The sequence below is a fragment of the Arthrobacter sp. zg-Y1143 genome (assembly GCF_030125565.1).
In the GTDB taxonomy this organism is placed as follows: domain Bacteria; phylum Actinomycetota; class Actinomycetes; order Actinomycetales; family Micrococcaceae; genus Arthrobacter_B.
The window spans coordinates 108936-164674 of the sequence record NZ_JASKLW010000001.1 but is presented as its reverse complement, the minus strand read 5'-3'; the positions used below and the strand labels follow the sequence as shown (position 1 = coordinate 164674).

Genomic DNA, 55739 nt, shown 5'->3' with positions numbered 1-55739 from the left:
GACGCCCTTCAAGTGCGGGCACACCGCCGATACCCGGCTGGTTTCTCCGCGAACCGTGCAGATGCCCACGGGCTTGCCGTTCTCCCGGGCAACCACACCCTGCCCCTCCGGCGGAGCGGTGTCCGTGCTCCGGGCCAGCCCGGATGCCCAGCCGGTGAGCATTTCCAGTCCCACTTCGGCGTTGTCCCGCAGGGTGGAGGCGGCATCCAGCGGTGCGACCCGGGGCTTGTACAGTTCCCTTGCCCACGGGTTCTCGCCGCCCAGGATTTCCGCGCTCAGGGCCAGTGAGGCGGCAACCGCGTTGGTCATGCCCCACTTGTTGTAGCCGGTGGCGGCATAGATGTTGGCGCCCATCAGCGGCAGTTGGCCCACGTAGGGAAGGCTCCGCGCCGGCGCGTAGTCCTGCGCCGACCAGGCGTAGCTCGCTGCGGTGCCCACTTCGAAGTTCTCCACGGTCCACCCCACCAGGTCATCGACCAGCTCCTGGGTGTTTTTCTTCCGCCCCACGGTGTGTCCGTTGCCGCCGGCGAGCAGGTAGGACATGCCGTCCACCTCGGCGGTCCGGAGCGAGCGGGTGGGGGAATCCACCGACAGGTACATACCCTGGGGCACCGCGCCGGTGACGGGCAGCGCCGCGGCATAGGACCGTTCGGGCTTCAGGACACTGAAGTAGCCGCCGCGGTCCAGGATTGGAATGCCGGTGGCCAGCACGAGGTTCCGGGCACTAACCTCGCCCTGTCCGGTCAGTACCGTGATTCCGGCCCCCTCCTGGTGTTTGGCCCCGGTCACCCGGACGCCCTCTACCAGTGTTCCCCCGTGAGCGCGGTAATCCTGAGCCAGCCCGGCCAACACTTCCAGGGGATGGATCTGCGCCTGGCCGGTCAGCCGCAGCGCCCCCGTGACCTCATAGGGCAGCTCTGTGTCCTCGGTCAGTTCAACGTCCAGGCCCGCCGCCCGGGCGGCTTCCTGTTCCTTGAGCAGGGACTTCCGCCCCTGTTCGGTGGTGGCATAGGTGTACGCGTCGCGGGTCTCGTACCTGATGCCGTTCTCGTCGCAGAAGCGCAGCAGCCAGCTCTGTCCCTGCCGGTTAGCTTCCACGTACTGCCCGGCAATTTCGGCGTTGTGATGCGAGGTGATCCCCGAGAGGATGGTCCCCTGCAGCAGTGAGAGCTTTGCCGTGGTGTTGCCGGTGGTAACGGCGCCCACCGTCCGGGCTTCCAGGATCACCACCTTCTGGCCGCTGCGGGCCAGCAGTGCTGCGGTGGTCAGGCCGGTCAGGCCGGCACCTACAACCACGGTGTCGTAGGCGGCCCCGGGTTCAAACGGGCCGGAGGGGATGGCGGGTGCGGAGTCGAGCCAAAGGGATAACATGTCAGCCTTCCCGCCATTCTGATGAGGTGATGTGGGAGCCGCCCTGCGGGCCCATTTGGAGCATGCCGCCGTCGACGGCCCACGAAGCGCCGGTGACGTAGGACGACGCCGGCGAAGCCAGGAAAGCGACAACGTCGGCGATTTCGCGGGCATCACCGGGACGGCCGAGGGGAATGCCGGGGCGGTCCTCGCTCCGCGGATCGGTGTCTTCCTGATCCGTCATGGGAGTGGCGATTTCACCCGGCTCCACTGAATTCGCGGTAATCCCGTAGCTGCCCAGTTCCAGCGCGATGGTTTTCATCAGGCCGCCCAGACCGTGCTTGGAGGCGGTGTAGGCGGCGGCGCCCACGCGGGGCTGCACCTCATGGACGCTGGTGACAGCTATCAGCCGGCCGCCGTTGCCGGCCGCGACCATCCGCTGCGCTGCCCGCTGCAGGCACACAAAGGCCCCGCTGAGGTTTGTGTCCACGGTGGTGCGCCACGCGTCATAGGCCAGGTCAAGGAACTTCTGCCCGTCACCGGTGCCGGCGTTGCTGACAAAAACGTCCAACCCGCCCAGCTGCTCCGCCAGTGCATCCACGACATCGGCGCAGCCGGGCAGGTCCGTGGTGTCCAGACGCGCGACGACGGCGTTGCGGCCGTGCGATCGGATCTCTTCCGCCGTGTCCCTGGCTCCTTGCTCATCGGAATGCCAGGTCACTCCCACATCCATTCCGGCTTTGGCCAGCGCGACAGCCGTGGCGCGTCCTATCCCGGAATCAGACCCGGTCACGATGGCCGTTTTCGGCTCAAAGCTCATTGGTACCCCCTCGTGGTCGTGGAAAGTCAGTATGCTTCCCACCTTGCCCCAATTGTGCAACAGTTTAAAGTCCTGATTACCTAATCCTCCCGGTCCGGTCCCCGGTGCCGCGGTGCAGAGGAGTCATCATGGCATACCCCAGTTACAGCTCCGGCGGCGGTCTTTCGGCCCGCCGGACCAGCGCGCAGAAAGCGGCAATTGCCTTCGGAATTGTTTTCCTGCTGATTGGTGTCCTGGGCTTCATTCCGGGTTTGACCGCCAATTACAGCCAGCTCTACTTTGCCGGTTACACCTCCGAGGCAACGCTTCTGGGTATCTTCCAGGTGTCGGTACTCCACAACGTAGTCCACATGCTGCTGGGCTTTGCGGGCCTGGCCATGGCCCGGTCCAATTCCTCGGCGAAGCTTTACCTGGTCGGTGCGGGTATCCTCTACGCCCTGCTCTTTATCTATGGGCTCCTGGTTCCGTTCGACACGTCAGCGAACTTTGTCCCCCTTAACACCGCGGACAACTGGCTGCACGTAATCCTGGCGGTGCTGATGATCCTGCTGGGCATCTTCCTTGGCCGGCGGACCGACAACCGGACGTACCGCAGCAGTGGCAACCCAGGCGAGGGCTCGATCCCGAACTGATCCGGACAGCCCAGGGACAACGGCAGGACCGGCCCCGGCGGGACCGCAGCGGCCATTTGGTGCCCGGCGGCGGGGTGCTGGCAGACTGGATGCAGACACCGCCCGCACCGGGCGGCCCGTTGCGAAAGGAACCTGGTTTGTCCGCCGCACTAATGGTCATTGACATGCAGAATGCCTACTTCGAGAGCCCTGCCCTGCAGAAGCACCAGGAACGGGTTGTTGAAAAAACCAATGAGCTCATTGGCTTGGCGAAAGCTGCCGGGGTCCCCGTCCTGATGGTCTGCACGGAGCACGAGCGGGACAAGTCCACTTGGACATTGAGCATGCTCGATGATGACCAGGGCTTCATTTTCAGCGGGAGCGAGCAGGCAGACTTTGTCCCCGGCCTGGATCACGCCGACCTGCCGCGGCTGGTGAAGACCCGCGACAGCGCCTTCGTGGGCACCGACGTCCTGCTGCGCCTGCGGAACTGGGATGTCCAGACGCTGGTGCTGGCCGGCGTCGCAACCCACAATTGTGTGGCGCAGACCGCCGCTGACGCCTTCGCGAATAACTTCCGGGTCCGTTTTGCCCGGGAAGCACTCGCCTCCACCAACGAGGAATACGAGGAAGCGATCCTGAGGATGCTTTCCGACGAGTACCGCCAGCCGGTTCAGAGCAACGCTGACCTCAAGGACTTCTTCAACAGCAACGAATCCTAGGCATCTCCGCTATTCCCTTGCGGGCACCGGTCCGGGCTGGAATTCGACGGCCCGGGCCGGTTAGCGTAGGGGCATGGATGCACTGGAGATTCAGCACAGGATCGCGGAACTGGTAGAGCAGGAACAGTCCCTGCGCGAAGCGGACCCCGCCGCAGAACCGGAGAAGCACGCCGAGCAACTGCGCCGGGTGGAGGAACAGCTTGACCAGTGCTGGGACCTCCTCCGCCAGCGGCGCGCCAAGATGGACGCCGGGCAGAACCCGGATGAGGCCCAGGCCCGCCCGGTGGGCGAGGTTGAGGGCTACCGGCAGTAAAGGCTTTCAGGCCTTCGCGCGAGCCGGCTTCTTTTTCGCATGGTCGCTCGAAGCCGGCATCAGCTGCCGGAACAGGGTAGCCGCTCCGACGCTGCGCCGGAATCCGCTTTGGCCGCGGAGGGCCTCGCCCAGCGCCCAGAGGACCAGGCTGCCTTTACTGAGGGTCTTGAACAGATCAGCATTGCGGGGCGTCAGCGCCATCAGTGACGCCAGCCCAAACACCCCCCAGCCGATCAGCGGAGCGTTGGGTACCTCGAAAACTGTCTGCCGGCCGAACTTGTCCGTGAAGAAATTGGGCGATGCCATCGTATTCAGGCGCCTTTCCTGGTTTTAGCAGAGCTCTTGGTGGTTGGGGACTTTGCCTTGGCCGGAGCCTTTCCGGCGCCGTCGGACTTGTTGCTGGCTGATTTTGTACTGTCGGATTTGGTGCCCTTGCCGGTCTTTTTGTCCCGGTTTTTCTCCACGCTGCGGCGCAGGGCTTCCATCAGGTCCAGCACCTTTCCGCCTTCGTCTTCGGATTCTTCCCCGAAGGTTTCCCCGGTGTCGAGAGAGTCGCCTTGTTCGAGCTTGGCATCTATAAGGGTCTTGAGCTGTTCCTGGTAGTCGTCAGTGAACTCGGACGGGTCGAAGTCTGAGCTGAAGGAATCCACCAGGGCCGAGGACATCTCGAGTTCCTTGGCGGAAATCCGCACCTTCTCGTCCAGCGATTGGAAAGCGGCTTCGCGGACCTCGTCCTCCCAGAGCAGCGTCTGCAGGGTCAGCACGTCGCCGCGGACGCGCAGGGCGCCCAGCCTGCTTTTCTGGCGAAGGGAGAACTGCACAATGGCCGTGCGGTCCGTGTCTTCCAGGGTGCGGCGCAGCAGTACGTAGGACTTGGTCGATTTCGAATCCGGTTCCAAGTAGTACGTCCGGTCGAACAGGATGGGATCCACCTGCTCGCTGGGCACGAATTCGACGACGTCGATCTCGCGGCTTTTCTCCACGGGAAGGGATGCCAGGTCCTCGTCGCTGAGGACCACCGTCTGCTCGCCGTCGTCGTAGGCCTTGGCGATGTCCTTGTACTCCACCACCTCGCCGCATATTTCGCACCGGCGCTGGTAGCGGATGCGTCCGCCGTCTTTGCCGTGTACCTGGTGCAGGCTTACATCGTGGTCTTCGGTGGCGGCATAAACCTTAACCGGCACGTTGACCAGCCCAAACGCAATGGCGCCTTTCCAGATCGCTCTCATGTAGTCCAGTGAACACTAAACTCCGGTGCCGTTGCCAGAGCGGGGTTGCCCGGGCTGTCCCTGCTCAAGATGCTCCCGGATCAGCCGGTACACCCGGGGGTCCGAAAAATAGGCATTGTGGGACTCGGGAAACGGCTGCCCGGAGCCCACCTCGCGGTCCGTGACCGTCATCCCACGCCCGGCGAAGACCTGTTCGGCGCAAAAGGCGAGCAGGTCGCGCCCATCCCAGATATTCAGCCAGGGGATTCCCGGGCCGTCGCCGCCGCGCCGGGGCCCCAGATAGGCCAGGGCATCCAGGAGGAAGAACCACGGTGCCGGCGACCCCACAGTGACCAGCAGGTCCGTCCGGAAGCGGCCGGATTCGGGGGCACAGAGCAGGTCGACGGCGGCCACCGAGCCCAGGCTGTGGGCGAACAGCACCACGGGCGCGTCCTGGCTGACGCTGCCGAGGGCTTCCGCGGTGACGGCACGCGCCGTTTCCCCCCGGCGCAGGTAGAAGGCTATTTTGCTGAAGAATTCACCGGCCGCATCGGTCAGTCGAATCCGGTGCCGCACCGCAGCATCGGTGAGCACATCCAGTACCAGGTCCTGGAGTGTATGTCCCAGCAGGGCAGCTTCCGGTGCAGCCGGCGGCGCCCCGGCAACCGTTGCCCGGCGCAGGGGATCCCCGGCGCCCACCTGCATGCCGAACAGCGCCAGCGCCAAGGAGGCATCGGCCTGTGCTGGCGGGTCTTCCGCGGCGTACCGCGGCGGCAGGGCCGGAACGGAACTGACGTCCTCTGCGGCATCGGCTGCCCAGTCAACGGTCAGCACGGAGTAGTCCGACAAACCCGGAACGGCAGCGAGCTGCTCCCGGATCCGGTCCGCCAGCTGCGGATTGGTCCGTCCGGTCCCGGGCAGGTAAACGAGGGTTCCGGGTTTTTCGGCCGGTCCTACGGTGACGGGGTCCATGGCGGTCTCCTCTGCTGCGCCGGGCTTCAGCCGTCCCCGCCGGCCCGCGGGGGAACGGGCGGACAGCGGAGGAACGGATGCTTTCACGCGTTGGGGATACTTTCACACGCAGGGCACCCCTGCGCCAGTAACCGTTCCGCCGCGCACGGGGGCGGATAATGGATCCAGTCAGGAAGGCGAGGCTGTGACCAACAACGGAGCGGCAAGTAGCGGGACCGCAAACCACGGGCCGGCGGAAAGTCCCGCACCCGAAAACGGAGCACCCGAGGCTGGAATGGAACGCCGCGAACTGTCGGTGGGGCAGGTAGCTGAACGCAGCGGCGTGAGCGTCTCGGCCCTGCACTTCTATGAGCGCCAAGGCCTGCTCTCCAGTAGGCGGACCCAGGGCAACCAGCGGCGCTTTGACCGTTCGGTGCTGCGCCGCGTAGCGGTCATCAGGGCTGCCCAGCAGGCGGGTATCCCGCTGTCCGTGATCAACCGTGCGTTCGCGGAACTGCCGCCGGAGGGAGTGCCGGACCAGGCAGACTGGCAGCGGCTATCCGCCGCGTGGCGGCAGGAACTGGACTTCCGCATCCGGCACCTGCAGGCATTGCGCGACCGCTTGGGCGGCTGCATAGGCTGCGGCTGCCTCTCCCTTGCGGAGTGCCGGTTCGTTAACCCCAAGGACGCCTCAGCCGACAGCGGCACCGGCGCCAGGGCCTTCGACGTCTGACGATTTGACCTCAACATTGGTTGAGGTTTTACCGTTGAAGTATGCCCTCGCTGGGCTGGTCTGCGGAAGGACACTAATGACGCGGAATACGGCTCTGTGCGAGCGGAATGTAACGGAAGCATTCAAGGACGCCTTCCGGGCGCACCCTGCGGGCGTGGCAATCATTACGGCCGACGGCGGCAGCGGCCCGGTGGGGCTGACCGCCTCCTCGGTCTCCTCGGTATCGGCCGAACCGCCCATCCTTTCCTTCTCCCTTGCCTCCACCCAGGGCACCGCCGGGGTCATTGCCTCGTCCGGCACCGTCGTCGTGCACCTCCTGGGCGCCGAAAACGCGGAACTGGCGTCCCTGTTCGCCCGGCCGGGGGCGGACCGTTTCGGCGCCACCCGTACCCGTACCCTTCCCAGCGGGGAGCCGCTGCTGGAAGAGGCCCCCGTGGCCCTGCGCTGCCGCATCGACGGGCGGATCCCGGTGGGCGGATCCATCCTCATTGCCGCTTCCGTCCTCGAGATCCTCCCCGGAGCGCCCGGGCAGGAACCGCTGGTCTATCACAACCGCACCTACCACCGCCTGGGCACGCACTCGGCCCTGGGGTAAACCCCACCCCGGGCGGGAAGGCTGGATAATTGGTTCAGCACCCTGCCGGCAAGTGCCTGCGCGGGACCGAACCACGGAAGGCACGGCCATGGCCAAAAAGAAGTTGAAGGACCTGACCAGCGGGCAGAAAAAGGGGTTGAGCGTCCTGACGGGCGTCCAGATCCTGCTGGCAGCGGCGGCACTCTGGGACATCCGGCGACGCCCCGCGGACCTGATCCGCGGCAGCCGCAGCCTGTGGACCCTGGCCTGCGGGATTAACTTCGCCGGCCCGGCGGCGTATTTCCTCTTCGGCCGGCGCAAGGCCTAGCGGTGGTGCGTCAGCGAAGCGGTACGGGAACCAAAGCGCCGCTGGTGGATCCCCTCCGGCTGCAGGATCTGGCCGACGGAACCGGCGTGCCCGCGGGCAGCCAGCAGGAAGCGACCGCCTGGACGGGCGAATCGTTCGCGGGACTGGAACTGCGCGGGGCGGTCTTTTCCGAATGCAGCCTGGTCTCGGTGTCCCTGGATGACGCGGACCTGACGGCGGCCCGTTTCCTGGAAACCTTGCTGGAAAACCTGTATGCCCCGGTGTTCCGGGCGCCGCGGACGACTTTCCGGGACGTGGAACTGACCAACCCCCGGCTGGGTTCGGCTGAACTGTACGGCGGCAGCTGGAACTCCGTTCGGGTGGACGGCGGCAAAATCGACTACCTGAACCTGCGCGGCTGCACCATGACCAATGTGCTGGTCACCAACTGCATCATCGGTGAGCTGGACCTGGACGGAGCCCGGCTGAACCGCGTGGCCTTCAGGGATTGCCGCATCGACAGCCTGCTGCTGGGCAACGGCGGCTCGGCTGTGGACGCGGACCTGCGCGGATCCGCCCTGCGGAGCATCACCGGGCTGGCCGGCCTGAAGGGCTTCACCGTGGATGAGGAGCAGCTGCTGCAGCTCGCTCCGCTCCTCGCGGCCCAGCTGGGCCTGCGGGTTCAGAGCTAGGGCTGTCCGGCGTACTGGTCCCAGGGGATGTTCCAGTCGCCGTAGCCGTCATCAATCGAGACGGGGCCGGCCTCGGTGTTCAGCACCTGCACCACGTCCCCGGCATCGAAGGTGTCATAGAAGTACTTGGCGCCTTCGGCGGACATGCCCACGCAGCCGTGGGAAACGTTGATCCGGCCTAGGGCCCCTACTGCGCCGTTCAACGCCTGGTGGACAAAGACGCCGCTGTTGGTCAGGCGGCTGGCCCAAGACGCATCGAACGGTTCGTAGTAATCCGGGTCGCCCGGCTTCAGCCCGATGCTTTCGGCCCGGAACGGCAGCTTCTCGTGTTGGCTGACCACTACCTGGTATCCGCTGGGGGAGGGCCAGGTGGGTTCGCCGAGTGTCACGGGGAAAGTACGGACCAGCTGGCCGTCAATGAATACCTGCATTGTCTTGGTGAAGTTGTCCACCACGGCCAGGCGGGTGTTGTGCGTGGTGAAAGTGCGGGTTTCGTTGAAGTTGCCGATCATGCCGTTGCCAAAGTCCACGCCGAACAGCTGCATGTCCACCGTGATGGAGCTGTTGGGTGCCCAGAAGGCCTCGGGACGGTAGCGGACCTTGTTGTCGGTGATCCAGTAGAAGGCGCCGGCCTGTCCGGAGGTGCTGCTGACCTTGATGGCCTGCTCCACGGCGGCCTTGTTGGTTACGGGTTCGCTGAAGTTGATTTCAATTGGCTGTCCCACGCCGACGTCGGCCGCGTTCTGCGGGTACATAAAGGCGTTGGCCTCATTAGCGGGCTTGACCGTTTCGAAACTCTGCGACCGGGTGGTTTCCTTGCCGGCCTGGTCGGTCAGCACCACATCCATCGCGTAGGTGGTGTCGAACGCCAGCTGGGCGTCCGCCGTCCAGACGGTGTTGTCTCCGGACAGGACACCGGGGATGGCCGGGCCGCCCGCGGCCGGCTTCAGGCTGACCGACTCAATTTCGGCGTTGGTGGCCGTGACGGTTGCCGCGGTTGCAGGATTGACCGCAACCGCACCGTCAGCGGGAGTGGCTGTGATGGATACCGGTGCTGCACTGGCGGACGGTGAAGCCGGGCTTTCCGCTGCGGGGGAGCTTTCATCGGCAGACGGGTCGAAGACACCGTTTGCGTAGGCAGCGCCGATGCCGCCACCTACTACCAGCACACCGGCAACGGCGGCTGCAATTACCCACTTGCGGCTCTTCTTATCCTGCACGGCGCTTTCCTGCACTGCGGCGGTCCCCTCATAGTCAAAAGCCGTCAGCTCAAAAGTGTCACCGGCGGCGCCAACAAGTATGGCCCGGCTGGCCGGTGCCCGTTGTTCTACCGATGATATTCGATGCCGTGCCCCGCCGGGACAGGCGTTACAGAACTGCGGCCTAAGCCGGTTCCGGCTGTCCCGCCGGCTGTCCCGCAGGCTGGGCCAACCGGGCGGCCTGCCGGGTGATGTTCCTGGCCATGGAGGGAAAGATCAGTCCGTGGAACGGGGCGATCAGCCACCAGTACATTTTCCCTGCCAGCCCCTTGGGGAAGTAAATGGCGCGCTGCCGGTAGACACTGCCGCCGTGGCCGTCCGGGTCCACCCGCATCTCCAGCCAGGCCTTGCCCGGTACCCGCATCTCGGCCCGCAGCCGCAGCAACGTGCCGCGCTCCAGCAGTTCCACCCGCCACCAGTCCACCACGTCCCCGGTGTACAAAGTGGTCGGATTGCGCCGGCCCCGGGTCAAACCGGCTCCGCCCACGGTTTTGTCCAGCACCCCGCGGATGGCCCAGGCCATGGGCAGCGAATACCAGCCGTTGCGCCCGCCCACACCTTCGATGACCTGCCACACCGCTGCCGGGTCCACCGCGGCCCGGCGCTCCCGGGAGTCGACGTACACCGTTTGGCCCGCCCAGTCCGGGTCGCTGGGGAGGGGGTCGGAGGCCAGGTCGGCAGAGGCTGAGGCATTGGCCCACGTGGTTTCCACCTCGCCCCGCTTTTCCCTGCCCAGCGCTCGTTTCACGGCGTCGCGGTAGCTCGTCAGCCCGCCGTCGGGCTGTGGCACGTACTGGTCAATGTCGTGTTCCTTGGCCACGGCGTCGTGCTGCAGGGATTCCACCAGCGGCAGGGACATGGCACGTGGAATAGGGGTCACCAGCGCCACCCACATACCCGCCAGCCGCGGTGCCGGCAGCGGCAGGGCGTAAATGCGCCGGCGGGGCAGCCCGGCCTCTTCGGCGTAGCCGTTCATGATCTCCGCGTAGGTGAGGACCTCGCGCGAGCCGATATCGAAGGTCCGGTTCACTTCGGCGGGAATATCCACGGCCCGCACCAGGTAATGCAGCACGTCCCGGACGGCAATCGGTTCAATCCGGCGCCGCACCCAGCTGGGCGCCGGCATCACGGGCAGGGTTTCGGTCAGGTGCCGGATCATCTCGAAGGACGCGGAGCCTGAGCCGATGACGACGCCGGCCTGGTAGACCACCGCCGGCACCTCGCCTTCCAGGAGGATCCGCCCCACCTCGGTGCGGGATTTCATGTGGGGAGACAGTTCCCCCTCGGGATGCAGGCCGCCGAGGTACACAATCCGCTTCACGCCCGCTTCCGCTGCCGTCTCGGCCACCAGATGGGCAATCGCCGACTCCTGGTCGCTGAACCCCTTCCCGGAGGCCATCGAATGCACCAGGAAATATAGGGTGTCGATGCCCTCGAACGCGGCGGCGGTGGAATCGCGGTCCGAGAGGTCCCCCTTGACCACCTCGACGTCGGACGCCCACGGCACATCGGAGAGCTTTTCCGGGGAGCGGGCCAGCACCCGGACCCGGTGTCCGTCTTCAAGCAGCAGCGGCACCAGGCGGCCGCCGATGTAGCCGGTGGCGCCGGTAACCAGGACATGCTGGCGTTCAGTCATTTTTCCAACATACACAGGGGCCGCCACGGATAGTCAGGGCTGCGGCACGCTCTGCGCGAAACCATCCCGAACCGGTGGCAGATTGATAAGCCCCCTGATGAAATACTGGCGTTTGTTCCGTATCCCGGTAAGACTAGGGGGCATGGCGACAGGCGGAGGGAACAAGCAGGAAACCGTCAGTGTGGAGGGGCACCGGCTCCGCCTGACCAACCTGGATAAGGTGCTGTATCCCGCAACGGGAACCACCAAGGCGGATGTGCTCACCTACTACTCCGCCGTAGCCGAATACATGCTGACGCATTCGAGCAACCGCGCCGCCACCCGCAAACGCTGGGTGCACGGCGTGGGCACGCCGGAGCATCCCGGGCAGGTGTTTTTCCAGAAGAACATTGAAGACTCCGCACCATCCTGGGTAAAGCGGTTTCCGATTGAGCACAAGGACCACACGAACACCTATCCGGTGGTTAATGATCTGGCCACACTGACCTGGCTGGCGCAGTCCGCGGCCCTGGAAATCCACGTACCGCAGTGGCGGTTCGGGCCGCGCGGAAAAATCGGTGCCGCGGACCGGATGGTCCTGGACCTCGACCCTGGCGACGGTGCAGGGCTGGCCGAATGTGCCGAAGTGGCACGGCTGGCGCGGGCCATCCTCAATGACATGGGCCTGGATGCCCGCCCGGTGACCAGCGGGTCCAAGGGCATCCACCTGTATGCGGCCCTGGACGGCAGCCAGGACTCCGACGAGATCAACGCCGTGGCGCATGAGCTGGCCCGTGCACTGGAAGCGGACCACCCGGACCTGGTGGTCAGCGACATGAAAAAGACGCTCCGTAAGGGCAAGGTGCTGGTGGACTGGAGCCAAAACAACGGCAACAAAACCACCATCTGCCCCTACTCGCTGCGCGGACGGTTCCATCCCACGGTCGCCGCCCCGCGGACCTGGTCGGAACTCGACGATCCGGACTTGGCGCAGCTGGATTACGAGCAGGTGATGGAACGGGTCCGCAGCGGCCCGGACCCGCTGGCGGGAATGGAAAGCGGCGCGTTCGACGAGGAGGCGCTGGAAGAGGCCACCGAAGAAGCCGGGACAGGAACCGACGGCGGCGGGTCCACGGCCGGCGCGGACCGGTTGACCAAGTACCGCAGCATGCGCGACGCCGCGAAGACGCCCGAGCCGGTTCCCGAGGAACCCTCCACGCCGTCGGAGGGCAACAGCTTTGTAATCCAGGAACACCACGCCCGCCGGCTGCACTGGGACTTCCGGTTGGAGCACGACGGCGTGCTGGTCTCCTGGGCATTGCCCAAGGGGCCGCCTGCCACGTCCGGCAAGAACAACCTGGCGGTGCAGACCGAGGACCATCCGCTGGATTACGGGAGCTTTGAAGGACATATTCCCAAGGGGGAATATGGCGGAGGCGATGTGACCATCTGGGATCACGGCACCTACGAGCGGGAAAAATGGCGCGACGGCAAGGAAGTCATCGCGGTGCTGCACGGCCAGCCCGACGGCGGCCTGGCCCGGGAAGGTGCCGCGGACCGGCGCTACGCCCTGATCCACACCGGGTCCGGCGGCGGCAAAGGCGACAACAATTGGCTGATCCACCTGATGAAGGACCAGCCCAAGCCCGGCGAGAAGGGCCAAGCAGAGCCGGGGGAGACGGACCAGCCCAAGCCCGGCGAGAAGCGCCAAGCAGAGCCGGGGGAGACGGACCAGCCCGCTACGCCCCAGGCCGCCGTCGCCGCTGCTGCTGCTGCTGCCGGCACGGAAACGGCAGTGACGGTCCCGGCCGGGGACGGCAGCGGCGCGGAGGATGCCTCGGTCCCGCTTATCGAGCCGATGCTTGCCACCCTGGGTACCCGCGCCGAAATCAACGACGACGAGGACTGGGCGTTCGAGATGAAGTGGGACGGTGTCCGCGCCGTCGTCACCGTTACTCCTGAAGGCACGCGGCTGATCAGCCGCAACGGCAACGACATGACCGCTGCGTATCCGGAACTGCAGGATCTCAGCGCGCACCTGTTCGGGGAGCGGGCGGTGCTGGACGCTGAAATCGTGGCACTCAACAAAGCCGGACGCCCGGACTTCGGGCTGCTGCAGCCGCGCATGCACCTCACCAAACCCCGCGAAATTACGGCGGCTGCCGAGCGTACGCCGGTGCACTTGATGGTTTTCGACCTGCTCTGGCTGGACGGCCGGTCCCTGGCGGACCTCAGCTACGAGCAGCGCCGGGAAATCCTCGAGTCCGCCGTGGAAGCCACCCCGGACGGACATCTGCAGGTACCCCCGGCCCTGGAGATGGGCATGGACGAGGCCGTGGCCGCCAGCAAGGAACTGGGCCTGGAAGGGGTCATGGCCAAGCGGCGGAGCAGTACGTATTCCCCGGGCCGGCGCTCGAAGCACTGGGTGAAGCTGAAAAACCAGCTCAGCCAGGAAGTGGTGGTGGTGGGCTGGCGCCCGGGGCAGGGCAACCGGCAGAACAAGGTCGGCTCCCTTTTGGTGGCCATTCCGGACGGCGTGTACCTGAAATACATCGGCCGGGTCGGCTCGGGCCTGAGCGAAAAAGACCTGGCACTGATTGGCCCGCGGCTGAAGAAAATGTCCCGCAAAACCCCACCCCTGGATGATGTTCCCAGCGCGGATGCCTCGGATGCCCAGTGGGTGCGCCCGGCCCTGGTGGGCGAAGTGACCTTCTCCGAGCGCACCGGCAGCGGCAAGCTGCGCCACCCCGTCTGGCGCGGCCTGCGCCCGGATAAGAAACCGTCCGACGTCGTGGTGGAGACCGTGTAGCCGCGGCCCTCCCCACCAGTGAAAGGACCCGCACCATGACCGACAGCAGCATTCCCGGAACCGACCATCCTTCCGGACCGGAGCATGTTCCCGGCAGCGAACGCATCCCCGGCACCGAACCGCACCACGACGGCGACCTCGCCGGCGTCGACGCCTGGTGGCGGGCGGCGAACTACCTCTCGGTCGGGCAGATCTACCTGCGCGACAACCCGCTGCTGCGCCGGGACCTGGAAAGCGGAGACGTGAAGGCACGGCTGCTGGGCCACTGGGGCACCACACCCGGCCTGAACTTCATCTACGCGCACCTGAACCGTCTGATCCGCGAACAGCAGCGCAAGGTCCTGTTCATCACCGGACCCGGCCACGGCGGCCCGGCCAATGTGGCCAACGCGTGGCTGGAAGGCACCTACTCCGAGATCTACAGCCATGTGGGGAAAGACGAAGAGGGGCTGCGGACCCTCTTTAAGCAGTTCTCCTACCCGGGTGGAATACCCAGCCATGCGGCGCCGGAAACCCCGGGCTCCATCCATGAGGGCGGCGAGTTGGGGTATTCGCTGGCGCACGCCTACGGGGCGGTGTTCGACAACCCGGACCTGATTGCGGCCACCGTCATTGGCGACGGCGAAGCGGAAACCGGGCCGCTGGCGGCCAGCTGGCATTCCAACAGCTTCCTGGACCCGGCCGTGGACGGCGCGGTGCTGCCCATCCTGCACCTGAACGGCTACAAAATTGCCAACCCCACCATCCTGTCCCGGATGCCCGAGGAGCAGCTGCTGAAACTGCTCGAGGGCTACGGCTACCGCCCGTACGTGGTCACCGTGGAGGACCCGGCCGCGGTGCAGCAGGCACACGAGGACTTCGCGGCCGTGCTGGAAACCTGCCTGGCCGAAATCACGGCCATCCAGGCGCAGTACCGCAGCGGGGAGCGCACCGCGGTGCCGCCGGATGTGCCCGGTGCGGACACCGGGGAAGTGCACGCCCCGCGCTGGCCCATGATCGTGTTCCGCTCGCCCAAGGGTTGGACCGGCCCGCAGGAAGTGGACGGTCTGCCCGTGGAAGGCACTTGGCGGGCGCACCAGGTGCCGTTGTCCGAAATCCATGAGAAGCCGGAGCACCTGGCCCAGTTGCAGGACTGGATGCGCTCCTACCGGCCGGAGGAACTGTTCGACGCCGAGGGGCGGTTGGCGGCGGAGATCGCCGCCCTGGCACCTGCCGGTGACCTGCGGATGAGTTCCACTCCCTACGCCAACGGCGGCCGGCTGCTGCAGGACCTGCACCTGCCCGAGTACGCGCAGCATGCGGTGAAGATTGATCATCCGGGCTCAGAACGGGTCAGTCCGATGTTCAACCTGGGCGGTTACCTGCGCGAGGTCATCCGGAAGAACCCGTCCAACTTCCGGATCTTCGGCCCGGATGAAACTGCGTCCAACCGGCTGCAGGCCGTCTACGATGTCACGGACAAGGCCTGGCAGCAGCGGATCGATCAGCTGGACGAGCATCTGGCGCGCAGCGGCCGGGTGGCAGAGGTGCTCTCCGAACACCTCTGCGAGGGCTGGCTGGAGGGCTACCTGCTGACCGGCCGGCACGGGGTGTTCAACTGCTATGAAGCCTTTGTCCACATTGTGGATTCGATGTTCAACCAGCACGCCAAGTGGTTGAAGGTCAGCAGCGCGCTGTCCTGGCGCCAGCCCGTCGCATCCCTGAACTACCTGCTCTCCAGTCACGTCTGGCAGCAGGACCACAACGGGTTCTCGCACCAGGACCCCGGCTTCATTGACCACGTGGTGAATAAAAAGGCGGACGTTATCCGGGTCTACCTGCCGCCGGACGCCAACACCCTGCTGGCCGTTGCCGAGCACATCCTGGGCACCCGCGACCGGGTCAATGTGGTGGTTTCCGGCAAGCAGCCCGCCCCGGTCTGGCTGGACCCGCAGACCGCACGCCTGCATGTGGAGCGCGGCATCGGCGTCTGGGACTTCGCCGGCAGCGAGGACACCAGTCCCGGCGCGAAGTCCGACCCCGACGTCGTGATGGCGTGCGCCGGCGACGTGCCCACCCTCGAGACCGTGGCCGCTGCGGCGCTGCTGCAGGAGCATCTGCCGGAGCTGAAAATCCGGGTGGTCAATGTGGTGGACCTGATGCGGCTGCAGGATCCGGGCGAGCACCCGCACGGGCTGTCAGACCGCGATTTCGACACCCTGTTCACCACGGACAAGCCGGTCATTTTCGCCTATCACGGCTACCCCTGGCTGATTCACCGGCTGACCTACCGGCGCACCAACCATGCGAACCTGCATGTGCGCGGCTACAAGGAAGAGGGCACCACCACCACGCCCTTCGACATGGCCATGCTGAACCAGATTGACCGGTTCCAATTGGCCATAGACGTGCTGGACCGGGTAGCGTCGCTGGGATCCACACAGGCACCGTTTCGGCAGTACCTGCAGGATGAACGGGCACGTGCCCGCCAGTACACCCGGGATGAAGGCCAGGACCCGCCGTACATCAGCGGCTGGAACCTGCAGGAAGCCGAGCAGGACACCCCGGGGTAGGGCGGCAGCAAGGCTTCGGCGGCGCCGCACCGGGCGTCACGCCGTGGAAAAGTACGATCCATCCACAGAAGGAGAGTTCATTGACCACTGATCAGACGAGCATTGTAGTTTCCCGGGTCATCGATGCCTCGGCAGCGGACATTTTCAACTTGTTGTCCAACCCCGAGCGCCACCACGAGCTGGACGGTTCCGGCATGGTGGTCTCGGATGAGAAGACCGACCGCATCACCGCGTCCGGCCAGGTGTTCACCATGAACATGCACAACGAAAAAATGGGCGACTACCAGACGGAAAACCACGTCACCGGGTACGACCACAACAAGATCCTGGCCTGGCAGACCGCCCCGGCCGGCACCGAGCCCAAGGGTTGGCAGTGGGTATGGGAGCTGCAGGCCGAGGGTGCCGACTCCACCGAAGTCACCCTGACCTACGACTGGTCCCACGTCACGGACAAGGAAACCCTGAAAAAGGTGTCCTTCCCGATGGTGTCCAAGGATGACCTGGAGGAATCGCTGAACAAGCTCGCCGCCGCGGTCTCCGGTTCGTAGCGGGTCCGCATAGCAGCACGAAATAACAGTACGACGGCGGCCGGTTTCCTTTTCGAAGGGAACCGGCCGCCGTCGTTTGCTGCCCGGGTGTTAGACCGCGGACCAGCCGCCGTCGGAGGGCAGGATGGCGCCGTTGATGTTCACGCCGTCATCGCTGAGCAGGAACGTGATGGATGCTGCCAGGTCCTCGGCCGAGGCCAGGCCGGGGATGTTCACGCGGGCCGGGGAGAGGCGGGCTTCGCCGTACTCGCTGACCTTGCCGCCCATCGGAATGCCGGTGGCTACGCCGCCCGGGGCCACGGCATTGACGCGTATGCCTTCACGGGCATACATAAACGCGGTGCTGCGGGTGATGCCAACAACGGCGTGCTTGGACGCGGTGTAGGCGACGCCGGAAGCGGAGCCGCGCAGGCCCGCTTCGGAGGTGATGTTCACGATCGAGCCCTTGCCGGCTTCGAGCATGGTGGGCAGCACGGCGCGGGTCAGGCGGACCAGGCCGTCCACGTTCACGGCGAAGATCTTCTGCCACATGGCATCGGACACCTCGTGCAGCGGGGAGAAGTCGTCATTGATGCCGGCCACGTTGGCCAAGCCGTCAATACTGGTGCCGGCGGCGGCAATGATGCGCTCGACGGCGGACAGGTCGGTCAGGTCAGCTGCCACCGGGACGATGGACTCACCGAGCTCGTCGGCGAGCTCGTTGATCCGGCCCTCGGCAATGTCCACCGCAATGACGCGCCCTCCCTCGCGGGAGATCCGGGCAGCAGTGGCCCGGCCGATGCCGGAGCCGGCACCGGTGACGATGATGGTGCGGCCTTCGAAGCGGCCGGGAACGGCGGGCAGTACGGTTGCTTCGGTCTCCGGCATTACGCCGCCGTTGGCTGCCTTGACGAGTTCATCCACTGCGGCCTGCGGGAACTGGCCCTGGCTCAGATCCACCAGCTGCTGCAGCTTCAGGGTCAGGGCCGGGCCCAGGCTGGACTCGTCGCTGCCGGCCTGTGCGAGCATGCCGCGGATGGCGGGGCCGCCTGCCGGGTGGTCGAGCCACTGCTGGACGGTGTTCTGGGCGGTGATGGGCTGGTTTGCCACGAGCCGGTCCTTTCGATCGGGGGCGGCCGTGCAACGCGGCCGCGGGATATTCGGGCGTTTACGCGTGTGACCATCTCGCGGGTTACACGTGTAAGTTGCCTGTAAGGTCAGACTACCGGAGTTCTCCGGCAGATCAAGGCGCAATTAAGGCGCAGTCCACAGCGAAAGGACAGCCGGTGGAACGCAGGGCCACCTCCCACGACGTCGCTAAGGCGGCGGGGGTTTCCCGGGCTACGGTTAGCTACGTGCTGAACGGGCGGAACGGGCAGAGCATTTCGGCCGGCACCAGGGACCGCGTGCTGGCCGCCGCCCGCGAGCTTGGCTACATTCCCTCCACCGCTGCCCGCACACTGCGCAGCGGCCGCAGCGACCTGGTGCTGATGCTGCTCCCGCCGGAGCCGCTCGGCCGGGCGCTGGCCATCATCATCGATGCCGCCTCCGAATACGTGGAGCAGCACGGGCTGCGCCTGGTTGCACACCGGCTGCCGCGGCAGGGCGGCGCCGCGTCACTGGTGCATTCGCTGGCCCCCGCTGCGCTGATCCTCATCACCCCCCTCGAGGAGGCTGAGCTGGCGGGCATGGAAGCTGCCGGGCTGCGTGTGGCCTCGCTATATCCGGCGCTGGATGATCCGCTGGGACCGGACCTGGGCATCGGCGCCCTGCAGGTGGCGCACCTGGCCGCGGCCGGACACCGGCGGATCGGGGTGGCCGTGCCCGCAGGTCCGGCGTACGCCTACCGGGTCCGGGTGCGCGTGGCGGCCATCGAAGATGCCTGCGCGCGGCTCGGGCTGCCGGCGCCCGCCGTCGAATACCTTGAACTGGACGCGGAACAGGCGCGGGCCGCCGTCGGGCACCTGCTGGAGGGGCCGGAGCCGGCGGAGGCAGTGTGCGCGTTCGACGACGACCATGCGTTTGCGCTGTTGGCAGGCCTTGCCGCCCGCGGACTGTCCGCACCGGCGGACCTGGCGGTGATGGGTGCGGAAGATATTCCCCTGGCCGGGCTCGCCGTGCCGCCGCTGACCACTGTCCGGGTGGATGCCCGGCTGCTGGGGGAGCGTTTTGCAAGGATGGCGCTGGGTGAGCCGTCCGCTCCGGACACCGGTGCCCGGAGCGGGGAACCGGCGGAACCGGCGGACATGCTGCCGCCGGTCAGCCTGGTCCGGCGGGCCTCGGCCTGACAGTGCCGGCTCGAGGATCCCGCCTAAGGGTGTCGACTAAGGGGCTAGGACTGGTCGGCTTCCCGGGCCCGGTACATCTGCATCTGCCGGTACCGCCGGCCCAGTGATTCACGCCGCGGCTTGACCGGTGCGTCTTCGGGTTCGGCGGTGAGGTCAATGTGCTTTTTGCCGAAGCGCCAGAGCAGCAGGTCATCCAGTAGCCGGTCCGGGCCGGGGGAGTAGCGGTGGTCCAGGGCCGCGCGGACCTTGGTGATCGCATCGGCCTGCAGCAGCCCGGCCAGGTCCATGGTGGTCTTCATGCCGTGCGCAGCCAGCAGTTCCGCCGCCCAGCCCCAGTCATCGCCGGCCTTCCGGTTCACATGCGGCAGCAGGGTCATCCAGACGTGCCGGATCCGGTTCGGGGTCAGGGGGGCGCTGCCTTCCCCTTCCTCGTCCCAGAACCCGGTCACCGTCTCATAGCGCTCGTGCAGTTCGGCGAACGCCGTTTCCACGGTCTCGAGCATGGCCGCCGTGGAGGTGAACTGGCGGTCGAAATAGGGGCTCCAGGCCCGCGGATCCCCGGCCTTGAACCGGATGTCGTGCTCGATCTCGGACCAGGCATGGGCCAGCACGGTGCGGATCTGCACTTCGAACAGGTAACTGCCGTTGGGCCGCTGGTCCGGTTCCAGCAGTTTATGGAATTCGCGCACCGTTTCATTCTGGATGGTGCGCAGGATCAGGTGCCGGCTGGAATAGCCGTAGGTGCCGGACTCGATGGAGCCGATGTCCTTCTCACGGTCACCGCGGCAGTCGAACTCGGCCCGCTGGCGCTTGATGAGGTTTGCGGCCTCATCCACCTCGTGCGGGAGGGTCATAATCACGCGGACCCCCACCAGATCGGTGAGGTTGCGCAGCGGGTCCGGGAAGAGCAGCGTGGGCAGCTCTCCGGGGTTCTCCGCCGGCAGCGTACGGGCGGCCTTGGCCCGGAATGACTCCACGGTCTTGGTCCGGGAAGCAACAAACAGGGGCTGGACAGGGCTGTCCGCAAAGACGCTGCGCAGGTGCGCTTCCATCTCGGCGGTAACCGCTTTTAGGCCCGGGCGGACCCGGGCGTACTCATCAGTGCTTGCTTGGACAACCGGCCGCAGCCGCTCATCCAATGTGTCCCAGGCGCTCAACCGATGTCCCTTTCCCCTGCCGCCCGCCGGCCGGTGGCACCTTGATGGTGACACCGTGAAGGTCAAACCAGACGGTAGGCTCCCTCCAGATTAAGCCCTACAGCAGCAAGGACCCCCCATGACCGAAGCAGCCCTGCGCGTCCCGTACGGTCCCGGGCCGGAACAGTATGCCGAACTAACCCTCCCGGCCTCAGGCCCGTCCGGCCGGGAGGGTGCCCCGCGCAACGGGACCGTCGTGATCATCCACGGTGGCTACTGGCGCTCCAAATACACCGCTGAGCTTGGCCGGCCGCTGGCCCGGGACCTCGTCGCCCGCGGCTTTGCCTGCTGGAACATGGAGTACCGGCGGGCCGGGAACGGCGGCGGCTGGCCGCAAACGCTCGAAGATGTCCTGGCCGGCATCAACGCCCTGTCCCCGGCGGCAGAGGCCGAGGGCGCGGACCTGTCCCGGGTCACCCTGCTGGGCCACTCGGCCGGCGGCCACCTGGCCGTGCTGGCCGCAAAAGCCGCCAAGGCCGAACCGTCCGCGGTAACCGTTACCGGCGTCGTGAGCCAGTCAGGGGTGCTGGACCTGGCCGCGGCGCACCGGCTGGGCCTCAGCGACGGTGCCGTGGAAAACTTCCTGGGCTGCCCACCGGGCCTGGACCCGCAACGCTATGTGGACGCGGACCCTATGCAGGCGCTGCCGCTGCCCGTACCGGCCTGGGTGCTCCACGGAGCGGAAGACACCACGGTTCCGGCAGGATTCTCCACCTCCTGGGCCCAGGCGGCCGCCGCAGCCGGCACCCGTGTGCAGCTGCGCACCATCCCGGGGGACCACTTCGCCATGATCACCCCCGGCACCGCCGCCTGGGCCGCCGTCGTCGAGGCGCTTCACGAAGCAGCAGGAAACCGGGTTCCTTAAGGAAACGGGTACCCGGCTCTGTTAGGTTTGACAGCATGCTTACAGTGATCGGTGAAGCCCTGGTGGATGAAGTGGTCAGCGACACTGCGCCGCGGCGCTCCCACCCGGGCGGCAGTCCCCTGAACGTCGCTGTGGGCGTGGCCCGGCTGGGGCGGCCGGTGCAGTTTGTGGGCCGTTTCGGCTCCGACAGTTACGGCGCCCTGATCGCCGAGCACCTGCGCGCCAACTCCGTGCTTACCGCCTTCGCCGCCGACGACCTGCCCACCAGCGTGGCCACCGCGGTCCTCGATCCGGCCGGCGGCGCCCGCTACACCTTCGACCTCGAATGGGAACTGCCTGGCCTGGACCTGCCGGTGCTGCTGGACGGCACCACCATGCTGCACACCGGCTCCATCGCCGCCATGCTCTCACCGGGTGCCGACCATGTGCTCCGCGCCGTGGAGCACGCCCGGCCCGCCGCCACCGTCACCTATGACCCCAACTGCCGGCCCTCCATCATCACCGACGTCTCCTATGCCCGGGAACAGGCCGAAAAGTTCGTAGCCCTTGCCGACGTGGTCAAGGCCTCGGACGAGGACCTGCAATGGCTGTACCCCGATGAGTCCCCGGAGGAATCCGCCCGCCGCTGGCTTGCCGCCGGGCCATCCCTAGTGGTCCTGACCCGTGGGTCCAAGGGGCCGTGGGCCGTGGCGGCGGCAGGGGAATGCGCTGTCCCCGCGCCCACGGTCACCGTGGTGGATACGGTGGGCGCCGGTGATTCCTTTATGTCCGCGCTGCTGGTGGGCCTGATGGACCGGGAGCTCGACGGCGGTGCACGGCGCAGCGATCTGGCGCGGATCCGCGTCGATGAGGTCGAGAAGCTGCTCTCCTTCGCCGCCCGGGCCGCCGCAGTGACCGTCTCCCGCGCCGGGGCGAACCCGCCTTACCGCAACGAACTTCCGTAAGTCCCCGGTTCCGGCCCGCGGGCCGCCCGGTCAAGAACCGCCAGAGGAGAAGCAGTGGAAAGCCGAGACCCGTACAAGGACCTTCCGCAGGTGCCGCAGTTCGCCGTTGAGAGCGAGGAATTCACCAGCGGCTGTCCCTTCGCGCCCGCCCAGTACAGCGCCAGGCTGGGTGTGCCCGGAGGCAAGGATGCCTCCCCGCAGCTGGCCTGGTCCGGGTTCCCGGAAGGGACGCGCAGTTTCGCCCTCACCATGTATGACCCGGACGCGCCCACCGGCAGCGGCTACTGGCACTGGGCGGCGTTCAACATCCCCGCGGCCGTCAACGGCCTCGCCGGGGACGCAGCCAACAGCGGGCACATGCCCGGGGGCACGGTGCAGCTGGCCAACGACGCCGGGTTCGCCGGTTTTGTGGGTGCCGCCCCGCCTGCCGGACACGGCCGGCACCACTACTACGTGGTGGTCCACGCGGTGGACACGGAGGAACTGGACGTGGCCCCTGACGCCAGTCCCGCCGCACTGGGATTCGCCCTGTATACGCATACCCTGGGCCGCGCCGTCATGGTCGGCACGGCCGAAATCCCCGCGGACTGACGCCGGCGCGGACGTAAGCTAAAAGGCATGCAGGAGCAGCGTGGCCCGGTGCGGCTGATAGCCAGTGACATGGACGGCACCATTGTGGGAGCCGGCAACAGTATCAGCGACCGGACGGTGCGCGCCTTCCGGGCCTGCCGGGACGCGGGGATCGACGTCGTTTTCGTCACCGGACGCCCGCCCCGCTGGCTGGATCCGCTGCGCGAGCGGATCGGCCACACAGGTACCGTCATCTGCTCCAACGGAGCCATCACGTATGACCTCGGGGCCGGGAAGGTGCTGGCCAGCAGCCTGCTTCCGCTTGCGCAGATGTTCTCCGCCGCGGAAGTCATCCGGGACCTGTTCCCCGCAGTCACCTTCGCAGCCGAAACCGTGGACGGGATCCATCTGGAACCCGGTTTCTCAGACACCGGATCCACCGAAATCCTCGGCGGCATTGTTCCCCGCCCGCTTCACGAATCCCTGAACGGCCAGGCCGGCGTGGCCAAGTTCCTGGCCCGTGCCTCCGGGATCTTGCCGGACGAGTTCCTGCACCGGGTGGCACCGGCGGTCTCATCACTGGTGGCCACCACCCACTCCGCACCCACCATGCCCTTGCTGGAAATGTCCCTGCCAGGGCTGAACAAGGCCGTCACACTCGCGGACTACGCCGCGCAGAAGGGGATCACCGCCGAGGAGACCGTGGCCTTCGGCGACATGCCCAATGACATCCAGATGCTGGACTGGGCCGGGCACGGCTATGCGATGGCCTCCGGCCATGCCGCAGCCCGTGCGGCGGCGGACTTCACGGCCCCCGCTTTCAACGACGACGGCGTGGCGGTGATCCTGGAACGGCTTCTCGGCGACCGTGCAGGCGCCGCAGAAGCTGGTGTGCGGTAATCACCACCGCCAGCCAGGCCGCTCCAAGGGTCCAGGCAACCAGAACGTCCGTAAGCCAGTGGTGGCCCAAATAGACCCGGCTTAGCCCCACGGCCAGGGTAAACACGGCGGCCGCCAGCACCGCAGCGGCCTTCGCGCGGCGGGTGTGCACATGCAGGATCACCAAATAGGCAAGGATCCCGGCGATCACGATTGAGTTCAGGGTGTGTCCGCTCGGAAATGAGGCGGAGGACTCATACGGAGGAACGGCGTCGGCCAGGTCCGGGCGGGTGCGCCCGATGATCGCCTTCCCGGAAATCGTCATCAGGAGGGAGCCGGCCGCCGCCGCTGCAGTGAGCACCAGCGGTGTCCAGGACCGCCAGCGCAGGCACATCCCCAGCACTGTCAGCCCGGCGATGATCGGCATGCCGATGCTGCCGGCCAGGTTGGTGAACCCCGTGACGGCGGCGTCCAGGCCGGGGGACCGCAGCGTCAGGGCGTATTCCAGAACCGGCCGGTCCAGGCCTGCAATACCGTCGGATTCGGCCACTGATTCGTAAACCTCGGCGGAGACCAGGGTCAGGGCCAGTGCGGGCACCAAACCCACGGCCAGGATCAGCAGCAGGGTTACATGGGGGGAGGATACCCGGCTGATCCACTGCAGCAGGTCCCGGATCCGGCTGCCCGTTCCGCCGCCGGTCCGGCCGGTGCGGGTGTGTGGTCCAGGGTCGCGGGTCATGGTTCCAGTATCCCAAGCCGGGTGCACAACCAGTTCAGGTTGTTTTCCAATCCGGCCCCCCACACCTGCCAGGAGTGCCCGCCCGGAAGCGTCTGGAACTGCACATTGGCACCGGCCGCCGTGGCGTCGTCGTACACCGTCTTTCCCTCCGGCGCGTAGACCTTGTCATCCTGGCCGACGACGACGATTCCCGCCGTATCCGGAAACCGCATTGCGGCAAACAGGTCCGCGGCGTTCTGTTTCCGGAACGCGTCCTCGTCACCGTTGAAGTAGGTGTCCAACAGTTCGTGGTGGCCGCCGGCGACGGTCGGCTCGTTCTCCCCGGCGATATCCAGGAAGGTGGGATAAACCCCCGGATAGTTTGCGGCGAGCTGGACGGCGCACGTGCCGCCGTAGGAATAACCGCCGATCGCCCACTGCTGCGGCCCCGCGGTGCCGGTGCCCAGATTGTCCTGTACCCAGGCCGGCAGGTCCTGGGCCAAATAGGTGGCCGAGTTGCTGACCGTGGTATCCAGGCACAACGGCCAGTTGCTGTTCCCGGCATTGCTGAGGTCCGGAAGCACCACTACCGGGGCCAGGCCGTGGTGCCGCGCGGCAAATGAATCCATGATCTCCGCCAGTCCGCCGCTGACCAGCCAATCCTCCGGGGACCCCGGCTGCCCGTGGACCAGAACCAGGACCGGCAGGTTCACGTTGCCCGGATCGGCCAGATAAGCCGGCGGAAGGTAGATCAGCGCCGGATTGGAGGCATATCCGGACCGGCCCCCCGGGATCTGCTGGTGGAACACCTTGCCGGCGGCAGGCATGCCCGGGGGCGCAGTCCAGTTTTCCACCGACGCCGCAGGCAGGTCCCGGCGGACCTCCGCCGGCCGCGGCAGCGGATCATCAGTGACCGGCGGCGGGGTGAACAGTGCGGCTACCGTCGGGTACTGGTGGTAGGCGATATTCACCGTGCCGGCCAGGGCCAGCAGCACCAGGAGACCCGCCGCGACGCCGGCTACCCGCCGGCGGATCCGGATGCCCGGCGCGAGCACGCGCAACACCGCCAGCTGGACCCCGAGGATGGTCAGGGCGCTGAACAGGTAGAGCAGCCGCGGCAGGGAAGCATTCCACCAATGGAATACATACTCCGCCAGCACGTAAATCAGTGCGGTAAGGGCGCATGCCGCCAGCACAACGGCCAGGGCGCGCTTCCAGCCCAGGCGCTGCCCGCTGACACCGAGCCAGACCAGGGAGACAGCGCCCAGGATCAGCAGGACGATCGGAAGGATGCCGTCGACCAGTGACAGGGACATCATCCTGTCCGTTCCACGATCCGGCGGGCGAGGACAAGCCCCTGGCCCAGGGACAGATCCGGAAGGTAGGCCCGGGTCAGGGCGTTGGCGATGGCCGGCAGTGCGGCCGGATCCGGGTAGGTCATAAAAAGCGGCACGTACTGCGGGGCGAACTTGGACTTGAAGGCCAGAAGGGAACGGAAGCCGTAAACCGGCTCAAGGGTTGCGCCGAGCAGATCCAGCAGACGGTCCATCACCGGTGAACCGTCGACGTCCGGCTCCCGGGCCACCGCCCGGGCCAGGGGTGCTCCGGAAAGGCTCAGGAACCGGCTCCCTTCATCCTGCAGGGACAGGGCTGCGGACGCGATCAGAAAATCCATTCCCAGACGGAAACCGGTACCGCGCCGGCGCATGAAGTCCAACGTCCAGCCGGCCACAATCCCGTCCCGGTACACGGGCAGCCAGGATGTCACGGCATGGACCGTTCCGTCATTGTCGACGGCCACCAGGCAGCGGACTTCCGGATCATCCAACTCTTGCAGCCCGCCCAAAGTGAAGCCCATTTCCGGCATCTTCTTATCTGCCACCCATTCCTCGGAGATGGCCCGCAACTGGTCCAGCACGGCCAGGGGAGCGGTGGGATAGCTGATCCACTGCGCGCTGATGCCTTGTTTCCGGGCAGCGTTCAGTGCGGTGCGGATGTCTTGGAATTTCTTGCCCTTGAAAGCCAGTGAGCCCAGCGGAAGCACGGTTTCCTCGGCCACCTGCAGGGATAAAAACCCCAGCGCAGCAGTCAACTCACGCACCTTCCCGCCCACCGAGTAGAAGCAGGGCGTGATGCCGTTGTCCGTGCAGGACTCAGCAAAGCCCGCCACCGTCTGCTGAAGTTCACCGGGCGGCCCCACGGGGTCTCCCACCGTGACCGCCACGCCGCTGTCCACCCGATAGGCCACATAGGAGTTGCCGGTGGGGGAAAACCAATAGGTGTTGCCCTGCCAGAGGGTCATCCAGGCCATGGTGCTTCCACCATGGGTCTTCAGCAGCGAACGGGCCCGCTCTTCATCCCGGGCTGTCAGGTTCCGTGGCGGGACCAGGAAGGAACGCAGCAGGAGCAGGCAGGTTAATACCCAGAACAGCACGCCCACGCCTTCGTAGACCAGGACGGCGGGAAGATTCTCCGGGTCAAGGGCAGGCGTACTGTAGGCCACCTCGGCAATGGGAAGAAACCGCCCGGGCAGGTCCGCTGCGAGCAGCCCCAGGGTGGCAGCCGGGCTGAAACCGTCGCGGTTCAGCAGTCCGGCACCGAGATACAGAGAGGCCAGCACCGCCGCGGATGTCCCGACAGCCGCGGCCACCCGGCGGTAGGTTCCGTCGGGGGCGCGGGCCGGAAACAACCGGCGGGTGAAAAGCAGCAGCACAAAGACCGCCAATGGAACCACCATGGGCAGTACCAGCGCAATGACAATGCCTGGTCCCGGCGGCAGGAGGGCAAGCTCACCTCGGGCGAGGGCCCGCCCGAGCCGGACGGTGGCCAGCACCGTCATGGTGCCCTGCAGCAGCAATGCTGCCAGCCAGGCAAACCGGCGGCCGCGCCGCAGCCCCTCGGAGAAGGTGGCCAACAGGACCTGGGGCAGGACGGCCAGGAAGAACCCGGCCGGTCCGGCGCGCAACTGGATGCGGGCCACGGCGCACTCGCGGGCGGCGGCAGATCCATTGCAGAGCTCCGCCAACTCGTTCGGAGTATTCACCTCGACGCTGGTAAACAGATACCGCAGCACTGCAAGCGGTCCCACTGCGGAGGTGCTGAGCGCGGCAATAACGGGTCCGACGGCGGAGGCAAGGACCACCAGCGCCACCAGGACTGCGGCCTCGCGCCGGCTGGTGACCAGCCGCTCCGGGACCGTGGGCCGCCGTCCGGCCAGGAACGGTCCCATGAACGCACCCGTAACGGCCGCGCCCAGGACCATCAGGTCTGTGAAACTCCCGGCGTAAAGGGCCAGCAATACCAGCAGGGTGAACATGGTGATCCGCAGGCGCCTGCGCCACAAAGTGCTGACCTGGGCGCTGGCTGCGGCCACAACCGCGGCGATGAAGGCAAGCGGACCAACATAGGATTCGGACACCAATGCGCGGGACCAGTCACCGATCGAGGCACTGGTGGCAGACGCGAAACCGATGGCAAGCAGCGCGCCAACAATCTGCCCGGTGAAACCAACCATAAGGAACCGTCCGGTGCCCAGCAGCCGCTCGCAGGACAAACCGGCCATCAGGGCCAGCAGCGTGCCGCCTATATAGCCTCCGATTCCGCTGGCCCAGAGACAGCACAGGAGCAGGGCCGCCGGGTTCCCGGTCAAGGTATGCGCGGAAAGGGTGGCCCAGTCCTGCAGAGGCCCTTCCGGGCCCGTAACCAGCGAGGAAGTGAGCGCTCCGAGCACCCAGAAGGAGGCAATAAAAACCAAGGTGGCCGGCGACCGCCGGACACTGCCCCGAAGCCACTGCAGCGGCCAGTGCACAAACCGCTCAAAGCGGCGTGGGGCGGGAAGAACGTCAGCCACGGAACCTCCATCAGCCCGGAGCCAGCCGGGGTCGGGGTCCTGCCATTCTAGGGCCGCGGAGTCCGGGAGCGGTGCTGCCCGGCCCAGTGCGTGCCGCAGGTTGGATAAAGTACGAGCGTGAACGCAATGCATCCGTACTTCCGTGCGCCCCGTGACAATCCGCCGTCCGGCGCAGCGGACCGGCCCGAGCCCATTGCCCTGGCGCACCGCGGCTTTTCTCCGGACGGGTACGAGAACACACTCGCCGCGTTCCGCGCCGCCGCCGACCTAGGCATCAGCTACCTGGAAACGGACGTGCGCACCAGCCGGGACGGCGTCCTGATGGCCTTCCACGACGAGACGGTGGACCGGATTTCCGGGGGAGTGGCGGGAAAGATCAGCCAACTCACCAGCCGTGAGCTCAACGAGGTCCTGGTGGCCGGCTCCGAACGGATCCCCACTTTCGAGGAACTGCTGACCGAATGGCCGGATATGCGGCTGAACGTGGATGTCAAGGACGCACCAGGCGCAAAACTGCTCGCCGCGCTGATCGAAAAGCACTCGGCGCAGGACCGGGTGCTGGTGGCGTCCTTCTCGGACCGACGCCGCCTCCGCACACTGAAGCACCTGGGCCGGCCCGCGGCCAGCTCGGCGGGCACTGCCCTGACCGTCCTGTTGCGGCTGCTGGCGCCGCTGGGCGCCGCCGGCCTGGTATCCCGGCTGGGCCGGTTCCAATGCATCCAGGTGCCGGTGGCATTCGGACCGGTCCGCGTGGTCACCTCGTCCTTCCTGAGCCGCTGCCACCGTGCCGGATTGCAGGTCCATGTGTGGACCGTCAATGACGAAGAGACCATGAACCGGTTGCTGGACCTGGGTGTGGACGGCATTGTCTCGGACCGGTCAGACCTCCTGGTGAAGGTGCTCAAGGACCGCGGGCAGTGGCGGTAGGGGCGCGGCGGCGTCGAAGACAGGTAGCCGCCATGTCACCCCCGGCTGGCAGGATGAAGACATGCGCGTAGTTATTGCCCCGGACAAGTTCAAAGGCTCCCTCACCTCCGCAGAAGCCGCGGCAGCCATGGCTGAGGGAGTGCTCGCGGTGTACCCCGAGGCCACCGTGACGGTGGTTCCGGTGGCCGACGGCGGCGAGGGCACCTTGGATGCCGCGTTGGGCGCCGGTGCCGAACCCCGCACGGCCCGCGTCACGGGGCCGCTGGGCCGGGACACCACGGCCGTCTGGGCCCTGTCCGGCGACACGGCCCTGATCGAAACCGCACGCGCCTCGGGGCTGGTCCTGCTGGATCCTTCCCCGGAGACGGCACTGGCTGCAGGCAGCTACGGCAGCGGACAGTTGATCGCCCACGCGCTGGAGGCGGGGGCGAAAACCATCATCCTGGGCATCGGCGGTTCGGCCATGACCGACGGCGGATCCGGGGCACTGTGCGCGCTGGGCCTGAAGATCCTGGACCGGGATGGAAATCCTGTGCCGCCCGGCGGCGCGGGGTTGCTGAACGCGGCATCAGTGGATGCGTCCGGACTGGATCCGCGGCTGGCGGGGGTGGACCTGCGGATTGCCGCCGACGTCCGGAACCCGCTCCTGGGTTATGAAGGAACGGCGGCGGTCTTCAGCGGCCAGAAAGGCGCGGGCGCAGCGGAGCAGCAGCTGCTCGAAGAGGCGCTGGACAACTGGGCGCGGCTCCTGAAGGAGGCCACCGGCGTCGACGTCGATGTCCCCGGGGCGGGTGCGGCCGGCGGCTTCCCCTCGGGGTTCCTGGCCTTCACCGGGGCATCCCTGCACCCGGGATTCGAACTGCTCTCGGCCTTCACCGGACTTGATGAATCATTGACCCGCTGCGATCTGGTCCTCACCGGCGAAGGCTCCCTGGACAACCAGTCCCGCTACGGGAAGGCTCCGCTGGAAGTTGCGGCCCGGGCCCGGGATGCCGGTATTCCCGTGGTTGCCGTGGCCGGGCAGATCACACTGACCCCGGACCAACTGCAGGAGTACGGGATTGTTGCGGCCGTCAGCCTGCTGGATGTGGTGCAGCGGCCGCAGGATGCAATGTCCCAGGCGGCAAAATACGTTGCCTGGGCAACCCGGCAGGTCCTCGAAGGCGCCTGAGCGCCCGCGGCCGCCGTTCCGCCGCCGTTAGCCCAGCCGGCTGGGGGTGGCCCCGGCGTCCTCCGCCGGCTCGTCGGGGTCGGTGCCCCGCCAGCGGGCGATGGCCTGCATGCCGTGGTAGGCCACCAGGGTCGCGCCGGTGCCCAGGGCAATGCCGCCGAAAGTCAGGTCCCCAATGACCCAGGTGAAGTCCGCGATGGCCACGATAAGGCCAAGGCCGGCGGCGGACAGGTTGATCGGGTTGGAGAAGTTCACCCGGTTATCCACCCAGATCCGCACACCCAGGATGCCGATCATGCCGTACAGCACGACGCCGGCGCCGCCGAGCACACCGGGCGGAACGGTGGCGATGAGCGCACCGAACTTCGGGAACAGGCTGAGCAGGACGGCCACAATGCCGGCCACCCAGTAGGCCGCGGTGGAGTACACCCGGGAGGCGGCCATCACGCCGATGTTCTCGGCATAGGTGGTGGTGGCCGAACCGCCGCCTGAACCGGCCAGCATGGTCGCCAGGCCATCGGCCATCAGCGCCCGGCCCGCGTACGGGTCCAGGTCCCGGCCGGTCATGGCGGCCACGGACTTCACATGCCCGACGTTCTCGGCCACAAGCACCAGCACCACCGGCACGAACAAGCCGATCACGGAGAAGTGGAAGCTCGGCGCGTGGAAGTGCGGCAGGCCGAACCAGGCCGCGGAACTGATCGCCTCGAAATCCACTTCGCCGCGCAGCATGGCCACCCCGTAGCCGGCCAGGACGCCGATCAGGATGGACAGCCGGCCGAAGAATCCGCGGAAGAGGACCGTGGCCAGCAGGATCACGGCCACCGTGACCACAGCCGTCACCGGCCCCTTTTCGAAGTTGGTCCGGGCCGAGCCGGCCAGGTTCAACCCGATCAGCGCCACGATGGTACCGGTGACCACCGGCGGCATCAGGAGCTGGATCCAGCGCGTGCCGGCCACCTGCGCGGCCAGGCCGATGAGGAACAGCGCCGCGCCGGCCATGATGATGCCGCCCAGCGCACCGCCGGGCCCGTGCTGGCTGGTGGCCGCGGTGATGGGGGCGATAAAGGCGAAGGAGGAACCGAGGTAGCTGGGCACTTTTCCGGCGGTGATGATCAGGAACAGGATCGTACCGATACCGGAGAACAGCAGGGTGGTGGCAGGCGGGAAGCCGGTCAGCAGCGGAACCAGGAACGTCGCGCCGAACATCGCCACAACGTGCTGGGAACCAATGCCGATGGTGCGCGGCCAGCTCAGGCGCTCCTCAGGGGCAACATAGGCGCCGGGCTTGATGGTCTTACCGTCTCCATGGAGGGTCCAGGCCGTACCGAATCTGCTCATGGTTGTGCCTTCCGAAGACAGGGGGTTTTACCAAAATTCTAACCGGCAACGATTGCCGGGATGTTACGTTGCAATAAGACCCGCGCGCCGCGCGGACCGGTCACAACGTTGAATCCGTACCGCTAGACGATGGAGCAGCATGAGCATTTCAGTTTCAGGACGGGTGGTCCTTATCACGGGCGCGGCAATGGGCATGGGCAGGCTTTATGCCGAACGCGCCGTCCGTGAAGGCGCGGCCGCGGTGGTGCTGTGGGACCTCAACGCCGAGGCCTTGGAAGGCACCGCCGCCGAACTGCGCGAGCAGGGCGCATCGGCTGTCTACCCCTATGCGGTGGACGTCAGTTCACTGCCGGACATTGAGGCTGCGGCGGAAAAGGTGATCCGCGACGCCGGCGTTCCGGACATCCTCATCAACAACGCGGGCATTGTGCGCGGCAAATACTTCTGGGAGCACGCCCCGAAGGCAGACATCAACGCCGTGATGGCCGTGAACACCCTGGCACCCATGCAGGTGACCCGGGCCTTCCTGCCCGGGATGATCGAACGCCGCACCCCGGCCCGGATCCTCAACGTTGCCTCCGCCTCAGGCACGCTGTCCGTGCCCAAGATGAGTGTGTACACGGCGTCGAAATGGGCCGTGATCGGCTGGAGCGACTCCATGCGCCTGGAGCTGAATGAATCCGGCAACGGCCACGTGGCCGTCACCACCCTGATCCCCAGCTACATCAAGACCGGGATGTTCGAAGGTGCCCGCGGGCCGCTGCTGACCCCGCTGATGGAACCGCAGCACGTGGTGGACCGGGCCTGGGGGGCGATGCTGGCCGGCAAGGCACGGATCCAGCTGCCGTGGACCGTGGCCCTGGGCAGTGCCCTGCGCAATGTGCTGCCGCAGCCGGCCTGGGACGTGGTGGCCGGCCGTGTTTTCAAGGTTTACCAGTCCATGGACCACTTCACCGGACGGAAACCGGCGGCGGATGGCGCAAAGGAAGAGGCCAAGGCATGAGCGAAATGGTTTCCGCCTTCCCGGACCCGGAATCCTCCCTGTCCGCCGAATCCCCGGCAGTGGTGCCGGCCGTCCTGGCGCGGGTCCGGAAGGCCTACGCATCCGGGCGCACCCGTCCGCCGGCGTGGCGGCGCGCCCAGCTCACGGGCCTCATCCGCCTGTTCCGGGAACGCGAACAGGAGCTGGCGGACGCACTGGCAGCGGACCTGGGCAAGAACCCGCTGGAAAGCTACGTCACGGAACTGTCTCTGGTCCGGGCCGAGGCCGAGCACGCGCTGAAGCACCTGGACAAGTGGACCCGCAGCCGCCGGGTTCCGGTGCCGCTGGGGCTGCTGCCTGCGTCGGCGAAAACAGAGCCGCAGCCGCTGGGTGTGGTGCTGATCATCGGGCCGTGGAACTATCCGGTGCAGCTGGTGCTGGCCCCGCTGGTGGGCGCCCTGGCGGCCGGTAACGCGGCCGTGCTCAAGCCCAGCGAACTGGCCCCGGCCACCTCTGCGGTACTCGCCGACCTGGTACCGCGTTACCTGGATTCCGACGCCGTCGCGGTGGTCGAGGGCGGGCAGGACATCAGCACCGCACTGCTCAAGGAACGCTTTGATTCCATCTTCTTCACCGGCGGGGAGCGTGTGGGACGGATTGTGCTGCAGGCAGCAGCCGAGCACCTGACTCCGGTCACCCTGGAGCTGGGCGGCAAATCCCCAGCCGTGGTGCTGGACGGCAACTGGGCCGGCGTCGCCCGGCGTCTGGTGTTCGGCAAGCTGCTCAACGCCGGACAGACCTGCGTGGCGCCGGACTACGTGCTGGTCACCGAGGAAGCCGCGCCCGCACTGCGCAAACACCTCGTCAAGGCCGTGGCGGAACTGTTCGGGAAGGACCCGGCCAAGAGCAGGGACTTCGGCCGGATCGTGAATGAACAGCACTGGGAGCGGCTGGTGGGGCTGCTGGACAGCGGGACAATCCTGGCCGGCGGCCGCAGCGACCGTGCCGGCCTGTATCTTGAACCGACCATCCTTACGGACGTGGATCCGCAGTCGCCGGTGATGCAGGAAGAGATTTTCGGACCCATCCTGCCCGTGCTGACCGTGAAGGACCTGGACGAGGCGATGGAGTTCATCAACGCCCGCCCGGTTCCGCTCTCCGCCTACCTGTACACCAATTCGGCAGCTGCGCGGCAGGCGTTCGAGGCCGGCGTACGGGCAGGCAGCATCAACCACAACGCCAGCACCGTGCAGCTGGCCGTGCCGGGGCTGCCGTTCGGCGGTGCCGGGGCCAGCGGAACCGGCGCGTACCACGGCAAGTACTCCTTCGATACGTTCAGCCAGCTGCGCCCGGTCTTCAGCAAGGGCACCCTGCTGGATACGCTCCGGTTCGCGTACCCGCCGTACAACGGAGTGAAGAAACAGATCCTGCGCCGGCTGCTCTAGCGCCCGTTAACGGCAAAAGGGCGGACCTCCTGGTCCGCCCTTTTGCCGTTAACGCGGTATCGCTAGGAGATGACGCCGTCCACAATGGCCTTGGCTTCAGCCTGCACCTGGTGCAGGTGCTCCAAGCCCTTGAAGGACTCGGCATAGATTTTGTATACGTCCTCCGTGCCGGAGGGGCGTGCGGCGAACCAGGCGTTTTCCGTGGTCACTTTCAGTCCGCCAATGGGTGCGCCGTTGCCGGGAGCTTCAGTCAGGCGGGCAGTGATTTCCTCGCCGGCCAGGGTGGTGGCCGTGACGTCCGACGGCGAGAGCTTGGCCAGCGCCGCCTTCTGCTCCCGGGTGGCCGGGGCATCCACGCGGGCATACTCCGGGTCGCCGAACCTGTTGGTCAGTTCGCGGTACCGCTGGGACGGGGTCTTGCCGGTCACTGCGGTCATTTCCGAGGCGAGCAGGGCCAGCAGGAGACCGTCCTTGTCGGTGCTCCACGGGCTGGCATCCAGGCGCAGGAAGGAAGCGCCGGCGGATTCCTCGCCGCCGAAAGCGGTCTCGCCGGAGAGCAGGCCCGGGACAAACCACTTGAAGCCCACGGGAACCTCCATCAGCACCCGGCCCAGGTCCGCCGTCACGCGGTCGATCATGGAGGAGGACACCAGGGTCTTGCCCACCATGGCGTCTGCGCTCCAGCCTGAGCGGTTGCGGTAGAGGTAGTCGATGGCCGTGGCCAGGTAGTGGTTCGGGTTCATCAGCCCGCCGTCGGGGGTGACAATGCCGTGCCGGTCGGCGTCGGCGTCGTTGCCCGTGGCTATGTCGTATTCGTCGGCGCGGGCAATCAGGGAGGCCATGGCGTACGGGGAGGAGCAGTCCATGCGGATCTTCTCGTCCCAGTCCAGGGTCATGAATGCCCACTGCGGATCCACGTTGGGGTTCACTACGGTCAGGTTCAGCTGGTGCTGCTCCGCAATGGCGCCCCAGTAGTCCACAGAAGCACCGCCCAGCGGATCGGCGCCGATGTGCAGGCCGGCGCTGCGGATCGCATCCAGGTTCAGCACCGAGGGGAGGTCTTCGACGTAGTTCTGCAGGAAGTCGTACGTGCCCACGGAATCGGCCAGGCGTGCTTCGCCCAGCGGAATGCGCTTCACTCCGTTCAGGCCGGCTTCCAGCAGTTCGTTGGCGCGGTCGGCAATCCAGTTGGTGATGTCCGAACCGGCCGGCCCGCCCGTGGGCGGGTTGTACTTGAAGCCGCCGTCAGCGGGGGGATTGTGCGAGGGCGTCACCACAATGCCGTCGGACTGGTCCGTCCGTGAGGCGTTGTACTTCAGGATGGCGTGGCTGACGGCCGGGGTGGGGGTGAAGCCGTTCCGTGCATCAATGAGCACGTTCACGCCGTTGGCCGCCAGGACCTCCAATGCGGTGTTCTGCGCCGGTTCGGACAGGGCATGGGTATCTTTGCCCATGAACAGGGGTCCGGTGATGCCCGCAGAACGGCGGTACTCAACGATCGCCTGCGTGATGGCGGCAATATGCTGCTCGTTGAAGGCGCCGTTCAGCGATGATCCCCGGTGCCCGGAAGTACCGAACGCAACGCGCTGCGCCACGTTCGAAGGATCCGGTGCGACGTCGTAATAGGCGTCCAACAGCGCGGTGAGATCTACAAGGTCGGATGGTTCAGCGGGTTTTCCTGCACGATTAGACATACCCCTAAGCATGCCAAAGAAACGGCAGGTGCGGCAGACGCCCGCCTACGTGTAAAGCTGCCCGTCCGGCCGTATGCTCGATCGGACAGCCGCGAGGGCGCGGCGGAGAGGGGCACACCATGGCGGCCAGTGCGGTACCGGCGCAGCTTCAGCCCGGAATGCGCCGCGGCACCCGGGCAGCCATGGCGGTCCTGAACATCATCTACGTATGCGCCGCCCCGGTTTTCTGGTTTTTTTGGAGCCAGCGCCGGCAGTTCGAACTCCCGGCCTGGGCCGAGCAGGCCGCCGGATTCGCCGCCGGTGTCCTGCCGGTCCTGGTGTTCCTGGCGGCTTGGCTGAGCGCAGCGGTCCTGTTTAGCCGGGGCCTGCGCCAAGACGGCGGCCGCGCCTTTAACGCCCTGGGCGGCCTGGGCCTGCTGGCGGCGGCCAGCGGAATGCTGGCGCTGGCCGCCGCCGGGCTGGACAGCTAGGAAGCCCTCACTTGTCGTTGTGCTTGTCGGGTCACCATAGACGGCTGCTGGCCAGCCGCGCACCTTCGCCGAGGGCTTCGAGCTTGGCCGCCGCGATCTGCGGGTGCACGCGGCCGCCCAGCCCGCAGTCCGTAGACGCAATCACGTTTTCGCGGCCGACCAGCCGGGCGAAGCGCTCAATCCGGTCCGCCACCAACTCCGGATGCTCCACTACGTTCGTGGCATGGGAGACGACGCCGGGAATGATCACCTTGCCGCCCGGCAGCTTGGTGTCTTCCCAGACCCGCCATTCGTGCTCGTGCCGTACGTTGCCGGCTTCGAAGCTGTAACCGCCGGCGTTGATCTTCAGCAGGGTGTCCGCCAGGTGCCGGAACTCGATGTCCGTTGTGTGCGGTCCGTGCCAGGAGCCCCAGCACAGGTGGAAGCGGATCTGCTCCTCGGGAAGGCCGCGCAGTGCGTAATTCAGGGCCTCAACCCGGATTTCGGTGAAGCGCAGGTAGTCCTCGACGGACGGCTCGGGATTGATCTGGTCCCAGTTCTCCGCAATGGAGGGATCGTCGATCTGCACAATCAGGCCGGCGTCGATAATCGCCTTGTATTCCTCCCGCATCGCGTCCGCGCAGGCGTAGATGAACTCCTCCTCGGTGGCGTAGTACTCGTTGGCGATGCGTGAACAGGAACCGGGGGAAAGCGAGGCGAGGAAACCTTCCTCCAGCCCCGCTGCCGCAAGCCCTGACTTGAGGTTTCGGATGTCGCCGGCAACGGCGTCGTACCCGGTGTATTCCACCTTGCCGGTGACCTTCGGGAAGACCTTCTGGGCGCCGGTGGTGATGCCCGACGACGGGTCGGTGTAGGCCTCGCGGAAGCGCCCGCGGTCGCGGCGGTCACCGAAGCTGGTGAGTACCGGTTTTCCCGGCTCGGAACGGACGGGCTCCATCTCCCAGATGCCGGTCTCCGCCACGGTCAGGCCGCTGAGCCGGGCAAAGGAATAGGACCACCAGGCCCCGTAGTCCACCTCCGCGGACATCGCGTGCCCGTACTCGCCGTCGTTGGGGATGTCGATGCCGGCCCGCTGCTGGCGCAGCACCAGGTCGGCGACGGCGTCGCTGAGCAGTTCGGCATAGCCCCCGGTGTCGGAGGGTTCCGCGTCCCGGGCTGCGTTGGCCGCGAGGAGTTCGGGGGTGCGGGGCAGGGAACCGGCATGGGTGGCCAGGATACGGTCGGTGCTTTTGCGCATGGAAATAATCCTTGGGATTCACGTGCTCTTGCCTGCACCGGATGCCTGGAAAAGGCGGTGCAGGCCGCTTCGTCATCCGAACCACCCGCGAAGCATGGGGTTGGTGCACGGCCAAGTCGGAGCTTGGCGGCCGTGTCTCCTGAAGCTGGTGCCCATCCTAACCACGACGCCGGGCGCAGGCCAAGCATGTGACGGCAGGCAAAAAGAACGGCGGCCCCGGGGTTGCCCGGTGCCGCCGTCCTGGTGGAACTGAAACTGTTGTGCCGGTTAGCGCACGCCGCTCATCAGCTTCTTGATGGCCGGGGTCGCCGCTGCCAGGGCGATGCCCAGGACAATGGCGGTTCCGCCGCTGAACAGGAAGTAGCTGACCTCGGTTTCGGGGTCGTAGAACTGTGCCAGCCAGCCGGCCAGCGTGGTGCCCAGTGAGACCGAAAGGAAGAACAGCGCCACCATCTGGGTCCGGAAAATTTCCGGCGCCAGCTTGGTTGCCACGGACAGGCCGATCGGGGAGATAAACAGCTCCGCGAAGGTGAACAGCAGCAGGATGCCGACGATCGCCAGCAGCGGGGTGCTGTTGGGGCCGCCGCCCGAGAACGGGATGAAGGCCAGGAAGGCCAGGCCCATTACGGCAAGTCCCAGGGAGAACTTCAGCGGCGAGGACGGCTGCCGGTCGCCCAGCTTGGTCCAGACCGCGGCGAAGACGGCCGCGAAGATGATGATGAAGATCGGGTTGATGGACTGCACCCAGGCCGCCGGCATGGTGAAGCCGAAGATGGACCGGTCCAGCGAGGTGTCCGCGTACAGCGCCACCACGGTGAACTGCTGCTGGAACAGGGCCCAGAAAGCGGCGCTGGCGATGAACAGCGGCATGAAGGAGTACACGCGGCGGCGTTCGACGGCGCCCACCTTCGGGCTGCGCAGGATGATCACGAAGTATGCGACCGAGGCAAGGATGGCCACGGTCGCCATGACCACTGCGAGGTTCTCCGCCTTGAGCAGGCCGAAGACCACGGCCAGGGCAACGATGACCACAACGCCGGCGGCAACGCCGCCCATGGTGGCGTACTTGCGGCGCGGCAGCGGGTTGGTCACCTGGTGGGCAGCCTCGGGCAGGTACTTGCGGGTCAGGCCGTACTGGACGAGGCCGATGGCCATGCCAATGGCAGCCAGGCCGAAGCCGTAGTGGAAGCCGAGCTTCACCTGGAGCAGGCCGGTGAGGAGGGGGCCGACCAGGGCGCCGAGGTTGATGCCCATGTAGAAGAGGGAGAAACCGGCGTCGCGCCGTTCATCCTTTTCGTCGTACAGGGTCCCCACCAGCGAAGTGGCGTTGGCTTTGACGCCGCCGGAACCCAGGGCAATCAGGATCAGGCCGGCGGCCAGTCCCACTGCGCCCGGGAGCACGGCCAGCGAAATGTGGCCGAGCACAACAATCGCGGCGGAGTAGAAGAGCACGCGTTCGGATCCGAGGACCCGGTCCGCAAGCCACGCACCAATGATGGTGGACAGGTACACACCACCGCCGTATGCGCCCACCAGCGAGGTGGCGATGGCTTTGTCGATGCCAAGGCCGCCCTCGGTGACGCTGTAGTACATGTAGTACAGCAGGATGCCCTGCATGCCGTAGAACGAGAAGCGTTCCCACAACTCGACACTGAAAAGATTGGCCAACATCCGGGGATGGCCGAAGAAGGTTTTACGCGCTTCTTGGACGCCTGGGTTACTGGGGGTATGGCTCACGGATTAATGGTCCCACTCCCCGCGGGGGTAAGCGCCGGGAAAACCGGCGTATTCCGCCCCGAACCGGGCAGGTTTCCCTTGGCCATGTGCTGAAGGTCACCCGTTTGCAGGTCGATTTCCGCGAGATTACGTGCAATAGGGCCCCCGTTACGCCCGGATTTTGCGCAAACCCGGGCGCTGCCTACAAGCAGCCGGAATTCCGGGGGAGTGTGCAGGGTTGCCACCGGTATGCCCACCCGCGTCCCCCTCTCGATCCTTGACCGCGCCAACTCACGGCTGGGCTTTTCCGAGGCCCATGCCCTGCAGGCAGTCCTCGAGCGTGCCGAAGCCGCTGAAGCGCTTGGGTACCGGCGCTTCTGGGTGGCCGAACACCATGCCGTGGCCGGTATTGCCGGTTCAGCACCGGCGGTGCTGATGGCCGCCCTTGCCGCCCGGACCAGCAGCATCCGCATCGGTTCCGGCGGCATCATGCTGCCCAACCATCCGCCGCTGCTGGTCGCCGAGCAGGCCGCCACCCTGTCCGCCCTCTACCCGGACCGCATTGACCTGGGGCTGGGCCGTTCGGTGGGTTTCACGCAGGCGGTGCGGCGGGCACTAAAGGCAGGAAAGGCTGAGGCCGAACGGTTCGAAGCGGACCTGGCGGAACTGCTGGCCTACCTCGACGGCACGGCACCGATCACGGCGCGGCCGCGGGACTCCGGCCAAACCCCGGTTTTTGTGCTGGCCACCGGAGCCGGTGCCGATATCGCTGCGCGTGCGGGCCTGGGCCTGGTCTTCGGCGGGCCGGGCCTGTTCCGAAACAACCCCGGGCAGGTGCTGGAACGGTACCGGACATCCTTCCGCCCCTCGGACCGGTTCCCGCGCCCCTACGTGCTGGCCGCGGTGAACGTGGCGGTTGCCGGCACGGAAAGGGCCGCCGCTGAACTGCTCCTCCCCGAGGCCGCGGCCCTGGCCGATTCACGTACCAAGGGTGTGTTCCCCGCCCTGGCCGGGAGCGGCAGCGCTGCGGAAGGCCCGGAACGCCGGCAGGAACTTATCCGGGAATCACTGGCCAATTCCATCCACGGCACCCCGGACCAGGTCCGCGAGAGGCTGGGCGGGCTCGTGGCCGCAACCGGTGCCGATGAACTCCTGGCCACCGGGGGAGCCTACGACCTCGCGGGCCAACGGGAGTCCGACCGGCTGCTCGCCGGCCTGTTCACGGATTAGCGGCCCCGCCTGGATGGGGAACCGGGGTCAGTAGCCAAGCTGCGCGGCGACGGCGAGCAGGTCGGCTTCGGCCCCCGGACGGCCGATGAGCTGGATACCCATCGGCAGTCCGGCCTCCGTGTTGTACACGGGAACGGAGATGGCGGGAAGTCCGCACACATTAACCATGGACGTGAACGGCGAGTAGAGGCACTGCCGTACATAGTCTTCCTCCCCGCCGCCGTCCGTGTACCAGCCGATGGGCCGCGGCGTCATGCCCAGGGACGGCGTGAGGATCATGTCATAGGCACCGAACTGCCGGATGGTGTCGGTTTCGAAGGTGCGCAGGATGTCAATGGCCGTGACCAGGTCCGCGGCGCTTCGGCCCAGTGCCCGCTGCCGCTTGGACGCTGCAATGCCGGTGAGTTCCGATTCGGCCCCCGGCTCCAGCACAGCCGTAGCCAGGAACGCCGTCCACACCGCCTCGAACGCATCCGGATACCGTTCGTCGTAGCGCAGGTCCGTGTCCACCAGGTCGTGGCCTGCCGCAGTTAGCGCGGCCGACCCGGCGTCGAGCGCCTGAAGCGCCTCGGGATCAAGGCGGATCTCCAGCCTGGACTCGAAGGGTGAGCGGGTGCTGACGCCTATCCGGAATGTGCCTTCGGCCCGCTGCGCAGCGGCCAGGAAGCCGTCCGTGGACGGCGGTGCGCTGGTGGCGCGGTGGTTCGGCCCGGCAACCATGGCGTCCAGCAGCAGTCCGGCGTCGGCCGCGGTTCGGGCCAGTGGACCGGCCACCACAAACTGGCCCAAATCCTGCTGGGCGGAGCCGGAGGGGACCCTGCCGCGGTTGGGCTTAAGCCCTACCAGCCCGGTGGCGGCGGCGGGGATGCGTACCGAACCGCCGCCGTCGGTGCCCGGTGCGAAGGGAATCAGCCCGGCAGCTACGGCCGCTGCGCTGCCACCGGAGGATCCGCCGGGGCTCAACCGCAGATCCCGCGGGTTCCGCGCCGGCGGGCCCACCAGGTTTTCGCTGTAGCTGCTCAGCCCGAATTCCGGCACCTGGGTTTTGCCGAGGCTGATGGCTCCGGCCCGGCGCAGTACGGCCGGGAGCGGGCCGTCGGTGTCCGCCGTCCACGGCTTCAACGCGGCGCTGCCCATGGTGGTACGGACGCCGGCGACATCGGTCAGGTCTTTGTGGGCCAGCGGCATGCCGTGCAGCATGCCCAGCTTTTCTCCCCGGGCGCGCCGCGCATCAGCGGCCCGCGCCTCGGCCACGGCAAGCTCAGGGGTGGGCGTGAGGAAGGCGCCCAGCGCGGGGTTGAGCTCTTCGATCCGCTGCAGGTAGTGGGTGGTCACCTCTTCGGCGCCGAGCCGGCCGGCTGCCAGTTCATCCCGCAGCTCGACGGCGGTCATCTCGTGGGGAGCGGGCAATTTGTACCTCCGGTGCATGGGACCTGGACGTTTATTTCTTCGGGCCGCGTCCCACTATAGGCTGGACAAAACGAACGCCGCGGCCCCGGAAGCCCGGGTGCGGCGGCGGCGCGGAACAACCCGGTTCAACAGTGAGGGCAGCAATGAGTGAGATGCAGAGCGTATCCGTAGACAGCATTCCGGCGGGCGCAAAAATCCTCGATGTGCGGGAGGACTATGAATGGGAGGCCGGTCACGTGGACGGCGCCGTCCATATCCCGCTGGACCAGCTGCCCGAAAGCCTTGACAGCCTGGACCCCGACCAGGATCTGGCCGTTATCTGCCGCACCGGCGGCCGCAGCGCCCGCGCCACTGCGTGGTTGGACGCACAGGGCTACTCGGCCGTTAACGTCAACGGCGGAATGGGCGCCTGGCTGGAAGCGGGCAAGCCCATGGTTTCGGACAATGGCCAGGAGCCGACAGTTCGATGACGCACACGGCGCACGCCCAAGCTGCTCCGCACCATTCCGGCCCGTCGGGCGAGACCGTGGTGTACACCTATCTCGGCCCGGAAGGAACGTTCACGGAAGCGGCCCTGCTGCAGGTGCCCGGCGCGAAGGATGCCGTCCGTGTTCCGTCCGCCAGCGTGAACACCGCATTGGAAATGGTCCGCTCCGGGCAGGCCAATGCCGCCGTGGTTCCGATCGAGAACTCGGTGGAGGGCGGCGTCAGCGCCACCCTCGATGCGCTTTCGGCCGGCGCCACTCTGCGGATCCTGCGCGAAATCCTGGTACCTATTACCTTTGTGCTGGCAGCCCGGCCGGGAGTGGCGCTTGAGGATGTCCGCACCGTGTCCACCCACTCGCATGCCTGGGCCCAGTGCCGCGAATGGGCAGCGGCGAATATTCCCGAAGCGGAATATCTCCCTGCGTCCTCCACCGCCGCAGCCGCCGTGGAACTTAGCGGCGCGGAGCCCTCCTTCGACGCTGCTATCTGCGCGCCGCTGGTCGCCGAACGGCTGGGGCTGACGGTGCTGCGGGAAGACATCGGAGACGTGCGCGACGCCGTGACCCGGTTCGTGATGATCAGCCAGCCTGGCCTGCTGCCCGAGCCCACCGGATCGGACAAGACCACCCTGGTGATCCCGCTGCCGGAGGACCACCCGGGTGCCCTGATGGAAATCCTGGAGCAGTTCTCCACCCGCGGGGTGAACCTGAGCCGGATCGAGTCCCGCCCCACCGGCATGTTCCTCGGCGACTACTTCTTCAGCATTGACGCCGACGGGCACGTGGCCGATGCCCGGATGGCGGATGCGTTGAAGGGCCTGCATCGGATCAGCCCGGAAATGCGTTTCCTCGGCTCCTACCCCCGGGCGGACCGCCGGGAGCCCGAGGTCTCCCGGCACACCAGCGACGAAGCTTTCCGGGACGCGGATATTTGGCTCGAATCCCTGCTGAACGGATACTAGGGCTGGAAGCATGCCGCGGCCGGACCGGCAGCGGCGCCGGGTGAAAGGGAAGCACCATGGCTCGACTGAGGCGCAGCAACTGCGAGCATCCCGGCTACTCCCGGCGGCGCTGGGGAAAAGGCTTCAGCTACCGGGACATCCGCGGCGGGGTGATCACTGACCGGCAAGTGCTGGCACGCATCCGTTCGCTGGCGATCCCGCCGGCGTGGACCAGCGTCTGGATCAGCCCCTACGCCAACGGCCACATCCAGGCCACCGGCACCGACGGGGCCGGGCGGAAGCAGTACATCTACCATCCGCACTGGCGGGAAATGAAGGACCGGGAAAAGTTCGACCGCGCCTTGGCCTTTGCGCAGTCCCTTCCGCCGGCCCGCCGCCTGATTACCAAGCATTTGCGTGCCGAAGGGGTGGGTCCCGAACGCGCCCTCGCCGCCGCGCTGCGCATTGTCGACGCCGGTGCCCTGCGGGTGGGCGGCACCCGGTATGCCGAGGCCAACGGTTCCTACGGCACGACCACCCTGCGCATTGAGCACGTGAATCTGGCCGGCACCGAGGTCCGCTTCGATTTCCCGGGCAAGAGCGGCCAGGAATGGCACACGTCCATCAATGACGAGGACCTCGCCGCAGCGCTGGAGCCCATGCTCGCGCGGCCCGGCGCCGACACGGCCCTGGCCTACATCGGTTCGGACGGCAGCTGGCACAGTGTGGACGCCGCAGCGCTGAACGCTTTCCTGAAGGAAGTAACCGGCGGGGATTTCAGCGCCAAGGACTTCCGCACCTGGCAGGCCACGGTAGTTGCCGCAATGTCCCTGGCCCGGCTTGCGCCCGAAGCCGTCACCAAACGGGCCAAGCTGAAGGCCGTGGCTGCAACCGCCCGGGACGTCGCGGACCACCTGGGCAACACGCCGGCTATCGCCCGCAAGTCCTACATTGATCCCCGCGTGGTGGACCGGTTCTTTGACGGCGACGTCATCCCGGTTACCGGGTTTTCGGCGTCGGAGACTGCGGTGCGCCTGATGCTCGAGGATTAACCGGGTTTCCGCAGCGCCCGGCAATAAGTATGCTGATGGAAGGCGCGCGCAGTATTGGCGCACTGGACAACCACCCCAAGAAGGAAGGTGCCGGCATGAGCGAGTACCCCAATGAAGAAGAACAGCTCAAGGACCCGAAGCCCAGCGGTGTTTCCACCAATGATGACAACTACCGCGGCGATGTCGGCGACCAGGGCAACGACATCCGCTTTGCCGAGGAAGAGGCACTGATCCGGGAACAGTCCTCCGGATCCTCCCTGCCTAAGGAAGAAGGCGAGTACACCGACGCCGACGGCGCCCGGACGGACCGCAACCGCGAAGGCGGCTACACCGATTCCGAGGGAACCCAGGACGGGAAGTAGTCCGTCCCGGTTCCTCCGCCGGCATCAACTCCGGTAACAACGGGGCCGCATCCGAAAGGGTGCGGCCCCGTTGCATATTCCCTGGCTAGGCCGTTGCGGCGGCGTTGCTGCGGTTCTTCGGTACAGGCAGCGCGGGGGCCTGCGGTACCCGCACGAGCAAGGCCCCGGGATCCACCTGGACGGTGATGGACGTGGCCGCCCCGGTCAGGTCCCCGTCGAGCTGGGTCTGCGTGGGTTCGGCCACCGACACGGTCACTTTCCGGGCCCGGTGGTGGTGGATGACCGGCAGATCCTTGGGGTAGCGCGTCATCACCTTGCCGGCCACCCAGGCCCAGCCCAGGACGCTGCGCGGACTCATGATGATGATGTCCAGCAACCCGTCATCCACCACGGCATCCGGGATGAAGTCGATTCCAGCCGGCAGCCGTCCGGTATTGGCCACCAGCACGCTGTGCACTTTCTGCGAATGGACCGGGGCGTCGTCAATGCTGATGTTCATGCGGGTGCGGCGCCCCGGCAGCAGGCGCACACCGGCTTCGCTGTAGGCCAGCCAGCCGACCCGCTTTTTCAGCTCGTCGCGCGTCGCGGCAATGACTTCGGCATCCAAGCCGATGCCGCCCATCACCAGGAAAGCGTTGCGGGAGGCCGTTCCGGCGGTTGAATCCTCCAGTTCGATGGTGGCCATGTCGATCCGGCGGGTATCCCCGTGCAGTGCGTTGCGGACATTGCCCGTCAGGTCGGCCACCGAAATGTCGAGGTTCCGCGCCAGCAGGTTGCCGGTGCCCAGCGGCACCAGCCCCAGCGAAGCGTTGGAATGCGCCGCGGCCCGGGAGACCTCGCGGATGGTGCCGTCCCCGCCTGCCGCCACAACGACGTCGGCACCGGCTTCCAGTGCCTGCACCGCCTGCAGGTAGCCGGGAGAATCCACGGTGGTCTCCAGGATCAGGGGAGCGTCCCAGCCGGCCAGCTCGCAGGCCGCTTCCAGCAGTGCCCGGGCCTCGTCTGCCTGCGCCTTGATCGGGTTAATGACCATCGCCACCCGCTGGTGGGCTGCCCCGCGCGGGGCGAAGACAGCCGCCTCGGCCGCAAGCCGCCGTCGGCTTCGCTTTGCAATTGCAAGGATGGCCCAGGTTGCCGCGGAGGCCAGCAGGGCCGCGAACAGCACAAGGAGGAGGGTAATTTCTACGGGCATGATGCTTCCCAGAATAGTCCCCGCCCGGCGAACCAAAGGCCCGGCCGCTTTTCGGTACTCTTGAGACGTGATCGATGTAAATGAGCTCCGCGAAAACCCCGAAAAATTCCGAGCCTCGCAGCGCGCCCGGCTGGCCGACGAGAGCATTGTGGACGCGATCATTTCCGCCGACGCTGCCCGCCGTGACGCCCGGACCCGCTACGAAACCCTGCGCGCCGAGCAGAACGCCTTCGGCAAGCGCGTGGCGCAGGCCAAGGGCGAGGAAAAGCAGGCCTTGCTGGCCGAGGTGAAGGAACTGGCCGCAGCCGTCAAGGCTGCCGGCGCCGAAGCCGACACCATCCAGGCCGAATCCGATGCCCTCCTGCGCCGGATCCCGAACCTGGTGTCCGACGGCGTTCCCACCGGCGGCGAAGACGACTTCGAGGTTGTCAAGACGGTCGGCACGCCGCGGAACTTCGAGGCCGAGGGTTTTGCGCCCCGCGACCACCTGGAACTGGGCGAGATGCTGGGCGCCATCGACATGGAGCGCGGCGCCAAGGTCTCCGGCTCCCGCTTCTACTTCCTGCGCGGCGTCGGAGCCCGCCTGGAACTGGCCCTGCTGAACATGGCCATGGACCAGGCCGTGAAGGCCGGCTTCGTTCCCATGATCACCCCCACCCTGGTCCGCCCCGAAACCATGCAGGGCACCGGCTTCGACGTGGCCCACGACGCCGAGATCTACCGCCTGGCTGAAGACGACCTGTACCTGGTGGGCACGTCCGAGGTGCCGCTGGCCGGCTACCACGCCGATGAAATCCTTGAGCTCGACGGCGGCCCTGTCCGTTACGCCGGCTGGTCCTCCTGCTACCGCCGGGAAGCCGGCTCGCACGGCAAGGACACCCGCGGCATTATCCGCGTCCACCAGTTCAACAAAGTGGAAATGTTCGTCTACACCCGCCCCGAGGATGCTGCCGAAGAGCACAAGCGGCTGCTCGCCTGGGAAGAGGAAATGCTGGCCAAGGTGGAACTGCCGTACCGGGTCATCGACACGGCCGCGGGTGATCTGGGCATGTCCGCCGCCCGGAAGTTCGACTGCGAAGCCTGGGTTCCCACCCAGAACGCGTACCGCGAGCTGACCTCAACCTCCAACTGCACCACGTTCCAGGCCCGGCGCCTGAACATCCGCGAACGCCAGGCCGAAGGCAAGGGAACCCGCGCCGTCGCTACCCTGAACGGAACGCTGGCCACCACCCGCTGGATTGTGGCCATCCTGGAGCACCACCAGAACCCGGACGGCTCCGTCAACGTGCCTGCTGCGCTGCAGCCCTACCTTGGCGGCTTGGAAGTCCTGCCGGTTCTGTAAGGGGTCTTCTGTGCGGCCTGAGAACCGCGCGTGGTCTGCGTCCTAGCCGCCTTTGCCCGGAATCTGCTTAGATAAAACGATGACAACTCTGAGTACTGCTGGCATCGAAGACCAGCAAATTCCTGACAAAAGACACCTTGTTGCACTGGACGTTGACGGGACCCTCGTGGACCACGACGGACACATGTCCCCGGGCGTGCGCCGTGCCGCGCGGGACGCCATCGCCGCCGGGCACCACTTGGTCATTGCCACCGGACGGTCCTACGGGGCGGCCCTGCCCATCCTTGAGCTGCTTGGACTGACCGAGGGCTACTGCGTCTGCTCCAACGGCGCCGTGACCCTGCGCCTGGATCCGGCGCTGGAGGACGGCTACGAAGTGGTGGACCGCGTGGTGTTCGATCCGAAACCTGCGCTGGCCGCGCTGCGCGACAAACTCCCCACGGCCAAGTTCGCCCTGGAAGATGCGGAGGGGCGTTTCCTGTCCACTGAACGCTTCCAGGACGCGAGTTTCGGGGCCGAAGCCCACGCCGTGGATTTCGAGTCCCTGCTGGATGCCCGCGCTGTGCGCGTGGTGGTTTTCAGCACCGACAGCACGGCGGAGCAGTTTGGCTCCGCAGTGGCTTCAATCGGCTTGCACGGGGTGACGTATTCCGTGGGCTGGACGGCGTGGCTGGATATCGCCGCCGCCGGCGTTACCAAGGCCAGCGCGCTGGAGCAGGTCCGCTCCCGGCTTGAGGTGGATCCCGCCCTGACCGTTGCCCTTGGCGACGGGCGGAATGACATTGAGATGCTGGGCTGGGCCGGGCGCGGGGTCGCCATGGGCCAGGCGCCGGACGAAGTGCTCGCTGTGGCTGCCGAGGTAACCGGGACGGTTTACGAAGACGGCGCCGCGAGCGTGCTCAACAGTGTGCTGGAACGCGGCGTCTAGTCCGCTCAGGCACGGTAGGGCAGCACGGCCGGCGGCAGCGACGCCGGGCCGTAGGCCAGTCCCAGCAACCGGGCGGCCGCGGGGCGCGTGGCCCATTCCTCGTTCCAATGCGAGCGGACCACCGCCTTGCTCACCGCCTGGGCGGTGATGCCCAGTTCCTGGGCCACGAATTTCTGCTGCCCGCGGGCGCCGGGGGTCATCAGGTCCAGTACCTTCCATTCCGCTTCGGTCCGTGCCGCCACGATCAGGCCCAGCAGCCGGAGCACCGCTTCGGCTTCTGCGGCCAGTTCCGCGTCCGGTCCCTCGACGGCCAGCGGAACCCGGTCGCCGCTGCGCTGGGCCCGTTCTACGGCGCGCCGGGCATAAACCAGTCCGTAGCCGCGGGCGTCCGTGAGGTCGGCGGGCAATGGAACATGCAGTTCCCCGACGCCGATGCCCACATGCCAGCGGCGTTCCCTAACTGCGGACAGCGCGGCAGCCACCGCCGCGGACGCGTCGTTCAGCACCCCGGAAGCCTCGTCGCCCACTGTGCGCTGGAAGGGGAGGGCCGCTGGCAGGTGCCGCAGTGAGCGGATCAGCTGCGGGACCAGGTCCCCTGCCTCGCGGGAGTCCCGCTGGTTGATGGTCAGCACAAAATGCATGGCATCAGCATCGCAGACCCCGTGCATAAACAACCGAATGCGGTTGCGGCGCGCCCAAGCCGTGCCGCTGTCTGCCGGACTTCCCACGCTTCGTTACAGATGGGGCTGGCGGGGTCCCATCAGCCCCATCCGTACCGGAGCGTGGGAAGTTTCGTTCTTGCAGCCGGCCCGGAGGAACCGGACGCGGGTAGAGTCTGCCGCATGACCAGCACCCCGCCGGAGCACACCCCGCCGGAGCGCACCGGACCGAACCGCCCCGGACCGAACCGCCCACCGCTGCTGCCCCTGCTGTTTGCCTGTGGGGTCATCCTGTTGGGCCTCTGGGCGGCGTGGTTGACTTCGAGCTGGGTGGTCCTTGCGGTTGCGGTTGCCGTGGCCCTTTTCCCTGCACGGACCCATGCCTCGGATGTGCGTGCCTGGGCCCGGCGGCAGGACCGCCGGGGGTAAGGCCTCTTTCGGGGATCCGCTGCCGTATTGAACATCTGCTGCCCGTTCCATGCGGCAGCAGAAACCGGAGGCGGCAGCAGAAGCCGGGTTAAACGCCGACGGCGGCCGCCCCCGGAAGGGAACAGCCGCCGTCGTACCGGCCGGGCCGGTGGCAGGAAACGCTAGTTGTTGACCGGGTTGGCGTCGACGTCGCGGCCCTGGGACTGGTCCTCTTCGTGGCCTTCGCCAAGCGCCTTGAAGCGGGCGAGGGAAGCCTCAACCTCAGCTTCGGCTGCTTCGCGGCCGGCCCAGTCAGCGGCTTCAACCCACTTGCCGGGCTCCAGGTCCTTGTACTTGGTGAAGAAGTGCTTGATTTCGTCCAGCAGGAAGTTGGACACGTCGGAGAGGTCCTGGATGTGGTCGAAGCGCGGATCCACCGGCACGCAGAGGACCTTGGCGTCTCCGCCGCCGTCATCCACCATATTGAATACACCGATGGGGCGGGATTCCACCAGGACGCCGGGCATCAGGTCGAAGTCCTGCAGCATCACCAGGGCGTCCAGCGGATCGCCGTCTTCACCCAAGGTGTTCTCGAAGAACCCGTAGTGCGTGGGGTAGGCCATGGACGTGAACAGGACCCGGTCCAGGCGCAGGCGGTGGGTTTCGTGGTCAATTTCGTACTTGACCCGGGATCCCTTGGGGATCTCGATGGTTACGTCGAGCTTCATCATTGCGACTCCTCACTGGCGTGGCCCGCGGAGGAACCACTGGAAAGACTTGCTAAAGGATCATGCGCCGACGCGTCCGTGGACGGCCCGCAGGGCGGGGTCAGGGAAGACGCCGGCGTCGGTCTAGTCTTAAAGATATATGTCCTGTGCGCTGAACGGTGCATGGGGGCGGACGGGCCGGGGAAACCGGCGGACGGAAAGAGTCGGTGAGGACATGTCTCGGGTGTTCTCCGGCGCACTGCTGGCGCTTGCCTTTGCGGTGTTGCTGGTTCCTCTGGCCTGCTATGTCCTGCCTCCCGTTGCCGAGTCCATGGCCGGGTCCGGGGTGGAGCGGGCCGAGGCGGTGCCGGACTACCAGGAGCCGCCGTCGGAGCTCGAAGGCACCGGCCCGGTGTCCGCACCGCGCCCCGAAGACCCGATGCCGGACGCAGTGCGGCTGGGCCAGCTGCTGGACGAGGAGCTGTCCATCGAGGGCAGCGGCAGTTTTCATGCCGTGGTTTCGGATGCGCTGACCGGCACGGTGCTATATGAGCGCGGGGGGAGCACGGGTCTCGCACCGGCGTCGAACCTGAAGGTCCTCACCGCTGCGGCCGCACTGTCCGCCATGGATGCCGACACCCGCTTTGCCACCACCGTGCTGGCCGGGGAAGAGCCCGGCACCGTGGTGCTGCGCGGCGGCGGCGATGTGCTGCTGACGGCCGGGGCCTCCAGCCCGGACACGGTGGCCGGCCGCGCCGGCCTGGCGACCCTGGCGCAGCGGACCGCTGCCGCCCTCACCGCAGACGGCACCGGTTCGCCGGTGCGGGTCCGCGTTGATGACACGCTGTTCACCGGGCCCGCACTGTCCGACGCGTGGGGAGCCGCTGACGTGGAAGCCGGCGAAATTGCCCCCGTCCATGCCCTTGCCGTCAGCTCCGCGTGGGCGGAGGAAGGCACCGGTCCAGGGCCGCGGGTGGACGACGCCGCGCTGGCCGCCGCACAGTCCTACCGGGACGCCCTCGCCGAGGCCCTGGCCCCGGCCGGCATCGACGTGGAACCCGTGGCGGAACGCGGCACCGCCCCCGCCGACGCCGCAGCCCTGGCAGAGGTCCGCTCGGCACCGCTCGCCGAGCAGGTGGATTACATGCTGCTGAACTCCGACAACTACCTGGCCGAAGCACTGGCCCGGCTGACCGCTTCCGCCACCGGCAGGGACGCCTCCTTTGCTGGGGGCATCGAGGCCGTCCAGGAGGAAATAGCCGAACTGGGAGTGGACACTTCGGCCATGGTGCTCGGCGACACCAACGGACTGTCCGCCGAAACCTCCGTTTCGGCGGCCCAGCTGACCTCGCTGATGCGGATCCTGCTGACCACTTCGGATCCGGATCTGCGCTCGGTGGCCGGCGGCCTGCCCGTTGCCGCGCTGAGCGGGACGCTGGCTGGACGCTACGACGAGGCCGCCGACTCCGGTGCCGCCGGTATTGTCCGGGCCAAGACCGGCACCCTGCTGGCCGTCACGGCGCTGAGCGGCTACGCCACTGACGCGGACGGAAGGGTCTTGGTCTTCACCTTCGTGGCCACCGGGCTGGACGGGAACACCATGGCGGCCCGTAATGCCGTGGATGCGGCCGCCGCGGTCCTCGCCGGCTGCGGCTGCCGCTGACCCGCATCAGCTTCCGCCCGCCTGCGGAGGAGGTGTGGACATTGTCCTCATGTGGTCGAATGGACCAATGGAGAGCAACGATCGAAGCCTGGCACCTGACCACAGTCCGTCCACCGAGAAGTCTCCGTCCGCATCCTCCGTTCCGTCCCTGGTGAACTGGGACCTTGCCGCGTCCACCGCAGCAGCCATGGTGGCGCCCGGCCCGAAGATGTCCGCCCGTGAAATTCGCGATGCCGTGGCCGACCTGCGTGCCGCCGCCGACGCATCAGTGGCCCACGTGCACCGGATTACCGGCCTCGAAGCAGCACGGGACCTGCGCGACTCCGACGTGCTGATTGTGGACCGTGCGTCCTGGGCCCGTGCGAACTCGCAGAGTTTCTCCGTGCTGATGGGTCCGGCCCTGGAGCACCTGGCCACCACACGTCCGGAGCAGCTGGAAGCAGCCAATACAGCCCTGGGCGGCACCCTGACCGGCGCGCAGCTCGGTGCTGTCCTGGCCTTCCTTTCGAGCAAGGTCCTGGGCCAGTATGATCCGTTTGCCGCGCTGGGCGGCGTGGGCAAGCCCGGCGGGCGCCTGCTGCTCGTGGCACCGAACATCATCACCCTGGAGCGGGAACTCAACGTAGACCCGGACGACTTCCGGCTGTGGGTCTGCCTGCACGAGCAGACCCACCGGGTTCAGTTTGCCGCTGCCCCCTGGCTGCGCGAACACATGCTGGAGCAGATCAGCCAGCTTTCCAACGGCATGATGGACAAGGCGGAAACCCTCTCCGAACGCCTGGGCACCGCAGTCAAGGCCCTGACTGCCCGCAAGGACGGAAAGGACGGCAACGACGGCGACGGCGTGCCGCAGAAGCCGGCGGACCTGCTGTCCCTGCTGCAGGACCCGGAGGACAAGGAACGGCTATCGCACCTGACCGCGGTGATGTCCCTGCTGGAGGGCCATGCCAACGTTGTGATGGACGCCGTCGACTCGAGCATTGTGCCCAGCGTCAAGACCATCCGGCAGCGGTTCAACAACCGCGGCGCCAAGCGCGGCTGGATCGACCGGTTCCTCCGCCAGGTCCTGGGCCTGGACGCCAAGATGCGCCAGTACAGCGACGGCGCCCGCTTTGTCCGCGCCGTCACCGACCAGGTGGGCATGGAGGGCTTCAACCGGGTATGGGAACGCGCAGAAAACCTGCCGTCCGAGGCGGAGATCCACTCGGCCGACCTGTGGATCACTCGGATGGGACTGTAACCGAACGTGCTGGAAGAGAATAAAACCGGAAACCTGTCCGGCATGTCCCAGCGTGCCCCGAGGGTCCGCAAGCGGCTCCTGCCCACCCTGGGCAACGCCCGGAACGCGGTCCGTGATGCACTGCGCGACGCGGGCCTGGCCCCGGGCGGGGAGCGCCCGCCGCTGATCCTGGTCGCCTGCAGCGGCGGACCCGATTCCCTGGCACTGGCCGAAGCCGCCTCCTTCTTCGCCCGGCGCGGGGACTACCGCGTGGGCGCCGTCGTTGTGGACCACGGACTGCAGGAAGGCAGCGCCGAGGTGGCAGCGCAGGCCCGCGGCAAGCTCGAGCGGATGGGGCTGGACCCCGTGCTGGTCCGCCGGGTTACCGTGCCCGCCTCCGGGATGGGACCGGAAGCGGCCGCCCGCACGGTCCGGTACGCCGCCCTGGATGCCGCCGCAGCCGAGCTGGGCGCCTCCGCCGTCCTGCTGGGGCACACGCTGGATGACCAGGCCGAGCAGGTGCTGCTGGGGCTGATGCGGGGCTCCGGCACCCGTTCCCTGGCCGGGATGCCCGCGGTGCGCGGCATCTACCTGCGGCCCTTCCTGGGGCTGCGCCGGGAACAGACCCTGGAAATCTGCGCGCACACCGGGCTGGACCCGTGGCAGGATCCCAGCAACAGCGACCCGGCCTACGCCCGGTCGCGGGTACGCACCGAGGTGCTGCCGTTCCTAGAGGAGAAACTCGGGCCCGGCATCGCCGAGGCGCTGTTCCGTTCCTCACGTATCCTCTCCGCCGACGCCGACTATATGGATGCCGTGGCTGCGCGTACCTTCGAGGAACTGCGGGCCGCTCCGCCGGCCGGCGAGGGGGCCGGAGCCGAAGAGCTGCTGCTGCCCGAAGCACAGCTTCGCGGGCTCGCTCCTGCCGTGCGGCAGCGCGTCCTGGCGCTCGCCGCGCTCGCCCTGGGCGGTGCGCAGCCCAGCTATGAGCGGCTCGCCGCCGTGGAGTCGCTGCTGCGCCGGACCGGCTCGGCCGGGCCCGTGCAGCTGGTGGGCAAAGTCAGTGTGTACCGCCAGCCCCGCTCTACATCGGTTCACCACGGCACCGCAAGCTATGGCAATCTTGTTTTTAGGAAAAAGAGCAGCACCTAACATCCAAAGCTGCAACACTGCGCACCCGGGAGTCATTCGTGGATTCACACGACGTCCAGTCAGACCTCAAGCACGTTCTCTACACCAAGGAACAGATCCAAACCCGGATCACGGAACTGGCGGCCGAAATTGACCGCGACTACGCCGGCCGCGACGTCCTCCTTGTGGGTGTCCTCAAGGGCGCCGTCATGGTGATGGCCGATCTCTCCCGGGCCCTGCACAGCCACGTCACCATGGACTGGATGGCAGTGTCCTCGTACGGCTCCGGCACCCAGTCCTCCGGCGTCGTCCGCATCCTCAAGGACCTGGAAACGGACCTGCTGGGCAAGCACGTGCTCATTGTCGAAGACATCATCGACTCCGGCCTCACGCTGTCCTGGCTGCGCACGAACCTGGAATCCCGCGGCCCAGCCAGCGTGGAAATCTGCACCCTGCTGCGCAAGCCGGACGCTGCGAAGGTGGAAATCGACGTCAAGTACGTCGGCTACGAGATCCCCAACGAATTCGTGGTGGGCTTCGGCCTGGACTTTGCCGAGCGCTACCGCAACCTGGACTTCATCGGCACGCTGGCACCGCACGTCTACGAGTAAACGCCGGACTCCCCGTCCCGCGGCCTCGCAAAAGCGATGACCGTCACGGAAATACCGCTACGCCCACAGGGAACTAAACCCCGCCTTGGACCGTGTTCTTCTGGGGGACGGTGTATAGCTAGTAGGTAAATTCCGCGCAAAGCAGCGTTGTTGATCAGGAGGGACGGGGCACAAGCCCTGACGACGAATGAAATCCAAGAACTTCTTCAAGGGTCCGCTGATATGGATCGTGCTGGCCTTGGCCGCTCTTTTGATCATCCTGCCCAGCCTTTCTGCAGGGAACACCAAACAGGTGGATACCAAGGAGGGCCTGGATCTGCTCAGGGGTCCGGACGTGTCCCAGGCCAAGATTTACGACGGCGAGCAGCGGGTCGATCTGACCCTCAAGGACGACGCCGTCAAGGAACAGGGCACCAGCGACGTCCAGTTCTACTTCAGCACTGCGCGCGGCGAGGAAATAGTCCAGGCCGTCAATAATTCCGGTGCGAACTACACGGACCAGCCGGTGCAGACCAACTGGTTCACCAGTTTCCTGGGCCTGTTCCTGCCGTTCATCATCATTGGCCTGATTTTCTGGTTCCTGATGTCCCGCATGCAGGGCGGCGGTTCCCAGGTCATGAAGTTCGGCAAGTCCAAGGCCAAGCTGACCAATAAGGACATGCCGCAGGTGACGTTCGACGACGTCGCCGGTGCCGATGAGGCCGTGGAGGAACTGCACGAAATCAAGGAGTTCCTGCAGGACCCGGGCAAGTTCCAGGCCGTGGGCGCCAAGATTCCCAAGGGCGTGCTGCTGTACGGCCCTCCCGGCACCGGCAAGACCCTGCTGGCGCGCGCCGTTGCCGGTGAGGCCGGCGTGCCGTTCTACTCGATTTCCGGTTCCGACTTCGTGGAAATGTTCGTTGGCGTGGGCGCTTCCCGTGTCCGCGACCTCTTTGAGCAGGCCAAGTCCAACTCCCCGGCCATTATCTTCGTGGACGAAATTGACGCCGTCGGCCGCCACCGCGGTGCCGGCGTGGGCGGCGGCAATGACGAACGCGAGCAGACGCTGAACCAGCTGCTGGTG

Annotated in this window: 53 protein-coding genes and 1 riboswitch (2 of these 54 cut by a window edge); of the genes, 33 read left to right on the top strand and 20 right to left on the bottom strand. The window is 66.9% G+C overall.

Annotation, left to right across the window (positions count from 1 at the left end; all coding sequences use genetic code 11):
• On the bottom strand, positions 1-1371 hold the 5' portion of the coding sequence (locus QNN98_RS00875) for an FAD-dependent oxidoreductase (RefSeq protein ID WP_283995976.1). It extends 114 nt beyond the left edge of the window; 1371 of the gene's 1485 nt are visible here — the first part of the coding sequence; its start codon is at positions 1369-1371; its stop codon lies beyond the left edge, outside the window.
• A 1-nt stretch (position 1372) separates the two neighbouring features.
• Positions 1373-2170 (bottom strand): SDR family oxidoreductase, encoded by a 798-nt coding sequence (locus tag QNN98_RS00870; protein ID WP_229958562.1) that lies wholly within the window; start codon positions 2168-2170, stop codon positions 1373-1375.
• 128 nt (positions 2171-2298) lie between these two features.
• Between QNN98_RS00870 and QNN98_RS00865 the strand changes: the two genes are divergently transcribed.
• From QNN98_RS00865 to QNN98_RS00855, 3 genes are all read left to right on the top strand, one after another.
• The gene (locus tag QNN98_RS00865) at positions 2299-2802 is read left to right on the top strand and encodes a DUF4383 domain-containing protein (protein ID WP_227925941.1); all 504 of its coding nucleotides are present in this window, start codon (positions 2299-2301) and stop codon (positions 2800-2802) included.
• Between the two features lie 137 nt (positions 2803-2939).
• Complete coding sequence (locus tag QNN98_RS00860) at positions 2940-3503, top strand: cysteine hydrolase family protein (RefSeq protein ID WP_227912379.1); 564 nt, start codon at positions 2940-2942, stop codon at positions 3501-3503.
• Positions 3504-3576: 73 nt separating this feature from the next.
• The gene (locus QNN98_RS00855; protein ID WP_227925942.1) at positions 3577-3816 is read left to right on the top strand and encodes a DUF2630 family protein; all 240 of its coding nucleotides are present in this window, start codon (positions 3577-3579) and stop codon (positions 3814-3816) included.
• Positions 3817-3822: 6 nt separating this feature from the next.
• Here QNN98_RS00855 and QNN98_RS00850 read toward each other — a convergent pair whose 3' ends face one another.
• Genes QNN98_RS00850 through QNN98_RS00840 form a run of 3 tightly spaced genes read right to left on the bottom strand, consistent with a single transcriptional unit; the run spans position 3823 to position 6083 of the window.
• A complete protein-coding gene (locus tag QNN98_RS00850) occupies positions 3823-4122 on the bottom strand; it encodes a hypothetical protein (protein ID WP_227912381.1) in 300 nt (99 codons plus the stop codon).
• Between the two features lie 5 nt (positions 4123-4127).
• The gene (ku, locus tag QNN98_RS00845) at positions 4128-5045 is read right to left on the bottom strand and encodes a non-homologous end joining protein Ku (protein ID WP_283995975.1); all 918 of its coding nucleotides are present in this window, start codon (positions 5043-5045) and stop codon (positions 4128-4130) included.
• A 15-nt stretch (positions 5046-5060) separates the two neighbouring features.
• Entirely contained in the window at positions 5061-6083 is a 1023-nt protein-coding gene (locus tag QNN98_RS00840) for a hypothetical protein (protein WP_283995974.1), read from the bottom strand.
• A gap of 187 nt (positions 6084-6270) precedes the next feature.
• Between QNN98_RS00840 and soxR the strand changes: the two genes are divergently transcribed.
• From soxR to QNN98_RS00820, 4 genes are all read left to right on the top strand, one after another.
• Positions 6271-6708: a redox-sensitive transcriptional activator SoxR gene (gene soxR, locus QNN98_RS00835; RefSeq protein ID WP_227912384.1), complete on the top strand. Its 438-nt coding sequence runs from the start codon at positions 6271-6273 to the stop codon at positions 6706-6708.
• Positions 6709-6784: 76 nt separating this feature from the next.
• Entirely contained in the window at positions 6785-7303 is a 519-nt protein-coding gene (locus QNN98_RS00830) for a flavin reductase family protein (RefSeq protein ID WP_227912385.1), read from the top strand.
• A gap of 88 nt (positions 7304-7391) precedes the next feature.
• Complete coding sequence (locus tag QNN98_RS00825) at positions 7392-7610, top strand: PLDc N-terminal domain-containing protein (protein ID WP_227925944.1); 219 nt, start codon at positions 7392-7394, stop codon at positions 7608-7610.
• A 5-nt stretch (positions 7611-7615) separates the two neighbouring features.
• A complete protein-coding gene (locus QNN98_RS00820; RefSeq protein ID WP_283995973.1) occupies positions 7616-8281 on the top strand; it encodes a pentapeptide repeat-containing protein in 666 nt (221 codons plus the stop codon).
• Here QNN98_RS00820 and QNN98_RS00815 read toward each other — a convergent pair.
• Both QNN98_RS00815 and QNN98_RS00810 read right to left on the bottom strand, forming a co-directional pair.
• Entirely contained in the window at positions 8278-9501 is a 1224-nt protein-coding gene (locus QNN98_RS00815; RefSeq protein ID WP_227912388.1) for a L,D-transpeptidase, read from the bottom strand. The genes QNN98_RS00820 and QNN98_RS00815 overlap by 4 nt on opposite strands.
• A 163-nt stretch (positions 9502-9664) precedes the next feature.
• Positions 9665-11176 (bottom strand): SDR family oxidoreductase, encoded by a 1512-nt coding sequence (locus QNN98_RS00810; protein ID WP_283995972.1) that lies wholly within the window; start codon positions 11174-11176, stop codon positions 9665-9667.
• Between the two features lie 142 nt (positions 11177-11318).
• Between QNN98_RS00810 and QNN98_RS00805 the strand changes: the two genes are divergently transcribed.
• From QNN98_RS00805 to QNN98_RS00795, 3 genes are all read left to right on the top strand, one after another.
• Complete coding sequence (locus QNN98_RS00805; RefSeq protein ID WP_283995971.1) at positions 11319-13964, top strand: ATP-dependent DNA ligase; 2646 nt, start codon at positions 11319-11321, stop codon at positions 13962-13964.
• 35 nt (positions 13965-13999) lie between these two features.
• On the top strand, positions 14000-16516 hold the full coding sequence (locus QNN98_RS00800; RefSeq protein ID WP_283995970.1) for a phosphoketolase family protein: 2517 nt from the start codon (positions 14000-14002) through the stop codon (positions 16514-16516).
• Positions 16517-16596: 80 nt separating this feature from the next.
• Positions 16597-17064, top strand: a complete 468-nt coding sequence (locus QNN98_RS00795) for an SRPBCC family protein (RefSeq protein WP_227912392.1) — start codon at positions 16597-16599, stop codon at positions 17062-17064.
• A 90-nt stretch (positions 17065-17154) separates the two neighbouring features.
• Here QNN98_RS00795 and QNN98_RS00790 read toward each other — a convergent pair whose 3' ends face one another.
• Positions 17155-18153: an SDR family NAD(P)-dependent oxidoreductase gene (locus QNN98_RS00790; protein WP_283995969.1), complete on the bottom strand. Its 999-nt coding sequence runs from the start codon at positions 18151-18153 to the stop codon at positions 17155-17157.
• Positions 18154-18329: 176 nt separating this feature from the next.
• Here QNN98_RS00790 and QNN98_RS00785 point away from each other — a divergent pair, with 176 nt between their 5' ends.
• Positions 18330-19331: a LacI family DNA-binding transcriptional regulator gene (locus QNN98_RS00785; RefSeq protein ID WP_283995968.1), complete on the top strand. Its 1002-nt coding sequence runs from the start codon at positions 18330-18332 to the stop codon at positions 19329-19331.
• 44 nt (positions 19332-19375) lie between these two features.
• Here QNN98_RS00785 and QNN98_RS00780 read toward each other — a convergent pair whose 3' ends face one another.
• Positions 19376-20488: a GTP pyrophosphokinase gene (locus tag QNN98_RS00780; RefSeq protein WP_283995967.1), complete on the bottom strand. Its 1113-nt coding sequence runs from the start codon at positions 20486-20488 to the stop codon at positions 19376-19378.
• A gap of 118 nt (positions 20489-20606) precedes the next feature.
• Here QNN98_RS00780 and QNN98_RS00775 point away from each other — a divergent pair, with 118 nt between their 5' ends.
• From QNN98_RS00775 to QNN98_RS00760, 4 genes are read left to right on the top strand one after another with little or no spacing between them, the layout of a single operon-like run.
• The gene (locus QNN98_RS00775; protein ID WP_283995966.1) at positions 20607-21392 is read left to right on the top strand and encodes an alpha/beta hydrolase; all 786 of its coding nucleotides are present in this window, start codon (positions 20607-20609) and stop codon (positions 21390-21392) included.
• Positions 21393-21427: 35 nt separating this feature from the next.
• Positions 21428-22336, top strand: coding sequence for a carbohydrate kinase family protein (locus QNN98_RS00770; protein WP_227912570.1), 909 nt, complete (start codon positions 21428-21430; stop codon positions 22334-22336).
• 54 nt (positions 22337-22390) lie between these two features.
• The gene (locus tag QNN98_RS00765; RefSeq protein ID WP_283995965.1) at positions 22391-22927 is read left to right on the top strand and encodes a YbhB/YbcL family Raf kinase inhibitor-like protein; all 537 of its coding nucleotides are present in this window, start codon (positions 22391-22393) and stop codon (positions 22925-22927) included.
• Between the two features lie 27 nt (positions 22928-22954).
• On the top strand, positions 22955-23806 hold the full coding sequence (locus QNN98_RS00760; protein WP_283995964.1) for an HAD family hydrolase: 852 nt from the start codon (positions 22955-22957) through the stop codon (positions 23804-23806).
• Here the strand turns inward: QNN98_RS00760 and QNN98_RS00755 are convergent.
• The 3 genes from QNN98_RS00755 to QNN98_RS00745 are packed head-to-tail and all read right to left on the bottom strand — an operon-like array spanning position 23727 to position 28353.
• Entirely contained in the window at positions 23727-24524 is a 798-nt protein-coding gene (locus QNN98_RS00755) for a phosphatase PAP2 family protein (RefSeq protein WP_227925953.1), read from the bottom strand. The genes QNN98_RS00760 and QNN98_RS00755 overlap by 80 nt on opposite strands.
• The gene (locus tag QNN98_RS00750; RefSeq protein WP_283995963.1) at positions 24521-25819 is read right to left on the bottom strand and encodes an alpha/beta hydrolase; all 1299 of its coding nucleotides are present in this window, start codon (positions 25817-25819) and stop codon (positions 24521-24523) included. The genes QNN98_RS00755 and QNN98_RS00750 overlap by 4 nt, the downstream gene beginning before the upstream one ends.
• Positions 25819-28353, bottom strand: coding sequence for a bifunctional lysylphosphatidylglycerol flippase/synthetase MprF (locus QNN98_RS00745; protein WP_283995962.1), 2535 nt, complete (start codon positions 28351-28353; stop codon positions 25819-25821). Before QNN98_RS00745 ends, QNN98_RS00750 begins: the two co-directional genes overlap by 1 nt.
• 126 nt (positions 28354-28479) lie before the next feature.
• On the opposite strand from QNN98_RS00745, the gene QNN98_RS00740 reads away from it, so the two are divergent.
• Both QNN98_RS00740 and QNN98_RS00735 read left to right on the top strand, forming a co-directional pair.
• Complete coding sequence (locus QNN98_RS00740) at positions 28480-29280, top strand: glycerophosphodiester phosphodiesterase family protein (RefSeq protein WP_231700561.1); 801 nt, start codon at positions 28480-28482, stop codon at positions 29278-29280.
• A gap of 61 nt (positions 29281-29341) precedes the next feature.
• The gene (locus QNN98_RS00735) at positions 29342-30451 is read left to right on the top strand and encodes a glycerate kinase (protein ID WP_227912563.1); all 1110 of its coding nucleotides are present in this window, start codon (positions 29342-29344) and stop codon (positions 30449-30451) included.
• Positions 30452-30478: 27 nt separating this feature from the next.
• Here the strand turns inward: QNN98_RS00735 and QNN98_RS00730 are convergent, their stop codons facing one another.
• On the bottom strand, positions 30479-31792 hold the full coding sequence (locus tag QNN98_RS00730; RefSeq protein WP_283995961.1) for a uracil-xanthine permease family protein: 1314 nt from the start codon (positions 31790-31792) through the stop codon (positions 30479-30481).
• 139 nt (positions 31793-31931) lie between these two features.
• Here QNN98_RS00730 and QNN98_RS00725 point away from each other — a divergent pair, with 139 nt between their 5' ends.
• Positions 31932-32795, top strand: a complete 864-nt coding sequence (locus QNN98_RS00725) for an SDR family NAD(P)-dependent oxidoreductase (protein WP_283995960.1) — start codon at positions 31932-31934, stop codon at positions 32793-32795.
• Positions 32792-34219, top strand: coding sequence for an aldehyde dehydrogenase family protein (locus tag QNN98_RS00720; protein ID WP_227925960.1), 1428 nt, complete (start codon positions 32792-32794; stop codon positions 34217-34219). The genes QNN98_RS00725 and QNN98_RS00720 overlap by 4 nt, the downstream gene beginning before the upstream one ends.
• A gap of 62 nt (positions 34220-34281) precedes the next feature.
• Here the strand turns inward: QNN98_RS00720 and pgm are convergent, their stop codons facing one another.
• On the bottom strand, positions 34282-35913 hold the full coding sequence (gene pgm / locus QNN98_RS00715) for a phosphoglucomutase (alpha-D-glucose-1,6-bisphosphate-dependent) (RefSeq protein WP_227925961.1): 1632 nt from the start codon (positions 35911-35913) through the stop codon (positions 34282-34284).
• A 119-nt stretch (positions 35914-36032) separates the two neighbouring features.
• Here pgm and QNN98_RS00710 point away from each other — a divergent pair, with 119 nt between their 5' ends.
• Complete coding sequence (locus tag QNN98_RS00710; protein ID WP_227925962.1) at positions 36033-36383, top strand: hypothetical protein; 351 nt, start codon at positions 36033-36035, stop codon at positions 36381-36383.
• Between the two features lie 31 nt (positions 36384-36414).
• Here QNN98_RS00710 and QNN98_RS00705 read toward each other — a convergent pair whose 3' ends face one another.
• Both QNN98_RS00705 and QNN98_RS00700 read right to left on the bottom strand, forming a co-directional pair.
• Positions 36415-37620 carry a cobalamin-independent methionine synthase II family protein gene (locus QNN98_RS00705; RefSeq protein WP_283995959.1) on the bottom strand — a complete coding sequence of 402 codons (1206 nt, stop codon included), beginning with the start codon at positions 37618-37620 and terminating at the stop codon, positions 36415-36417.
• A 19-nt stretch (positions 37621-37639) separates the two neighbouring features.
• A riboswitch (SAM riboswitch) is annotated at positions 37640-37765 on the bottom strand.
• 122 nt (positions 37766-37887) lie between these two features.
• Entirely contained in the window at positions 37888-39291 is a 1404-nt protein-coding gene (locus QNN98_RS00700; RefSeq protein ID WP_502864547.1) for a peptide MFS transporter, read from the bottom strand.
• 294 nt (positions 39292-39585) lie between these two features.
• On the opposite strand from QNN98_RS00700, the gene QNN98_RS00695 reads away from it, so the two are divergent.
• Complete coding sequence (locus QNN98_RS00695; protein WP_283995957.1) at positions 39586-40566, top strand: MsnO8 family LLM class oxidoreductase; 981 nt, start codon at positions 39586-39588, stop codon at positions 40564-40566.
• A gap of 27 nt (positions 40567-40593) precedes the next feature.
• Here QNN98_RS00695 and QNN98_RS00690 read toward each other — a convergent pair whose 3' ends face one another.
• A complete protein-coding gene (locus QNN98_RS00690; RefSeq protein ID WP_227925967.1) occupies positions 40594-41976 on the bottom strand; it encodes an amidase in 1383 nt (460 codons plus the stop codon).
• A gap of 143 nt (positions 41977-42119) precedes the next feature.
• Between QNN98_RS00690 and QNN98_RS00685 the strand changes: the two genes are divergently transcribed.
• Genes QNN98_RS00685 through QNN98_RS00670 form a run of 4 tightly spaced genes read left to right on the top strand, consistent with a single transcriptional unit; the run spans position 42120 to position 44816 of the window.
• Positions 42120-42446 carry a rhodanese-like domain-containing protein gene (locus QNN98_RS00685; protein ID WP_227912552.1) on the top strand — a complete coding sequence of 109 codons (327 nt, stop codon included), beginning with the start codon at positions 42120-42122 and terminating at the stop codon, positions 42444-42446.
• Positions 42443-43423, top strand: a complete 981-nt coding sequence (gene pheA, locus QNN98_RS00680; protein WP_227912551.1) for a prephenate dehydratase — start codon at positions 42443-42445, stop codon at positions 43421-43423. The genes QNN98_RS00685 and pheA overlap by 4 nt, the downstream gene beginning before the upstream one ends.
• 56 nt (positions 43424-43479) lie before the next feature.
• Positions 43480-44454, top strand: a complete 975-nt coding sequence (locus QNN98_RS00675; RefSeq protein ID WP_283995956.1) for a DNA topoisomerase IB — start codon at positions 43480-43482, stop codon at positions 44452-44454.
• A 35-nt stretch (positions 44455-44489) separates the two neighbouring features.
• A complete protein-coding gene (locus QNN98_RS00670; RefSeq protein WP_227912549.1) occupies positions 44490-44816 on the top strand; it encodes a hypothetical protein in 327 nt (108 codons plus the stop codon).
• Between the two features lie 85 nt (positions 44817-44901).
• Here QNN98_RS00670 and QNN98_RS00665 read toward each other — a convergent pair whose 3' ends face one another.
• Positions 44902-46008, bottom strand: a complete 1107-nt coding sequence (locus tag QNN98_RS00665; RefSeq protein WP_283995955.1) for a diacylglycerol/lipid kinase family protein — start codon at positions 46006-46008, stop codon at positions 44902-44904.
• Positions 46009-46075: 67 nt separating this feature from the next.
• Between QNN98_RS00665 and serS the strand changes: the two genes are divergently transcribed.
• A complete protein-coding gene (serS, locus tag QNN98_RS00660) occupies positions 46076-47350 on the top strand; it encodes a serine--tRNA ligase (protein WP_227912547.1) in 1275 nt (424 codons plus the stop codon).
• Between the two features lie 79 nt (positions 47351-47429).
• Positions 47430-48278, top strand: a complete 849-nt coding sequence (locus tag QNN98_RS00655; protein ID WP_227912546.1) for an HAD family hydrolase — start codon at positions 47430-47432, stop codon at positions 48276-48278.
• A gap of 5 nt (positions 48279-48283) precedes the next feature.
• Here QNN98_RS00655 and QNN98_RS00650 read toward each other — a convergent pair whose 3' ends face one another.
• Complete coding sequence (locus QNN98_RS00650) at positions 48284-48919, bottom strand: hypothetical protein (protein ID WP_227912545.1); 636 nt, start codon at positions 48917-48919, stop codon at positions 48284-48286.
• 201 nt (positions 48920-49120) lie between these two features.
• On the opposite strand from QNN98_RS00650, the gene QNN98_RS00645 reads away from it, so the two are divergent.
• Entirely contained in the window at positions 49121-49366 is a 246-nt protein-coding gene (locus QNN98_RS00645) for a hypothetical protein (protein ID WP_283995954.1), read from the top strand.
• A gap of 161 nt (positions 49367-49527) precedes the next feature.
• Here the strand turns inward: QNN98_RS00645 and QNN98_RS00640 are convergent, their stop codons facing one another.
• Complete coding sequence (locus QNN98_RS00640; protein WP_283996241.1) at positions 49528-50073, bottom strand: inorganic diphosphatase; 546 nt, start codon at positions 50071-50073, stop codon at positions 49528-49530.
• Positions 50074-50287: 214 nt separating this feature from the next.
• Between QNN98_RS00640 and dacB the strand changes: the two genes are divergently transcribed.
• The 5 genes from dacB to ftsH all read left to right on the top strand — a co-directional run.
• Positions 50288-51715 carry a D-alanyl-D-alanine carboxypeptidase/D-alanyl-D-alanine endopeptidase gene (gene dacB, locus QNN98_RS00635; protein WP_283995953.1) on the top strand — a complete coding sequence of 476 codons (1428 nt, stop codon included), beginning with the start codon at positions 50288-50290 and terminating at the stop codon, positions 51713-51715.
• A 67-nt stretch (positions 51716-51782) separates the two neighbouring features.
• Positions 51783-52955 (top strand): Rv3626c family coenzyme F420 biosynthesis-associated protein, encoded by a 1173-nt coding sequence (locus tag QNN98_RS00630; protein WP_227912541.1) that lies wholly within the window; start codon positions 51783-51785, stop codon positions 52953-52955.
• Positions 52956-52997: 42 nt separating this feature from the next.
• Entirely contained in the window at positions 52998-54086 is a 1089-nt protein-coding gene (gene tilS / locus QNN98_RS00625; protein ID WP_227912933.1) for a tRNA lysidine(34) synthetase TilS, read from the top strand.
• A 38-nt stretch (positions 54087-54124) separates the two neighbouring features.
• Complete coding sequence (gene hpt / locus QNN98_RS00620) at positions 54125-54676, top strand: hypoxanthine phosphoribosyltransferase (RefSeq protein ID WP_227912540.1); 552 nt, start codon at positions 54125-54127, stop codon at positions 54674-54676.
• A 187-nt stretch (positions 54677-54863) separates the two neighbouring features.
• On the top strand, positions 54864-55739 hold the 5' portion of the coding sequence (gene ftsH, locus QNN98_RS00615; RefSeq protein WP_227912539.1) for an ATP-dependent zinc metalloprotease FtsH. Its footprint extends 1215 nt past the window's final position; only the first 876 of its 2091 coding nucleotides appear in the window; its start codon is at positions 54864-54866; the stop codon falls past the right edge of the window.

What these genes read in the sequence shown, in the direction of transcription:
- QNN98_RS00870 (WP_229958562.1), bottom strand. Translation starts at nt 2,170, where the DNA reads ATGAGCTTTGAGCCGAAAACGGCCATCGTGACCGGGTCTGATTCCGGG.
- QNN98_RS00865 (WP_227925941.1), top strand. Translation starts at nt 2,299, where the DNA reads ATGGCATACCCCAGTTACAGCTCCGGCGGCGGTCTTTCGGCCCGCCGG.
- QNN98_RS00855 (WP_227925942.1), top strand. Translation starts at nt 3,577, where the DNA reads ATGGATGCACTGGAGATTCAGCACAGGATCGCGGAACTGGTAGAGCAG.
- QNN98_RS00850 (WP_227912381.1), bottom strand. Translation starts at nt 4,122, where the DNA reads ATGGCATCGCCCAATTTCTTCACGGACAAGTTCGGCCGGCAGACAGTT.
- ku (WP_283995975.1), bottom strand. Translation starts at nt 5,045, where the DNA reads ATGAGAGCGATCTGGAAAGGCGCCATTGCGTTTGGGCTGGTCAACGTG.
- soxR (WP_227912384.1), top strand. Translation starts at nt 6,271, where the DNA reads ATGGAACGCCGCGAACTGTCGGTGGGGCAGGTAGCTGAACGCAGCGGC.
- QNN98_RS00830 (WP_227912385.1), top strand. Translation starts at nt 6,785, where the DNA reads ATGACGCGGAATACGGCTCTGTGCGAGCGGAATGTAACGGAAGCATTC.
- QNN98_RS00825 (WP_227925944.1), top strand. Translation starts at nt 7,392, where the DNA reads ATGGCCAAAAAGAAGTTGAAGGACCTGACCAGCGGGCAGAAAAAGGGG.
- QNN98_RS00810 (WP_283995972.1), bottom strand. Translation starts at nt 11,176, where the DNA reads ATGACTGAACGCCAGCATGTCCTGGTTACCGGCGCCACCGGCTACATC.
- QNN98_RS00805 (WP_283995971.1), top strand. Translation starts at nt 11,319, where the DNA reads ATGGCGACAGGCGGAGGGAACAAGCAGGAAACCGTCAGTGTGGAGGGG.
- QNN98_RS00800 (WP_283995970.1), top strand. Translation starts at nt 14,000, where the DNA reads ATGACCGACAGCAGCATTCCCGGAACCGACCATCCTTCCGGACCGGAG.
- QNN98_RS00775 (WP_283995966.1), top strand. Translation starts at nt 20,607, where the DNA reads ATGACCGAAGCAGCCCTGCGCGTCCCGTACGGTCCCGGGCCGGAACAG.
- QNN98_RS00770 (WP_227912570.1), top strand. Translation starts at nt 21,428, where the DNA reads ATGCTTACAGTGATCGGTGAAGCCCTGGTGGATGAAGTGGTCAGCGAC.
- QNN98_RS00760 (WP_283995964.1), top strand. Translation starts at nt 22,955, where the DNA reads ATGCAGGAGCAGCGTGGCCCGGTGCGGCTGATAGCCAGTGACATGGAC.
- QNN98_RS00755 (WP_227925953.1), bottom strand. Translation starts at nt 24,524, where the DNA reads ATGACCCGCGACCCTGGACCACACACCCGCACCGGCCGGACCGGCGGC.
- QNN98_RS00750 (WP_283995963.1), bottom strand. Translation starts at nt 25,819, where the DNA reads ATGTCCCTGTCACTGGTCGACGGCATCCTTCCGATCGTCCTGCTGATC.
- QNN98_RS00740 (WP_231700561.1), top strand. Translation starts at nt 28,480, where the DNA reads ATGCATCCGTACTTCCGTGCGCCCCGTGACAATCCGCCGTCCGGCGCA.
- QNN98_RS00735 (WP_227912563.1), top strand. Translation starts at nt 29,342, where the DNA reads ATGCGCGTAGTTATTGCCCCGGACAAGTTCAAAGGCTCCCTCACCTCC.
- QNN98_RS00730 (WP_283995961.1), bottom strand. Translation starts at nt 31,792, where the DNA reads ATGAGCAGATTCGGTACGGCCTGGACCCTCCATGGAGACGGTAAGACC.
- QNN98_RS00725 (WP_283995960.1), top strand. Translation starts at nt 31,932, where the DNA reads ATGAGCATTTCAGTTTCAGGACGGGTGGTCCTTATCACGGGCGCGGCA.
- QNN98_RS00720 (WP_227925960.1), top strand. Translation starts at nt 32,792, where the DNA reads ATGAGCGAAATGGTTTCCGCCTTCCCGGACCCGGAATCCTCCCTGTCC.
- pgm (WP_227925961.1), bottom strand. Translation starts at nt 35,913, where the DNA reads ATGTCTAATCGTGCAGGAAAACCCGCTGAACCATCCGACCTTGTAGAT.
- QNN98_RS00710 (WP_227925962.1), top strand. Translation starts at nt 36,033, where the DNA reads ATGGCGGCCAGTGCGGTACCGGCGCAGCTTCAGCCCGGAATGCGCCGC.
- QNN98_RS00705 (WP_283995959.1), bottom strand. Translation starts at nt 37,620, where the DNA reads ATGCGCAAAAGCACCGACCGTATCCTGGCCACCCATGCCGGTTCCCTG.
- QNN98_RS00700 (WP_502864547.1), bottom strand. Translation starts at nt 39,291, where the DNA reads ATGTTGGCCAATCTTTTCAGTGTCGAGTTGTGGGAACGCTTCTCGTTC.
- QNN98_RS00695 (WP_283995957.1), top strand. Translation starts at nt 39,586, where the DNA reads ATGCCCACCCGCGTCCCCCTCTCGATCCTTGACCGCGCCAACTCACGG.
- QNN98_RS00685 (WP_227912552.1), top strand. Translation starts at nt 42,120, where the DNA reads ATGAGTGAGATGCAGAGCGTATCCGTAGACAGCATTCCGGCGGGCGCA.
- pheA (WP_227912551.1), top strand. Translation starts at nt 42,443, where the DNA reads ATGACGCACACGGCGCACGCCCAAGCTGCTCCGCACCATTCCGGCCCG.
- QNN98_RS00675 (WP_283995956.1), top strand. Translation starts at nt 43,480, where the DNA reads ATGGCTCGACTGAGGCGCAGCAACTGCGAGCATCCCGGCTACTCCCGG.
- QNN98_RS00670 (WP_227912549.1), top strand. Translation starts at nt 44,490, where the DNA reads ATGGAAGGCGCGCGCAGTATTGGCGCACTGGACAACCACCCCAAGAAG.
- QNN98_RS00665 (WP_283995955.1), bottom strand. Translation starts at nt 46,008, where the DNA reads ATGCCCGTAGAAATTACCCTCCTCCTTGTGCTGTTCGCGGCCCTGCTG.
- QNN98_RS00655 (WP_227912546.1), top strand. Translation starts at nt 47,430, where the DNA reads ATGACAACTCTGAGTACTGCTGGCATCGAAGACCAGCAAATTCCTGAC.
- QNN98_RS00650 (WP_227912545.1), bottom strand. Translation starts at nt 48,919, where the DNA reads ATGCATTTTGTGCTGACCATCAACCAGCGGGACTCCCGCGAGGCAGGG.
- QNN98_RS00645 (WP_283995954.1), top strand. Translation starts at nt 49,121, where the DNA reads ATGACCAGCACCCCGCCGGAGCACACCCCGCCGGAGCGCACCGGACCG.
- QNN98_RS00640 (WP_283996241.1), bottom strand. Translation starts at nt 50,073, where the DNA reads ATGAAGCTCGACGTAACCATCGAGATCCCCAAGGGATCCCGGGTCAAG.
- dacB (WP_283995953.1), top strand. Translation starts at nt 50,288, where the DNA reads ATGTCTCGGGTGTTCTCCGGCGCACTGCTGGCGCTTGCCTTTGCGGTG.
- QNN98_RS00630 (WP_227912541.1), top strand. Translation starts at nt 51,783, where the DNA reads ATGGAGAGCAACGATCGAAGCCTGGCACCTGACCACAGTCCGTCCACC.
- tilS (WP_227912933.1), top strand. Translation starts at nt 52,998, where the DNA reads ATGTCCCAGCGTGCCCCGAGGGTCCGCAAGCGGCTCCTGCCCACCCTG.